The following is a 57,671-nucleotide window of genomic DNA, read 5'->3' on the forward strand; positions in this document are numbered from 1 at the left end:
CGAGACAGACTCTTCGTCTTTAGGTGATACAAATCATAGTAATCCAACCAAAATTAAGAAAGCGAAGCATGATTCAAAAGCGGAGAATGGTGACGATGAAAGTGAAGAAGGTGAAAAAGAAGAGGAAGATGAGCCTGACCTTATTGATTTTTCAGGGATATGGAAAATTAAAGTCGAAGACAATTATCAATTTGCAAATATTAACTATGACGATACTGGCTGGGATGAATTAACCAAAAAGCAACATCGCTTCCTGCGAAGGGATAGTATTTGCTGGATACGAATTCATATTATTGTGGATAGTGCCGTTGCATGGCGTCCTATTGCGCTTACCGTTTATCAGTTTGGTACTGCCGGAGAGTTTTTTTTTGACGGAAAAAAAATACTTACCAATGGAAAAGTTGGTCGCAACAAAAAAGAAGAAAAAGCAGTTGCAAGTTTTAATGCCAAGCCAATCATCCTGAGTTTTAATGGCAAAAAAGAACACCTTTTAGCGGTACGTTATTCATCATTTAATGCAAAGCGATTAAACAAGTTGGGTATTAACCTTGGAATGAATATGCGATTTGTAACCGAAGAGGCAAGTGAGGCCGTAAGCGACCTCGCTGATTTTTCAGCTCAGGAAATTGCACTTTTTATCTTCACCTTATTTGCAACACTCGCATTTATCCATCTGATAATGTATGTTTTTTATCGGGAGAAAATTGCTAATCTATATTACAGTATATATTGTTTTAGTGTTTTCTTGTTTACCTACTATATATACTATTGCATGAATCATGATGATCTTGATACCATACATACCTTCTTGTATATAGTTGCTTTAATGATGCCACTGCTTGTTGTGCCGCAGGTTGCTCTATTGCATACTATTTTTTATGGCCGGTTTTTGAAAGTGCTCTATGTAGTGGCAATCATATTTGTTGGGGGTATGATTTCTATTTTTTTTTACTACCAGTTTCTATTTCTGGCATATACCATCGGAGCGCTTATTGCTTATATAGAAATTTTCAGAGTAATTATTAACGCCATTCGAAAGCGAAAAGAAGGAGCATTTATTTTTGCTTTTACTATTTTGCTGGCTCCGCTTGCAGGTATAATCATTTCGTTTTTGCCGGATGTAATAACAATTTTTGGCATACCCGTACATCTTACCGCAGGCCGCATTATTCCGGTTTGCATCCTACTGGGTTTGCCATTTGCTATGACCCTATACCTGGCACGCGACTTTGCCTTAATTAGCCGGCAATTAAAAAGGCAGCTCAATGAAATTACCGATTTATCGGCCCGCGCTCTTGCTCAGGAGCAAGAGAAAAAACATATTCTGGAAAACCAGAAAGCCAATTTGGAGGTTATGGTAGAACAGCGAACACAAGAAGTAATATTGCAAAAAAATGTTATCGAAAATAAAAATCGTGAAATCACTGAAAGTCTGGTATATGCAAAGCATATACAATCTGCCATACTTCCCGATTTGAAAACCATACAACAGAGTCTGCCGCAATCATTTATTTTTTATTTACCTAAGGATATTGTGAGTGGCGATTTTTATGAATTCGCAATTTGTGAAAATAAAATTATTATAGCAATGGCTGATTGCACCGGTCACGGTGTGGCAGGAGCATTTATGAGTATGATTGGCAGTTCGCTATTCAATCAAATAGTGAGTGAAAAAAGAATATCCAACCCTGCGCAAATATTGAATCTGATGAATGAAGGAGTAGTGAATGCACTTAAGCAGCGCGAAACCGAAAGTCACGAAGGTATGGATGTGGCCCTATGTACATTCGACATGCAAAATTTGAAAATGGAATTTGCCGGTGCCAACCGCCCATTATTACTAGTTCGCAATGGCGAACTAATGGTTTTACCAGCCAACAAAGTACCCATTGGTGGTATGCATGTAGCCGGGCATAAAACATTTACACTGCACGAATGTGATCTTCATACAGGTGATATGATTTACCTGTTTAGTGATGGCTATGCTGATCAGTTTGGTGGCGAACGCGGCAAGAAATTAATGACGCGAAAACTTAAAGAAATTCTTGTTGAAATATCTGTGTTACCGGTAATGGAACAACAATCCTATTTACATCATAAATTTAAAGATTGGAAGGGTAACCATGAGCAGGTTGATGATGTGCTTATAGTTGGAATTAAGATTGTGTAATGCCCATGATTTAGGTATTGCATAGGTATCGCGCAAATAGATATGCCGTAGGTGCAAAGAGAAAAAACGCCTGACAATTTTTTTAAAAAAAATCAATAAGCTCTCTCGTTGGTTCCCTGCATGTAGTTGATAAAGGCTTTGCACACCACTTTATTCCCACCCGGAGTAGGATAGTTGCCGGTAAAATACCAGTCGCCCGTGTTGTTAGGAATAGATTGATGGAGGTCGTCAACACTTTGATAAATAATTTCTACCTCGCAGTTAACCTCTTTGGGTGTAAGCAATTGCGCTATTTTACGACTTAGTTGTGCTTCGGTAAATGGTTCGTAAATTATCTTCACATAATTTACCATTTCCTCTTTCGGTTTAGTCATTTGTTGCATGCACAATTGCAACACTTCATCCATAATGTGTTCCAGATTATTTTCTTCAAGTAAACTAATAGCAGCATTGAAGGCAATAAAATCGCCCAGCTTGGCCATATCAATGCCATAGCAATCGGGGTAGCGGATTTGCGGGGCACTGCTTACAACAACAATTTTCTTTGGTTGTAACCGTGATAATATACGAAGAATACTTTTCTTTAATGTGGTGCCTCTTACAATGCTATCATCTATCACTACCAGATTGTCTACCCCTTTTGCTACTGCACCATAAGTTACATCATATACATGGGCTACCATATCATCACGATGTGCGTCATCTGTAATAAACGTCCGCATTTTCACATCTTTAATAGCAATTTTTTCGATGCGAGGCCTGATGCTGATAATGTCTTTGATTTTTTCGGTATCGTTTAAGTCGGGCAGGGCTTTTATTTTGCGCACCTTTACAGCTGCAAGATAATCTTCCATACCTTTTATCATACCATAAAAGGCAACTTCGGCTGTATTGGGAATAAAAGAGAAAACAGAATTACGCAAATCATAATTTATCGATTCCAGAATACTTGGACAAAGCCTGCGGCCAAGTTCTTTGCGTTCGTTATAGATGGCAGGATCGCTACCACGCGAAAAATAAATACGCTCAAACGAACAGGATTGGCGCTCCAGAGGTTCGCGGCATATTTGCTCAGAAACGCGTCCATTTTTTTTAATGATAAGAGCATAACCAGGTTGCAGTTCACGAATATCTTCAAAGGCCATATTAAAAGCAGTAAGCATAGCAGGGCGCTCGCTAGCAACTACCACCACTTCATCATCATGATAATAATAAGCAGGCCTTATACCACTTGGGTCACGCAGCACAAATGCATCGCCATGACCCACAAGTCCGCAAAGGGTATAGCCACCATCCCAGTATTTACTTGCGCGCTTAAGTACACGTTGCAGGTCAAGGTTGTTTGCTATTAGTTCCGATATTTCTTCATTCGAGTATTCTTCTTGTTTAAAGCGCTTGAAGAGTAGTTCCACTTCTTCATCCAAAAAATGTCCAATATTTTCAAGAACAGTTACCGTATCTGCCTGCTCGCGCGGGTGCTGTCCCAACGATACCAATTGTTGTATCATTTCATCCACATTGGTCATGTTGAAATTTCCGGCTAAGGCTAGTGTTCGCGATTTCCAGCTGTTTTGACGGATAAATGGATGACAATTATTAATCGAATTTTTTCCAAACGTGCCGTAGCGTAGGTGCCCCAGCCACAATTCGCCTGTAAAGGGGATGTTATTTTGTAACCAATCTACATCATCAATATGGTGGCGTTGCGATGCTGTCAACTGATTTAGGGGTTCATTAATTTTTTCGAAAATATCGGGCAAGGGTTGCTTGGCATTGCTGCGCTGACGGTTAATATAATCCACTCCTGCGGGCACATTCAGACTAATGTTTACAACACCCGCACCATCCTGACCGCGATTGTGTTGCTTTTCCATCAGGAGGTACAATTTTTTTTGGCCATAAAATGATGTGCCGTATTTTGCCTTGTAGTAACTTAGTGGTTTTAGCAGCCGGATAAGCGCTATTCCACATTCGTGTTTTATACTATCGCTCATTGTGTGATTGTAGCTTGCAAAAGTAATAAATAATACAGCAGTCTGTGTGGATAGTATGCCAAAAAAAACGCGCTGCATGGCAGCGCGTTAAATTTTTTTATCTCAGCAATTATTTTTTTCTGAACACATACCGTGTAATGAATATTCCCTTTCCATCCTTATCGCCTGCATCGCTTTCTACACCACTTGTTACATAAAGCAACTCCCATCCTTGCTTGGCCATTTCGGTAAGTTTGCTTGATATAATTGCATCGTTGCTGGCAATGTTTTGAAAGTTAATACCTACCATGCTGTAAAAATTAAGCAACTTGGTTTCTTCCATATTGTCAATTTTGGCATCGCCACGGTCTACTTTGCCTTGATCGCTGTCTTTGCCTTCGTTGCGCACGGTTGTAAACCTTTTATAATCTACGGCTGGTTCGGTATTGTCTATAATGCGAGACCTTCCCATACCTCCCGGCACAATAGACTCTACCGTGGTAATTACTTTGTACTCTTGCGCTTGTATTACATTTAAGGTAATAGCCATTGCGCCCATTAAAATCAATTTTTTCATACGTATGTTTTATTTTAAACGATAATATTTCTAAGACTCTTAAATGGCTGTAATGTTACCCAGTTATAATGACTATTTAATGAAATAACAATTGATTGGCTAAAAAGCATGTTGGCTTTTTATGTTGAACCATACCCACAATTATCCTTCGATGTTTACTTCGAGTTAAGAAAATGGAGGTACGTGTTTCCTCTGCTTTCAGCAAAATAATCTAATAGCAACATGAGAGATGCTTGTATGATAAGTCCTAACCCGATACCTGTTATCCATTCCGTTTTTTTAAAAACACAAAACAAACTATGCCGGTTATTATTAAAGCTATTTCAATCCATCGGTACCAAACAAAACTTTTCATCACCGATTGCATGCGCGGTATTTCAATTTTTTTAATGGCACTTAGGTCATTCGTAATATAGCTGTTAACCCGTTCAATGTCTTTTGGGCTGCGCACATATACAGTTGTGCCAACCACAATTTGTATGCATGCTACCAGCAGTAAAGGCGCAGACATTCCATAGTAAAAGGGCTTTTTCATCCACCCTATAAAATAAACACTGCAACCTAAAGCTAAAAGGCCTGCGGCAATAAATAACAAGGACTCATTTTTTTCTGCATCGAAATAGGAGCGAATATTGTTCATCGTCTTAATTATTAAAAATATGATTTAAGCAGTTTTGATATGACACTGCAAATATTTGATTAATTTCTGACCATTGCTATTCTTTACCTACATTGGCATCGCATCCTAAAAGTCGCAATCCTTATGAAGCTAAACATAAGTATCATTCTGCTATTTGCTAACCTGTCTATTCTTATTGCCCAAAAAATCCGGGTTGATACAGTTTCCATCCCAGTAAATACAAGCATACGCGGAATGCAGGTGTTGAATGATTCTACACTGTGGATTTGTGGTAACAAAGGGGTGTTTGCTTATTCAGAAGATTGCGGAGCAAGCTGGTACATCGATAGTTTGCGCATCAATTCGGAATTGCCTGACTATCGCTCAATTGAAGTGATTGATAGGAATACGGTTATCATTGCTAATGCCGGAAGCCCTGCTGCAATTTGCAAAACAATGGATGCCGGGCGATCATGGAAGGTGGTACATAGTGATATGCGGCCCGAAATTTTTATTGATGCCATTGCCTTTGATGACTCATTGAATGGAATTGCTCTTGGCGATCCCATTAATGCATTGCCCGTTATTTTAAAAACAGATAATGGTGGCGATAACTGGACCGATGTTTCTAAAGACTTTTTGTATCAGATAGAGACAGGCGAAGCTTTTTTTGCCGCAAGCAATTCGTGCATGCACTATCAAGATTCGGTGCTTTCATTTGTAAGCGGAGGAGCATGTTCAAATTATTATACTTGTAATTTTAAAACATATACAGTCACTGTTACACCTTTGCCACTTATTTCAGGAACACCCATGCAAGGAGCATTTACAAAGGTAAAATCGGGCGACACCCTTTTTGCAGCGGGTGGCGATTACGATAAACCGGATACCAATTGCAATCGTTTGGCGGTAAGTTATAGCAGGGGCCTAACCTGGCAAAATATCAAGACGGATATTCCTTTTATCTCATCCATGTGTTTACTAAAAAGAAAGAACCTGCTGTTTGCTGCTTGCATGCCTGGCATTTATCTCTCAAGCAATCAAGGTAAGACATGGAAAAAGGTTGCTAAGGATAACCTAAACATTATATATGCAAGCCCAACGGAGAACATTTTGTTTGCAGCTGGAAAAAATGGACAAATAATCAGAATTACTATTGAATAAAAATTTATGCTAAAAAAGCGAATTGGACTTTATGGACTTATCATGGTTGCAGTGGGATCTTGCATTGGTTCTGGTATTTTCAGGACCCCGGCAGAGGTTGCGCTGCTGCTTCCATCTCAAGGCCTCGTGATTATTGTATGGCTGGTAGGAGGTTTTATGGCTTTAACCGGGGCTCTTACCTTTGCCGAGTTGGGAGCCAATTTTCCGGGAAGCGGAGGTATCTATGTTTTTTTGCGCAAAGCGTATGGTGATCTGCCGGCATTTCTTTTTGGTTGGGCCTATCTTGTTATTGTAACCACAGGTTCGTTGGCTGCACTTAGCCTCGTTTTTGCCGATTATTTCTGCAATTTATTTTCCCTGAATGATTCCTTTAAAATTCCATTAGCGGCAAGTGCTGTAATACTATTGTCAGTAATTAATTGCTTAGGGGTGCAAATATCAAGTGGATTTGCAACGGTTATTACTTCGCTCAAAGTGATGGGCATACTTGCTATTATAACGGTAGGTGTATGCTATGGCAGCGAGTTTCATTTTTCTTTTCAAATGGAACCGGACACTCACCTACATGGTTTGCCTGCAGCCTTTGGGCTCGCTTTAATAGGGGCTATGTTTAGTTATGGTGGATTTCAGCATGCATCCTTTGTAGGAGATGAAGTTAAGAACGCAAACCGCAATTTACCTCTTGCGCTTATTATTGGCACCGCCATTGTCTGCTTTTGTTATGTGCTCATTAATATCGCCTACATGAATTTACTTCCGATGAAAGAGTTCTTGCAAAGCACCTCGGTGGCAAGCGATTCTATTTTAAAAATAACAGACTTAGGCGCTCTGTTAGCCACCATATTAATTGCGGGTAGCGTGTTTGGCACCATCTCTATTTATACTTTATCCTCGCCCCGAATTTATTATGCCATGGCCAACGATGGATTGTTTTTTCAAAGCATTGCACGCATACATCCGCGTACACATGCTCCTGTAAATGCCATCTTACTGCAAGCAGCAATTGCGGTTGTCATTTTGCTTTTTTGGAAAACTTTTTCAGATATTATTTCCTATGTAGTGTTTGTTGATTTTATGTTTTTATCGCTTACTGCTGCAGGAGTTTTTATTTTAAGAAAAAAATATCTGAAGACCAAACCAACAACATTTGCAAATTCGCTTGTGCCCGTATTGTTTATTGCTTGTTCATGCTTCATGTTGTTTTATACACTTACCGAGCGCTGGCAAAATGCTGTAGCCGGATTGGTTCTGTTAGCTGTGGGTATAGCTTTTTATTTTGTTATGAAAAAAAAGAAACCTGCGTAAATTATAGTGTGCTTACTACAATTTCATTAGTGGTTACTTTATTGCTCTCATTCCCTGCACGGTCTATGATATATAACTCATAGCGTAAGGTATCATTCGAAACATTAGGTGGAAGAGGCATCAGATAGTCAATGGTGCCATCAATTGATTTGTTGCTTCCGGTTGGTGTAATTGTGGGGAATGGTGCACTTAGGTCTATCAAAAAATTCCACACATCGTTTTTCTTTTCAAAGCAACTGATAATAAAGTTGTTTTCTTTTTGTGTGCCATCATCAAACACACCCAAATCACCATCGCCATCGGCAAAGTATATAGTAACTGTGGCAGCGGTATCTTTAAAGCCATTATTTTCTATTGCAACCCCCATAACTTCAATTTGAGGAATGGGGCTAAGGTCACCATCTTTGTTGCATGCAACAAAGAACAAGGCGCTACTTAGAATGATTACAACCAGAATAAGACCTGCTTTTTGATTCTTTATCATAATTGACTGCAAATTTAATATTATCTGCATACTTTTGCTGCCTGAGTCTGTCACTCTTTTGTTAAATTTATTCTCTACACTTTAAATAACGTAACATAATCTAATAACTGTATCAAATGCCTGTGATAAAAACGATAAATGGAAAAACCCCGGTGATGGGAAAGGACTGTTACGTAGCTGAGAACGCAACCATAGTAGGAGAAGTGGTTTGTGGCGATGAGTGCAGTTTTTGGTTTAATGCAGTAGTACGGGGAGATGTGCATAGCATTACCATGGGCAATAAGGTGAACGTGCAGGATGGTGCCGTTATTCACTGTACGTATCAAAAGGCAGCCACTGTAATTGGCAATAACGTATCTATAGGACATTGCGCTATTGTGCACGGGTGCACGGTCAAGGACAACGCATTGATTGGTATGGGAGCTATTGTAATGGATCATGCGGTGGTCGAAGAAAATTCCATAGTTGCAGCAGGGGCCGTGGTTACCGAGCGTATGGTGGTAGAGTCAGGATGTATCTATGCTGGGGTACCTGCAAAAAAAATTAAGCAATTGTCTCCGGAACATTTTAAAGACATCAATATGCGTATTGCAAATAATTATACGATGTACAAGGAGTGGTTTAAAGAATAAAAGTTTTTGTACTGCTATGAAAATATTTTTGTCGCAAGTTCGATAAATTATTTATAAACATTAGCAGGTAAAAAAAATAGTATGCGTATCAAGAACCGATACAAGAACCGTTTGCTTTAGCAAACATAAACGGTTAACCTAAATAGAGCTAAACAGAACATAAAATAATAACACCAAAATAAATATGAAACAGTTTTTTAAATTCTTCTTTGCATCAATGCTGGGCTTTATAATAGGCTCCATTGTTTTGTTTTTTATCTTTATTGCAATACTTGCAGGCATTGTATCAAGCACTTCTAATAAAAAGACGGTTGAACTCAAGGAAAAGTCAATACTTAAAATTACGCTTGCTGAACCAGTAACCGAGCGCACACCAAGTAACCCATTTAAAAATTGGATGAGCGGAGAAATTAAATCAAATCCTCAGCCCGGATTGTATGATATAGTCAAGCTGATTAATAAATCTGGCGCTGACGAAAACATATCCGGATTATATATTAACGTAAGTGATGTATCGGCTGGCATGGCTAGCCTCGAAGAAATAAGGAATGCGTTAGTTGAGTTTAAGAAGTCGAAAAAATTTGTGGTTGCCTACAGCGAATTTTATTCGCAAAAGGGCTACTACCTTGCATCGGTAGCTGATGAAATTTACCTGCATCCCGAAGGTGGAATGGAATGGAAAGGGATGGGAGCACAACTACTGTTTTTTAAAAACATGTTCGAAAAGATAGGTGTTGAGCCTCAGATTATCAGACACGGAAAATTCAAGAGTGCCATTGAGCCCCTTATTGCCGAGAAAATGAGCGATGAAAACCGTGCCCAAATGAAGGCATTGATAGATGACCTGTGGCGAAACTCGAGCAGTCAGATTGCAAAAAGCAGGGGCAAGACTTACGAAGAATTTGAAATGCTTGCTGATAGCCTTGCTATTGAAACACCAGCTGATGCTGTAAAGTATGGACTTGTAACCAAGACTATATATGAAGATGAAGTGTTAGCATTGTTGAAGAAAAAATCGAATGCCACCGACCAGCCCAAATTTATATCGATGGAGCGTTATGCTAACACTCCTGAGAAGAATGTAAAATATTCAGCAAACAAAATTGCGTTAGTTTTTGCAAATGGCGATATTAACAGTGGCAAAGGAAATGATGAAAGTATTGGCAGTGAAACTCTTGCCGAAACTTTGCGCAAAGCGCGAACTGATGAAAAAGTAAAGGCAGTTGTATTTAGAGTGAATAGCCCCGGTGGTAGTGCCCTTGCAAGTGATGTTATTTGGCGCGAAATCGAATTGACCCGAAAGGTGAAACCTGTTGTTGTTAGCATGGGCGATTTTGCTGCTTCAGGTGGTTATTATATCAGTTGTGCTGCCAACAAGATTTATGCACATCAAAGTACTATTACCGGCAGTATTGGTGTGTTTGGTGTGATGTTTAACGCGCAAAAACTTATGGAAGAAAAATTGGGAGTAACTACTGATACTTACAAAACCAGCGACTATAGTGATATTGGAAGCATTGCTCGTCCACTAACAGCGGCCGAACGTAATAAAGTGCAACGCAGTGTAGAAGAAGTTTATGAAACCTTTACAAGCCGTGTGGCTGATGGTCGCCATATTATACAGGCTGATGTTGATAGCCTTGGACAAGGTCGCGTATGGAGTGGTGAAGATGCCCTCCAATTAAAATTAATTGATGCCTTTGGTGGTATACAGGATGCGATAAAAGAGGCGGCATCATTAGCTAAGCTTAGTGAATATCGTATTTCTGAATTGCCAATACAAAAAGATCCGTTTATGGAGTTACTTCAAGATGGTAGCGAAGATGTTCGCAAATCAATTATTAAAGCGGAACTTGGAGAAAATGCTTCTTACTATCAGTCGTTAAAAAAACTTATGACACTGCAAGGTGTGCAAGCTCGATTACCATTTGAGTTGAAATTAGATTAACTTAGCCATAAAGCAGTCTATTTAAGATTCATATAATCTTTGTAAAGTAACTGCACCATGGCTTTGCCAATGGTGTCGCTTGTTCCATTTGGATTTGGTTGATTAAAGAAAAACACATCAGCTTTTTTATTAGTAATAGTGCCAACTGAGTTTTCATTCGAGTAATAAGCAAAGGGGACGTATGAGCTACTGAATACATCCCGGCTCCATGTATATGTTTCCGAATTAATGTTGAGTTGATTTAGCAATGTAGTTGCTAAATCGTGTTGAGCAATTACTTTTTTAATCTTCATGCCGCGGTAGCGTTCACTAATAACGTTTCCATAAAAGAGACAACAAATGCGATGCGATTCGGGATAATTCATGTCGCGATTTTCGGGTAATTCATGACCATGGTCGGCTACCAGAATAAATAATGTGTTATCAAACCAGGACGCATGTTTAATTTTTTCGAAATAGTTGCGAAGGCATTTATCCGTATACCGCGCTGCTTCTTTAAAGTTTTCATGGGTTGTCGCACCTGCCTTGTCTGCACCGGGCACGTCAAAGGGCTCATGCGTGCTAAGGGTAAGCACCGAATTGAAGAAGGGCTGTGGTTCAGTTGAGAGTAATGCAGCCTGTTTATTAAATATGAATTCATCGTGCGCACCCCATTTGGTAGTTAACTCGGTTGATTCATAATCGCTACGGTCAATTATTTTTTTTGCCCCGTGAGAAAGCAAATAATTTTTCATGTTTGCAAAATCAATTTCGCCACCATACACAAACGAAGACGCGTATCCATTTTTGCTTAAGGTAGTAAACAAGGATGGTAATCGTTCTGCTTTATCGGGCTCAAATATGATTGACCTGTCGGGTAGTGCAGGCCATCCGCTATAAACGGAAGTTAACCCCTGATCGGTTCGAAACCCGCTAGAGTAAGCATTGCTAAACAAAATTCCATGATTTGCAATCGAATCAAAAAAGGGAATTGAACTTGCTTTGTTATTGGTATGCGAGCTCAAATCGGCAGTCCAGCTTTCTAATAATATAACCACAATGTTGGGTTTGGTTTGCGTAATAATTTTTGTCGTACTGTCAGTTGCAAGATAGATTGGCTTCAAATAATTTGCAGCTTCTTCATCCGTGAAAAAGTGAAACGAGTTTTTTTTTGAAACACCATTGAGCATGCTGCGAATAAAATACCAGGCTGGATTAATTGCACTGTGATTATTAATCTGTACGGGTGAGTAGACGGCAGCACTTTCGTTAATGGGTATTACCTGCAGCCCACCGCGTATCATTAAAAACAACAAAAGGGGCACCGTGATAAAAAAGGGAATAGATATTTTTTTATTGTTAAATAAAATGATGCTTCGTGAAACGAAATTTCTTAAAATAATAAACCAGCCACCATAAAACATCACAAATAGTAAGATGCTAACTACTAATAACGGTACCGATACAAAACTGGCAACCTCGGCCGGATTGCCAAGAAACAACACCGCGCGATAACCCAGTAAGGTGTGCCAGTGAGGATACAATAAAAAGTTACCAAAACAAATTATGGAGCATAGCGCTAAAATGAATGCATAAGGAATAATTAATAGATTGGTTAAAGGTCTTGACAATAGATTGGCTATTAGTTGAATCAGAAATCCAAAGCATAGTAAATAACCAATTGCAGATAGATCAAGAGGGAGCCCGGCCACATAGGCATAGGCAGCATGAGCATAACCTGATTCAATAATTTGAGGGTAATTGACACAAATAAAACTAAAGCGATAAAAAGCGAAAAAAAGCAGCCAGAACAAAAATAATTTTACTGGTAACCATTTTATACATGCAGCTATTGTTTTCACTCAAAAAAAATATGAGCTGCAAAATTCTCAAAAAAAAGACAACCACGCGGTTGTCTGTCGTATTATTTAGTTAAAAGCAATTTATTTGAATTTTGTTCGATCAATGGTAAGCTTTAAATTCAGTTTGTCTTTTAGTGCAGCAAAGCATTGAATGTAGTCGTTAAGCGCGGCCTGAGCCATCTCGTCTTCGTTGTTGCGGCTATAGTAATCTATCGATACTTTATGTAACCATAATAATAACTCATACTCATTTCGTTCAAGCAACATGTTTTTTAGTTTCAATTTTATCGTAGTAAAGTTGAAAATGTCCTTGCTATCCTTTGCGCTGTTTAGTTCATTTTGCAGATTGATAATATTAAAGTAACTGTAATTGACACCAAACAAAAGAGCATACTCTTCGGAGCCAAAAACATCTTTAAGCATACTGTCAATTTGCATTAAAGCGTGGCGGCAGTCGGCTGCTTTCATGCGTTTAAATCTTGCTTTAGATAGCACGGCAGGGTTAAAACCTGTGGATGTGCGCTGCATTTCAAATAAAGTGTCCAAAAGTTCTTCAAAGTCAGCAGGGAGTTTTTTCATCAACTCACGTTTGATATAATCTGTAACTCCTGCGGCTTTGGGAATTTTTAAAATATAACTAAAAGCAGGCTCGCTGTTTGATTTCTCAATCATAACTACCATATTGCTTCCCTGTTTTGGATTTTGTTCCATAGTAAACGTCTATTAAATAAAAAAAATAATTTAATCAGTATCCTTATGTTTCGAAAAAAACGTAGCCTCTTAATAATTTTAGTGCATCTTATGGTTAGTAAAATGCAAGGTCAGTCAACGTTTCCTTACAATGGCATTAATGACGAGCGTAACACCACATACGCATTTGTCAATGCCAGAATTTTTATCGATTATCAAACAATAATTGAGGCGGGAACTATGGTAACCAAAAACAATGCCATAGATGAGGTTGGAGTGAATTTGCCAATCCCAAAGGGCGCGTATGTTATTGATTTACAGGGCAAAACCATCTATCCATCTTTTATCGAAATTTGTTCAGATTATGGAATTCCTGAATTAAAAACCAGGCAAAATGATAACCGCAGAGGCCCTCAGTTTTTATCTAATACCAAAGGCGCATATGGATGGAATCAAGCTGTAAGGCCCGAGATACATGCATATATGCATTTCGCTCACGACCATAAGCGAGCAGAAGCCTTACGCAGCAATGGTTTTGGTACGGTAGCAAGTTTTAATAAGGATGGTATAGTTCGCGGCACAGGGGCGGCAATTTTACTTAGTAGTGAAAGCGAGAATCGATCATTGCTTAGAAATAAAATAGCTGCCTATTACTCATTTAACAAAGGCTCAAGTTCGCAGGATTATCGCGATTCGCGCATGGGCGCAATTGCTTTGTTGCGTCAAACATTTTATGATGCACGATGGTATAAGGAAACCAACCCGACTGAGAAAAATATTTCGCTCGAAGAATTTATCACCAACACAACCTTGCCCCAGATAATTGAAACAAGCGATTGGCAAGATGCCTTGCGAGCTGATAAGGTGGGCGATGAGTTTAACTTCCAGTTTATTATCAAGGGTAATGGAGATGAGTATAGTGATTTACAAAGCGTTAAAAATTCTGGAGCAACGTATATAGTCCCTGTAAACTACCCCGAAGCTTATGATGTAAGCGACCCATGGGATGCGATCAACGTATCATTAGGCGACCTGAAGCATTGGGAGCTTGCTCCAGCAAATGCGGCTATGCTCGAACAAAATGAAATATCTTTTTGCTTTACTGCTGATGGCCTTAAGGAGAAGAAAGATTTTTTGAAAAATATTCGCAAAGCAGTTGAGTATGGATTAAGCGAAAAGGCAGCCCTCAAAGCGCTTACTTACCAACCGGCTACGTTGCTTAGCATTGATAAAATGGTGGGCGCCTTAAGAAAGGGCATGCTTGCTAATTTTATAATAACCGGAAAAAATATTTTTGATAAGGAATGTATTGTTTATGAAAACTGGTGCAATGGCAAGCGGTTTATTTTGAAGCAGATAAACTTGCCTGATGTGCGTGGTAATTACAGTTTGATAATAGACCGTCAGCAGCCCTGGCAGTTAAAATTAAGTGGCGATGCAGAGGCGCCCGTAACAACCATCGTAGAAGATACTTCTAAAATTAAGGCTGGCCTTCAATTTAGTAATGATCAGGTAGTCATAAACTTTGACAGCCGCAGAACAAGTGCTAAAGGAAACGTAAAACTTACAGGAAGTTATAATAGTCAGACAAAGAGATTTAATGGAACCGGTTATATGCCTGATGGCTCGTGGGTAAGCTGGAGCGCTTCTTTGGATAGTGCGTATATACCTACCGTTACAAAAGATACCACCACCAAAGCGCTGCCTAAGGTTGGCGACATTTGGTACCCTAATATGGCGTATGGTTGGAAAACGCTGCCTCGCGAACAAAAGATATTGCTAAAGAATGCAACCGTATGGACAAATGAAAACGAAGGCATTATTCAAAACTGCGATGTTCTCATAGGCAATGGTAAAATACTTGGGGTTGGCAAAAATCTCGTTGCCGGTGATGCTATGGTAATGGATGCCACCGGTATGCATATCACCTCAGGTATTATTGATGAGCATTCGCATATAGCTGTAACGGGGGGAGTAAACGAATGCACGCAATCTGTTACTTCGGAAGTGCGTATTGGAGATGTGATAAATTGCGAAGATGTAAACATCTATCGCCAATTAGCAGGCGGTGTTACCTGCTCTCATATTCTGCATGGTTCATGCAATCCGGTTGGTGGGCAAACACAGTTAATAAAACTTCGATATGGCATGCCTCCTGAAAAATTAAAGTTTGATGGGGCCGATGGGTTTATAAAATTTGCTCTTGGCGAAAATGTAAAGCAAAGCAACTGGGGAGATTTTCAAACATCGCGATATCCGCAAACGCGCATGGGCGTAGAACAAACGTACTATAATGCTTTTACACGTGCGCTTACTTATGAGCAACAATGGAAAAATTATTCGTCAACAAGTGCTAAAGGAATGGCACCGCGTAAGGATTTGGAATTGGATGCGCTGGTAGAAATATTGCGTGACAAGCGATTTATTACCTGTCACTCTTATGTACAAAGCGAAATTAATATGCTGATGCATGTTGCTGATAGTTTTGATTTTACTGTGAATACATTTACTCATATACTAGAGGGCTATAAGGTGGCTGATAAAATGAAAAAGCATGGTGCAGGTGCTTCTTCTTTTTCTGATTGGTGGGCATATAAATATGAAGTAATAGAAGCCATCCCTTACAATGGAAAAATATTGCATGAGCAAGGAATAACTGTAGCCTTTAATAGTGACGATGCCGAAATGGCACGCAGGCTTAATCAGGAAGCAGCCAAAGCAATCATGTATGGCAAAGTAAGTGAAGAAGATGCATGGAAATTTGTTACCCTTAATCCTGCTAAACTATTACATATCGACAACAAAGTTGGTAGCCTGAAACAAGGTAAAGATGCCGATGTGGTGGTATGGACAGATAATCCTCTATCCATATATGCCAAGGTTGTAAAAACGTTTGTTGATGGAATTTGCTATTTCGATATCAATGATAATCAAGTAAAGGAGAAGGAGCTGGTGACAGAACGAGCAAGGCTTATACAGAAAATGCAGGAGGCCAAAAATAAAGGTGTCGCAACCCAATCACCCTCTTTTAAATTAGACCATTTATATCATTGTAACGATAAAGAGCAATTGCCGCACTAAATTTTTTTTATTAATCAGTTTAAAAATTCATAACGATGAAATCAATTTCAATAAAATATTCACTTCATATTTTCAGTTGTAGCTTGTTGCTACTACTTATGTTAGATGCAAAATCGCAAAGCGCGGCACCTGCTGCACCTCAGACAAAAAGTATTTTGATTGCAAACGCAACAGCTCATATTGGCAACGGGCAGGTAATAGAAAATTCTTTAATAGGAATTAAAAATAGTTTAATTGAATTTGTTTACGATGCAACTACCGTACGAATAGCTGATTTAAAATTTGACACCATCATACAGGCTCAGGGAAAGCATGTGTATCCGGGATTAATCGCCATGAATACGAATATTGGACTTAGCGAAATAGAGATGGTGAGGGCAACCAATGATTATAGCGAAACAGGAGATTTAAATTCAAGTGCACGCTCAGCTATAGCCTACAATACAGATAGCAAGGTAACGCCAACCATACGCAGCAATGGAGTGCTGCTGGCGCAGGTAGTGCCGCAGGGTGGCATGGTATCAGGCACCTCTTCGGTATTTAAGCTAGACGGATGGAATTGGGAAGACGCCCTATATAAAGAGGATGACGCATTGCATATGTATTGGCCACAAATGACCGTACAGCGCGGCTGGTGGGCAGCGCCCGAAGAAGAGCAGCGCGAAAAAATGCGCAAGGAAATAGATCATATAAAGAAACTCTTTATTGATGCAAAGGTGTATTGTAATGCCGCTGTAATTGCAGAACCAAATCTGAATTTGCAAGCCATGTGCGAGGTAATAAAGGGCAACAGAAAATTATATGTACACGCCCAACATGTCAAGCAAATAACATCGGCTGTCAACTTTTGCAACGAGTATAAAATCAACATGGTTTTGGTAGGAGGTGATGATGCATGGCGGTTAGCTCCCCTGCTTAAGGAAAATAACATTCCGGTTGTAATTACGCGTACCCAGCAATTACCATCACGCCAGGATGAGGATATTGATATATGGTTTAAAATGCCTGCAATATTGAAAAAGCTGGAGTAAAATTTTGTATAACTGATGTCGGGTTTTGGCAGCAACGCAATCTGCCCTTCGAAGCAGGAAATGCTGTGGCATATGGTCTTAGTAAAGAAGACGCACTAGAGAGTATCACGTTAACACCTGCTACCTTGCTTGGTATTAACAACCGTACAGGGTCGCTAGAGGCAGGCAAAGATGCCAACGTGATTATAAGCTCTGGTGATGTGCTTGATATGCGGAGCAGCAATATTGAACGTGCTTATATTAAAGGTGCAGAAATAAATTTAGATAATATTCAAAAACAACTGTACCGGAAATATTGCGATAAGTATGGTATCAAAATTGAATAAGATTTTTTTAAATAATAAAATGACCATCATGACTCATCTAAATTTGTTTGCCATACTAACTTCTATGTTTAGTATCGGTTGTCAAACACCTAAGAATTCGCAAAGTGCCCAAGGGTATTTGCACGAAGTAAAGGGAAACCTGACTTTTACCTATGACTACTGTGGCGGTGCCCGCCCCAGCGATGAGATGCTTGCCAAGTTAAAAGAACCGCGTGTTATTGAAGGGTTTACGGTATACCTTAAACCGGGAAAAGAAAATTCAACAGCTGCTATTACCGATAGCGCCCAATGTGATTCAAATGGAAATTATGTATTTAGAATTCCTAAAGGAGATTATGTAATCTTAATGCCTGCACAAGTCAAGGAGTATGATTTAAAAATTTCAATAACCAGTTTCTTAAGGTTGCTGACGAACCCTGCTTTAAGCAATGGTGGAAAAAAGGTCTGGCAACATTACACGTAACTACAAATGTGGCTTTAGCTGATACGGTTATACAACGCAAATGCCACGGAATTGATTACCTCCCTTGCATGACTTACAATGGTCCTTTGCCACCAAGCATGATGAGAGAATAATTCTTTTTAATTTTTTATGAATGGTAAAGCCAAAACATGTTTTGTCTTTTATACCAAAATGCCTGCAATAGTAGCAGATAAATAAGAGGCAAGCGTACCACAAAGCAATGCTTTAAGGCCAAGTCTGGCAAGATCGCCTCTGCGCGAAGGTGCCAACTCACCAATTCCACCTATTTGCATACCCACACTGCTGAAATTTGCAAATCCACATATTGCCACGCTTGCAATAAGCAACCCTTTTTCAGTTACCGGCTTAAGTCCCTGATGGGTCATATTATCAAAAGCAACAAACTCATTGATGGTTAGCTTTTGCCCCATCAACGTTGCTACGGTAGTTACATCTTGCATAGGCACACCCATGCTCCAGGCAATAGGAGTAAATAATTTTCCGAATATCCAATCGAGCGAAAGTTTAAATTCGAGGCCCATAAAATTTCCACTTTTTAGCAATATAAAATTAATAAGCGCAATCAACCCAATAAAGCCAATCAACATAGCAATTACGTTTACAGATATTTTCATTCCATCACTGGCCCCGTGCGAAATGGCATCAATCATATTTCGGTAAGGTGATTTTACATCCAGCTTAATTTTGCCCATGGTCTCACTTTCTTCGGTTTCAGGCATTACAATTTTCGAGATTACCAGTGCTCCCGGTGCAGCCATTAAGCTGGCAGCAAGTAAGTACTCCGCTTTGGCACCAAAACTTACATATACTACAAGTATGCCTCCTGCAATGCATGCAAGGCTGCCGCTCATACTAGCCAGCAACTCGCTTTGTGTCATGGTGGCAAGGTATGGACGTATCATAACCTGCGCTTCAACTTGTCCTACAAAGGCGCTTGCAACGTTGCTAAGTGCTTCGGCACCTGATACGCGCATAATAAAATTCATAGCACGTGCTATAACAGCAATTATTTTTTGCATTACTCCAAAGTGATACAGTATTGCTACCAATACACATACGAGAATAATTGTTGACAATACACTAAACCCGAAAATGAAAGTACCCTCGCTGCGATAGGGTACACTGCCGCCTTTAAAATTGTCTGTCATGAGACCGCCATAAACAAAAGAGGCGCCCTCTTTTGCAAAACGCTCTATGTAAGTTATAAGATGACCAAGCCATTGAAAAAAGTTTTTTACCGGTTCTACTTTTAAAATGAGAACCGCAATAACCAGCTGCAGACCCAGCCCGCTAAATACCAATCGCTTGTTAATTTTGCTACGGTTGTTCGAAAATAAAAAGGCAATGCCTAAAATTACGACCACTCCGATTAATCCTGTAAGTCTATCCATTACAATAATGATTTAGGAATTTATTATGCCGTCAAACATAAAATAAATATTGGTATGATATAAAAAAAGGTTTGCATTTTGCAAAGTTTAAAAAAATGGCATCGGAGTATATATGGATACCGTTACAAAGAAGGCAACTTCAGTTTGTATGATTTTCAAATCGGAATGCTCAAATATTATTAAATAAAAAAAGTATGTGCTATCGTAATTTCTTATTTAATTCGCATTAACAATTGTAAAAAGAAATACTATGCCGATACGAGTAGTTAAAGATGATGATAACGATAATGTAAAAGATAATTTTCCCGGAGGAGGTGACAGGCCACAACCGGGAGGGGGTGGAGGAGGCGGACCTATGAATTTCCTCCCTATGATCTTAATGTTTTTATTTAAAAATCCAAAACTGCTTATCATAGCACTGTTGGGTTTGGGAGCATGGTGGTACTTTGGTGGGGGCAATCTTGGCAATTTGAGTCAGCAAGCGTTAAGCACAGGGTGTAGCATGAATAAGGAAATTTATGCTCAAACCGAAGTATATGAGCCTTTAGCAGATAATAGCAAGAATCCTCTTCCCGAAAAGACTTCATTACTTGCCTTTGCGCCTGCAAGAGGCAATCAGGGATCGCAGGGCAGTTGTGTTGCTTGGAGCAGTGCTTATGCAGGTCGCAGCATTTTGTACAACCGACAAACCAACAACAATGGCAACGAAGCCTTTAGCCCATCTTATTTGTACAATCAAATAAAATTACCCAATTGTCAGGGTTCGTATATCAAACGCGCCATGGATGCCATGATGCAAACTGGTAGTTTGCCCATGTCACAGTTTCCTTATTCCGAAGAGTCGTGCAGTCGTATGCCTAATCAAACCGAAGTAAATCAGGGCGCACGTTTCAACATTAAAGGGTATCAGCGCTTATCGCGAAAAGATGATGATTTGCGCGTAGATATGTTGGCAGTAAAACAATATTTAAGTCAAGGTTCGCCAATAATAATAGGCATGCTGGTTGGAGGGAGTTTTATGCAGCCCATGCTAGGTCAGGAACGTTGGGTGCCCCTGGCCAGCGATTATGAGCAACAAGGATTTGGAGGTCATGCCATGTGTGTAATTGGATATGACGATTATAAGTATGGCAACGAAGGCGGATTTCAAATTATGAATAGTTGGGGGCCAGAGTGGGGTAACAACGGAGTGGGGTGGGTGCGCTATAAAGATTTCGATTATTTTGTGCAGGAAGCCTATGCCATGTACCCTATGGGTGGGGGTCCGCAATTTGATCAGAATAAATTGCAGGCTACCATTGGTCTTGTTGCAAATGGTAAAAACGCCATTCCCCTTATTCAAAAAAGTGATAATACGTATATAACACAAGGGCCGGTAGATAAAATGACAAAATTTAAAATTGAAATTACTAACCCGGTAGAATGCCATACCTATGTTTTTGGTCAGGAAACTGATGGCAGCAGCTATGTCATTTTTCCATACACACCCAAGCACTCACCATATTGTGGAATAACCGGTACGCGCCTGTTTCCAAAGGATTATAGTTTGCAGACTGATCAAGTGGGTAACAAAGACATTTTTGCCATAGTTGTAACTAAAAAGCCCATTGATTATAAGGCGCTTAATGGAGCCATTAATGCCAGCAAACTACCCACTTATGGAGCTAAGGTAAATGAGGCTATTGCTACTCAAAAGGCAGATGCAATGCAGCATTCGGCCAATGGTGGGCAAATCTCTATGGCCGGTAATCTGAATGGAAAAAATGCTGTGGCTGCTATTGTAGAAATGGATAAAAAATAATCAGGACTAAAGCCTATTTGGCTGAATAAATATAATTATTACTTTTGCACTCCGTTTTTTTAAAAAGAAAAATCGAAGGTGATGGATAAGTTGAAGCATTACGAAATAGATTTTGGAGGGAAGGCGTTTGGTAAGCACCGTTTTACTTATGAATTAAACGAAGAGTTCTTTGCGATATTTGAAGGGAGCATTGTTCAAAATGCATCATTTACTGCACAGGTGGAAATGAACAAGCAAAAACACATGATACAGTTTGATATTTCATTATCAGGCTCGACTCAGGTAATTTGCGATAGATGTAACGACCCTTTCGAAATGGACTTGAACAGTGAGCACCTGCTATTGTTAAAAATGGGAGATCACGTTGAGGAAGAAGATGTAGATGTGTATGTAATACCACAAACACAAACTACCTGGAATATTGCCCAACAACTGTATGAGTATGTGTGCACAGCTATGCCCATGCGCATTGTACATCCTGAGGGCAAGTGCAATCCGGAGTTTATGAAAACACTGGAGCACATAAATGATCACGATGAGACTGAGCAACAAGAAGACCCGCGCTGGAAAAAACTAAAAAATATAAATTTGAATTAATAGAAATTAAAACTGAGATAAAATGCCAAATCCAAAACACAAACACAGCAAGTCGCGCAGAGATAAGCGCAGAACGCACTATAAGGCGGAAGCTCCTACTTTATCAGTATGCCCAACGACAGGCGAAACTCATTTACGCCATCGTGCACATTGGTTAGACGGTAAACTTTACTACAAAGGAAGAGTAGTAATGGAAAACGCAGTGTAACAAGAAAAAGAAACTTAAGGGTGCCAATGGCACCCTTTTTTTATGGAAAAAATTCTGGCTTTTATTTCGCCATATCAGAAGTGTACTATAAAATTTAAAAAGCACAATAGTGACCTTGCCTGCAACAGCCAGGTTGTGTCTGCCTATTACTTTCTATGGTTGTTTAATGGCTTGCAGTCTCTTTTTATTTTTTGGTGCGGTTGCTTTATGTGTTGCAAAAAATAAAATGTGCTTGCAATGCCCTGCTGTTCATTCTTTTGTCGGCTATTTTTGAAATCGCTTTATAGCGTTTATATTTTTATTCTGAACATATTTCTAACTGAATAGTGTTCTGTGATAGTATCATCTTATTTTCTGCAAAGCTGAGCAACTTCGTCCATCACTGATTTTAATCTTGATTCTTTCACCCCTGCTTTGAGAAGTAAATCATAATTGTCGTAAAGGTCTCTTAGAAGGACATATTCTTTTGCAAGCAACCATTGTTTTTCATGACGTGTAAGGGAAGTGAGGCAAGTTAATGGATATAGCCCCGAATTGTCAATCATATCTTTTAACGCTTTGTTGTGTGGGTAATCCCAACTAAGTAAATTCAATCCTTTGCAAAGACCGTAATCAAGAGCATCTCTGGTAAACTTTGCATTGGTAGTAATACAACCAAAGAATTTATGCTCCTTGTTTTTGAGTAACTCGTTAGCTATAACATCTTCAAATCTTGATTGAATATAAAGCGGGGTTTTTATATCCACAGCCATACCAGGTTGATTCCTGTATTTACATTCCATAAACATTATGATATTTTCCTTTTCTGCAATTACGTCAATTTCGTGTTTTACACATTTACCCTCCAAAATTTTTCCTACTTGAACCGCATATCCCTGATGTTTAAAAAGCTCCCCAATAAATTTTTCAAAGGCAAAGCCGGAAGGCCCCAACTCCATCATTCCTCTTTTTAAATGGTAACGTGCGGCATGAGGCTTCGATTGATGGCGAAGTAAGCGGAGTGCTTCACTGTAAATTTTTTTGGTGCTGATTCCCTGATATAGTTTGGGTAAAAGTTCATTAATAATTGAATTGATTTCTTGTGGAGTGGCTTTCGCTCTTCCCAAAGAATTTCTTAGTTTTTTTAATGAAAACGGTTCGGCTACACCGGAAGCTTTTGTTACTACTAGTTTGTTTTTCATTTTTTAGTCCTTTTAATCCACTTCTCAATTTCAACTGCCCAAAACACTATGCTTGATACAAGAATAGTTATTCCTAATTCATCAATAGTAAGCGGTTGGGTTCTAAAAACATCATTGAAGAATGGCGTGTAAATCATCATCATTTGGAGAGCAACAGTAAGTAATAATGCACCCAGTAATGGTTTGTTTGAAAACACACCTATTTTAAAAATTGATTCTCCTTCTGATCGTATTGCCATAACATGCCCCATCTGACTGAAACAAAGAACAGTGAAAGCTATTGTTTGCCAGTGAGCATTTTCAGTTTGTATAGCCCATGCCTGCATTACAAGTGTTACTACACCCATTAAAAAACCCACCCATAAAATGTGTGTTACCATACCTCCTGCAAAAATATTTTGTTTCGGATTTCTTGGCGGGCGTTTCATGATATTTGCTTCCGATGGTTCAGATGCAAGAGCTAATCCCGGCAATCCATCGGTTACTAAATTTATCCAAAGTATGTGAACGGCTAAAAGGGGGACAGGCAATCCGAAAAATGGAGCAAGAAAAATTACCCATATCTCTCCGCTGTTACTCGTCATGGTGTATTTAATGAATTTAAGAATATTGTCGAAAATTCTGCGACCATGTTTTACGGCAACAACAATGGTAGCGAAATTATCATCCAGCAAAATCATGTGCGAAGCTTCTTTAGTAACTTCGGTTCCGTTTATTCCCATAGCTATACCGATGTCGGCATTCTTTAAAGCAGGCGCATCATTCACGCCATCACCTGTCATCGCTACAAATTGATGTTTACTTTGTAAGGCAGTGATGATTTTTAATTTTTGTTCGGGATTTACCCGAGCATAAACTTTAACATGTTCAACAATTTTTTCAAAATTATCTTCGCTTAGTTTGGCAAGTTCGGTTCCGCTCATTACAATATCTTCCTGCGAAGAAACTATTCCCAATTGTTTTGCAATGGCTTTAGCGGTTAGTTTATGATCGCCCGTAATCATAACTGGAATTATACCTGCTTGCTTACATTCTGCTACTGCTTGTTTTGCTTCCACTCTTGGGGGGTCAATCATTCCCGCAAAACCAATAAGCGTTAATGAGGATTCTATATCATCGGCATTTATTTTTTCGGGCAATTTGGCAAGTAGCTTAATCGCATATCCCAACACACGATAACCCTTTTCTGCCATCGTGTTTACTTTGTTTTCAAATTCAGGAATAGATGATTTCTGTTCGTCATTCAATTTTCCGAACAAAACATCAACTGCTCCTTTTGTAATTGCAACTATTCCGGTTTCTGTTTTGTGCAGTGTAGTCATGCATTTCCTTGTGGAGTCAAATGGAAGTTCTGCAACTCTCGGAAATTTTATTTCTAAAACAGTTCTTTCTAAATTATTATCGAACGCATATTGCACTAAGGCAACTTCTGTTGAATCGCCCAACCATTTTCCGTCTTTATCTTTTGAAACATCATTATTTAATGCCATTGCATTTAATAAAGTATTGCCATTTGAAAATGCAGTACTGATTTTGTTGTTTGCCGTTTCAAAAACATCCTGCACTGTCATTTTATTTACAGTTAATGTTCCGGTTTTATCGGAGCATATATACGTCACAGAGCCGAGGGTTTCAACAGCCGGAAGTTTGCGGATAAGCGCATTGATATTTACCAATCGCTTTGCTCCAAATGCAAGGGCAATGGTTACCAATGCAGGCAATGCTTCGGGTATGGCTGCTACAGCAAGCGAAATGGAAGTAAGCAACATGGTTAAAATATTTTCGCCACGCAACCAACCTATTATAAATATTACTGTACATATAATAAGTATAACAACCGATAAGCGTTTCCCAAAAGCAGCTAATCTTTTTTGTAACGGGGTTGATGTTTCATCGGTTTGAATTAGCTTTGCAATACGCCCTAGTTCGGTATTCATACTTGTTGCCGCTACATAAGCAAGTGCACGACCATTAGTAATGAATGTGCCTTTGAAACCCATGTTTTTTCTATCGCCAAGCGGATAATCTGCATCAGGAAGTTCATCAGAATTCTTTTCAACATTATGCGATTCACCTGTGAGTGCAGATTCATCAACTTTTACTTGATGTGTTTCAAAGAAGCGGACATCAGCAGGAATAATATTTCCGGCTTCTAGCAATACTACATCTCCCGGTACCAAATCTGAGGCGGGAATATCAATAACTTTTCCCTCGCGCAAAATTCGGGCGGTAGTGGCTGCCATTTGCTTCAATGCTTCCATTGCTTTTTCGGCCCGATACTCTTGTATAAATCCTACAACAGCATTTATAATTATGATGACAAGAATAATTACGGTATCTGTTATATCTCCTAAAATACCGGATATAACGGCTGCTGCTATAAGCACGAGAATCATAAAATCCGTTAACTGATGCAGCAGCATTTGCAAAACGTTTTTCTTTTTTTTATCAGTGATCTGATTTTTTCCGTATTCATTCAGGCGTTGCGAAGCAGCAATATGATTAATACCTGACGGGCTTGTGTTTAACAACTTAGCTATTTCGGAAAGAGGAAGTAAATGCCAGTTCATTTTTATCTTTTAATAAATAAATAAGTCATAAGTGCCATGTATAGAATGACAATTACAAAAGTATTAAGGCTTAAAAGCCGTACTTGTTTCTTCTTCGGTTTAAAAAGAAGTCCTAAACAAACTACAGCTGTCATTATTATAATAATAAAAACTGATAATAAATGAGTGGGTGAAATGTTTCTGTACAAAGAACCTTCTTTGTAAAAAACATCATCGATACCTAAAATGAAAATATTAAACACATTGCTTCCAAGTAAATTTTCTGCTGCCACATCCAACGCCCCCATTCTTAGAGCTGCTAACGAGACTACTAACTCGGGCAATGAAGTAACCGATGCCATAAGAATAAGGTCCACCCGTGCTTTTCCCATTCCGGTTAGCTCAGCAATCTGTTCTCTGTAATAAGAAAGTTTTGTACCGCTAAAAATAATTACCGCAGCACAAGCAGCAAAGCCCGATATATTTAAGTATAAATTTTCAATATTCATTTGCGTTTGTTTTTTTATTTTTTTCTGCAACTGAAAATTGGTGCCATTCCCAAAATCGGTTGTATGGAATGTAAGTAACAATTATTAATGCCATACGGACTAAACGATATGCAATCCAGTTTTTAAATCTGGTAACTATGTCGTTCCTTATCTTATGTGTTTGGTTTGTGATTTTATCGCATTGTTCAATAGTCGAAGTTAAATAGCTGCAAACATTTTTCGAAAATTCCGAGGAATCAATTTCTACATTCATTTCAATGCTTCCATAAGAGCTTAAATAATTCAAATTAAAAGAGCCAATGGTTGCCCATTTAGCATCAACAACCATTAATTTTCCATGCAAAACAGACTTCTTCCATTCAAATAATTCAATATCCTGCTTTAGCAGTATTGAATAAAGATATTGTGTAGCTCGCATTACAAGTGGCAAATCAGAAACTCCCGACAGAATTATTTTAACTTTTACACCTCTTCTTGCTGCACTTTTTAATGCGCTTGATAACCTTATGCCAGGCAAAAAATAGCTCCCGACAATAATTATTTCACTATCTGCTTTTCTTATTGCATTTATATAGGCATTGCAAATTTCATTTCTTTGTTTTACCCAATCATTACGAAGAATTTTAACCCATGTTTCATGGTCATTGTAAGAATGAGATGGTATTGTTTTTACATGATTACGCTGTTTCTTTAAATAAATATTCCTGCATAATTGCTGAACAGATTCAACAGTTGAGGCACTCTCCAGTTGCACTGCGTAATCAAGCCAGGGTTGTTCGGTGGATGAGCCACGATATTTATTGGAGATATTGATACCGCCAATAAGCGCCACTTGACCATCGACAACAACTACTTTGTGATGTAAGCGTCTGCCGAGGTAAAAATTATTTCTCGAAAAAAAAGGTGAGAAAAATCGAATTTGGATTCCATGTTCTCTTAAATTTTCTAAAAGCTATCGGGCAATTTTGCAGAACCATACCCATCAACTAAAATATACACTTTTACTTGCCGATTAGCTGCATTTATTAATTCATCAGCAATATCTAATCCGATGGAATCATTTTCAAAAATGTAGACTTGTATATGGATTTCATGTTTAGCTTTTGTAATAATATTTCGTAAACACAAAAAATAATCTTCACCACTATGAACAAGTTTTAAATTGGCAATAGATTGCCAAGTAGTAGTTTGATTTATATTATTTATTGGCTCCGATTGCATTTTTTACCATTACAAATTCTAAAATATTTTCTACATCTAATACTCCAACAAATTGCTCGTTATCGTATACTGCAGCTATTCCGTTTTTATTAGCAAGCATTTTTTGATAGGCTATTTCGATTGGTTCTTTCATATTTAATTTTAAGATATCTCTATTCATCACCGTATCAATAGTAGCATTGCTTTTATTGTTTGAAAGTGCTTCAATAATTTCATCACGGCTAAGCGATCCTACAGGATAGCCATCTGAAATGACAAGAAAATTTTTGCATTGCCCGTTTAATAGTTGCTTTACTGCAGTTTCAACTATGTCACTTGCAGTTATTGTTTCATAATGTTTCATCACAACATCCTTCACCAGTATTCCTTTCAGCATAAATCCTGTTTTAGTCATTTCAAGTTCAGCTTGAGCACCCAGAATAATAAATAGACCGATGAAAATTAAAAATGGATTGCCATTGAAGCCAATAAAAATAAAAGCAAGTGCAAGTAATTGGCCAATACGTGCAGCTATGTTGGTGGCAATATGTCTTTCAAATTTCATAGAGAGTATTGCTCTTAAAACTCGACCACCATCCATAGGAAATGCAGGAATTAAATTAAAAATAGCAAGCCATATATTGACAATAAAAAAGTTTAAAAAGAAATTGCTTTGGTTTACACCACCGGTTAATTGAACCGTTAACTCTTTTAAATCAGGAATGGTAATAAATAGCCCTGTAATTACTGATAATGCAATATTTACAAGTGGGCCTGCTATGGCAACTACTAGTTCTTCTTTTGGTTTTTCGGGAATTCTTTCTAAACGAGCTAAGCCTCCAATGGGTAAAATCGTAATGTCTTTGGTTTTTATATTATACTTTTTTGCAGCAAGTGCATGACCGAGCTCGTGCAAAAATACGGTAAAAAAAATACTTAGTATGAAAATTACTGACCATACAATTTGTTCTGTATTATGCCCTGCCCGATAGTTACTAAAAATGATGTAGGCTATGAGTAATGAAAATGTCCAGTGAATAGAAACACCAATGCCTGCAATATTTCCAAGTTTAAATGATCCTTTCATATATTTTATTCTTTATTGTTTCTGAAATAATTTTAACGATCTACCTGAAACATTTTCAATACGCTTTCTAATTGGCTCATACCCTATAAGAAAAAACCAAGCCCCGCTAAAAATTTCCATATTTCTAAATGTTGCATAAATTCAATTAATTATCCAATCTCTAATATTTCGGGTTCAAACAAATCGCTAATATCAATTGCATTACTCTCGTGCAAAATTGTGTTACAAGTTACTACCTTTTCTGCTCCGGCATTTAATAAATCGTTATAGGCATTAGCTGCAAATATAGCATGTACGCCTATGCAAAAAGGCGCTTTCATTCCTGCCTTTTTCAGATGGCCCACAGTTTCTATCATAGTTTGGGCAGTTGAAATGATATCATCTACTAAAACAGGAGTAAGATTATTATATTTGTCCAAATTCGGAATGGCAATTTCTACATTTCTATCACCATGTCTGATTTTTTCTAAAACTATAAAAGGGGCATCAGCATTTTTGGCAACTTCAGAAACCCATTGTTCGCTTTCACTATCAGGACCAATTAATATCGGATTTTGAATATTGTTCTTTATCCATTTTGAGATATGGTTAGCTGCATGATATACGGTAGCAGGTACAGTATATATTTCTGACAAAGAACTATACCTGTGCAAATGGGGGTCAATGGTGGTGATTGTTTGCGCAAAATTTGAAACGAGTGCTGCGAAAAATTTTGAAGTAATCCCTTCCCCTTCATTAAATTGTTTATCCTGCCGCATATATGCCAGGTAAGGGGCAATCAAACAAATGCATCTAGCTCCAAGATCCATCGCGGTTTTAGATAAAAAGTACAAAGGCAAAACTTTTGAGTCAGGATGGTCTAACGTACAAACTATTACAACCTTCTTCCCTTTTACATCGGAATGAATGCAGACATATGTTTCTCCATCCGGAAAACTACGAATGGTAACTTCACCCTTAACCACATTATAATTTCTTGCCATTGTGTCAACCATCGCTTCATTCCCCGGCAATGCAAATAATATAACTTCGTTTTCTTTCATATGATTTGTATTGTGTTTTTTTCTGATTTGTAATATTCAAAAGCATAGTTTAACTCACCTTGAGCTTCGGCATAAATTGTAAACAATACATCGCCAATATTAATTTGCTTACCCAGAGGAGATTGAAATAAAACACCCGCTTTTGGAGATTTTGGAGCTCCCGCCAGTTTAGCTACTTTTGCTAAAGTTCTGCAATTAATTTCAGTAACAAGGCCACTACGTTCGGCTAACGCATCTAGTTTGAATGCAGCATATTCAGGTTCAGTAAAACGACCTTGAGCATTGCAAATGGCAATAAATTTTTTGTAAGCACTTCCATTTTCTAATATTCTATTCGCTTCCTGCATGCCTTTTCCTGTTTCTGTTTTACCCGATAATTCCAATAATTCTCCGGCAAGAAATAAGGCTCTTTGTTTTAAATCTTCAGGGGCATTAGATGCATTTCTCAAAACACGTAACACATCCATTGCTTCAAGTGCCGGACCTATTCCTTTGCCAATAGGTTGTGAGCCGTTTGTAATCAAAACTTTTACATGCAGACCAATTGCTTCAGCTACTTGCTCAAAATGTTTTTTTAATTGTAATGCATCTCCATTAGTTCTTACCTTGGCAGTCTTTCCAACAGGTATATCAAGCACCACATGGGTAGAGCCTGCGGCAGCTTTTTTAGAAAGCACCGAAGCAATCATTTGCCCTTCACTGTCAACATCTAAGGCTTTTCCAACAGAAATAAGAATGTCGTCAGCCGGACTTAAATTAACCGAGCCACCCCAAACGAAACAGGCGTTTTGTTCGTTTACTACATTTTTCATTTGTAGCATACTTAATTCTACATTGGTCATAACCTCCATGGTATCCGCTGTTCCTGCCGGTGAGGTAATTGCACGAGAAGATGTTTTAGGAATTGTTAAACCTGCTGCTGCCACAATACTTATTACGATAGGAGTTGTTCGGTTTCCCGGTAAGCCGCCAACACAATGTTTGTCGTAAACCAGTTGTCCGTTCCATTTTAATTTATTCCCGGAGCGGATCATTGCTCGGGTAAGGCCTTTTATTTCATTTAATGAAAGGCGATTTCCTGATGTGCTGGTTATAAACGCTGAAAGCTCTATATTGGAATAATGCCCTTTAGAAATATCAATAATTATTTCTTCAAGCTCATTTTCATTTAATTCACCTCCATACATTTTTGCTCTCACTTGCCTAACAGAAGAAATTGGTTGCAGGTGAGAAATGCTAATTAAATCTCCTTCTTTAGCTTCCAATCTTTTTATGGCCTCCATAGAAAGCCCCGCTTCGCCAGGTTGAATTAAATCGGAATGAATGACATTGAGTGTGGCAACAATATTTTTATCAGCGCATCGTACAACCAATCGGGTTAGCGCAGCAAAACCTTCGGATAGAGATATATTGCAATCGGAACGCATAAAAATGATATTCTCCCTATAGGTGTCTATTCCAAGATTCTTAATTTTTAATTCTTTGTAATTATGCATTGAGTTCTTTTATTTTGATTTTAATATAATTCCCAGCTCGGTAAGCATTATTAATTCAGACTTGTTTCTTCCTGAAAATGATGTGGTAATTGCACTAGCTGTTTTCCAAATTAATTGTTTCACATCTTCGGTAAATAAACTTTCGTGTGCTTTTTTAAATAATTTAAAATCTGCCATACTATCATTCGGATTTTGTGTTTGCGCTGCAAGTTGATTAAAAATGATTTTTATTTCACGCATGGCATCAATCTCTAATTTATCTTTTACTCCACCTAAATTAAGCCATTCCATATTAACAATTTGTTTTAACTTCTCAACTTCTTCTATACGTATTGCTTTATCGGCAGCTGCAATGGCATAAAATAATTTACCAAGATTTTGATAAAACAAAATTTGTATTTCGGGTGTTGAGTTCATTTTATACCAATTACAATTATTAATAAAACAAAAATAACCATTAACAAGTAAAACCCCATTGTAAAAAGATTATACCCCGCCATTTTCTCTTAACCATGCAATATACACTGATACCAGGTAGCTATCTGCCTTTAATTCTTTAAGCGCTGCGAGCTTAGTGAATCAAATGCCTTTTGATAATTCTTCAAGTTTAACCGTCTAATATTTTGCATCGAAGTAGGTTACATAAACTTGCTTTCATTATTGCGACTTGTTATTTCTGAGATATACAAACCAATAAACAAGACCCACTAAAACCGCTCCACCAAAAATATTTCCAATAGTTACCGGCAATAAGTTGTTCATGAAAAAATTAGTCCATGTGATAGAACTATAATCTGTTCCCGACTGTGCTATTAATGCTAATTGTTTATCGTCATGTTGATTAAGTGTAAATATAGCATTAGGAACAAAATACATGTTTGCAATAGAGTGCTCGAAGCCGCAGGCAACAAATGCTGATATGGGAAAAAGGATAGCAATGATTTTTCCGGCAATTGATTTTGAGCTGAAACATAGCCATACTGCAAGACATACTAAGATATTACAAAGTACTCCTAAGGCAACAGCCTGCATAAAATCCAATTCGCATTTGGTCTTTGCTATATTGAGCATATTAATTCCAACCATGCCCGATGCTGCCTGATACTGTTTTGCAAACAGCATTAACACGACAATAAAAAATGCGCCAACAAAGTTTCCAAGATAAACCAAACACCAGTTTCTGAGTAATTGCATGGTGCTTACTTTCTTATTTGCCCATGCCATGATTATTAAATTATTTCCTGTAAATAATTCGGCACCGCCAATAATAACAAGAATAAGACCCAGACTAAAACATAGTCCGCCTAATAATCTTGTTACACCATATGACATAGTTGAAGCAGCAGTAACTGTTGTAAAAAAAACGGAACCAAAGGCAATAAACGCACCTGCAAGAACTGCCAGAACAAGTGTCTTAGCAAGAGGCATTTTTGCTTTTACAACTCCAATTGATTCGGCCTGTGATGCCATTTCAGAAGGGAGCAGAGAATCTATTTTAACTTGATCCATCATTCGTTACTTTTTAGCTTATGTATTTTTCTCACTCAAAACAATATTTTCAATCCCCTTTATCAAGGCATCCGGATTAAATGAAATACTATCTATCCCTTCTTGCACTAAAAATTTTGCAAATGCGGGAATATCACTTGGTGCTTGTCCGCACAAGCCCACTTTAATGTTGTTGCGTTTTGCAGCTTGAATGGTTTCTTTTATCAAACCCTTCACTGCGGGATTTTCTTCGTTGAATAAATAACTAACCAAAGCTGAATCTCTGTCTAGCCCAAGTGTAAGTTGCGTTAAATCATTTGAGCCAATCGAAAACCCATCAAATAATTTTGCAAACTCATCTGCTAACAACACATTACTTGGAATTTCAATCATCACATAAACTTCCAACCCATTTTCTTTTTGAGTTAGTCCGTTTTTAGCCATTTCAGCAATTACTTTTTCTCCTTCTTCTATCGTGCGACAAAACGGTATCATTAGTTTTACATTGGTCATGCCCATTTCATTACGCACTTTTTTCATTGCTTCACATTCCAATGCAAATCCTTTGCGATAAAAATCGCTATAGTAGCGAGAGGCACCACGCAAACCAATCATTGGGTTTTCTTCATGCGGTTCAAAATATTTTCCACCAATCAGGTTTGCGTATTCATTGCTTTTAAAGTCACTCATTCGCACAATTACATCTTTAGGGTAAAATGCTGCTGCAACAGTGGATACAGCCTCAACAAGTTTATGAACGAAATATTCTTTACCGGTGGAATAATCTTTTGTCAGTTCGTCTATTTCTACTTTTGTTTTTTCGTCTGTAATTTTTTCACGTTCAAGTAAAGCCAAAGGGTGTATACGAATACTGTTGCTGATGGCGAACTCTAAACGTAACAGTCCAACGCCCTGGTTTGGATAATTACTTAATTCAAAAGCGCGATCGGGGTCGGCAAGAATAAACATGGGTTTAGTTTCAGGCATTGGCAGCTGACTGAAATCTTGCTCTTTAATATCCCATTTTAAAATACCATCATAAATATTTCCATCTTTTCCTTCGGCACACGAAACAGTAATCTCCTGTCCGTTTTTAATTATTCCTGTAGCGTTACCGCAACCCACTATCGCCACCGTTCCAAGTTCTCTGGCGACAATTGCCGCATGGCTTGTTCTGCCACCTTTATTCGTAATAATGGCTGCAGCCTTTTTCAATACAGGATCCCAGTCAGGATTGGTAATATCTGTAACTAATATTTCTCCTTTTTGCAACTGGTCACCATCTTGCGGATTCAGAATAATTCGTGCTTTACCGGCAGCAATTTTATCGCCTAACGCAATTCCTGTTGTAAGGAGTTTTCCTTTTTCTTTGAGGGTAAATATTTCCCTTACTTGTTTTTTCTCTTTTCTGTGAACTGTTTCCGGTCTTGCTTGTACAATGTATAGTTGATTATTCAAGCCATCTTTGGCCCATTCAATATCCATTGCTTTTGCATAGTGTTGCTCAATTTTGAAACACCATTGAGCCAATTGAATGACTTCTTTTTTTGTAAGTGAAAATTCGTTTTGTTTTTTTGAAGGGGAATCAATATTTGCAATCGTTTTTTCGGCAGATGCATTTTCTGCATTTTGAACATACAACATGGTATATTCTTTTCTTCCGCAATGGCTTTTTAAAATCGGATTTAATTTTTCATCAAAAAGTGTTGGTTTAAAGACCAACCACTCATCGGGTGTTACTCTACCTTGAACAATATTTTCTCCCAGGCCCCAGCAACTATTAATAATAATACCGTTTTCAAATCCACTATCCGGGTCTATTGTAAATGCAACACCGGAAGATGCTTTATCGCTTCGCACCATTTGTTGCACACCAACTGAAATGGCAACATCTATTCCTGTAAAGCCCATGTCGTGACGGTATTTAATGGCGCGGTCGGTAAATAAAGAAGCATAGCAAAGATGAATGGCTTGCAACAACTGCTTTTCTCCGCTAATGTTGAGAAACGATTCCATCCTTCCCGCAAAACTTGCAGTTGGCAAATCTTCGGCCGTAGCGCTACTGCGAACAGCTACATCTAAGTTTTTGATGCCACAATTATCAGAAAGGGTTTGGTAAGCTTCATTAACAGCCTCTATAATTTCGTTTGGAAATGCTGCTGATAAAATTAATGCTCTTGATGTTTCTCCAATTGCAATAAGGTTTGAAAAATTTTCCGTTTCTAATGAGAACAACAAATCATTTAGTTGCTGTTCGATGTTATTGTACTTGCGAAATAAGCGATACGCATCAGCAGTTAAGGCAAATCCATTGGGAATGCCAATGCCTTTCGGGTTAAGTTGATTGTACATTTCGCCAAGCGAAGCGTTCTTGCCTCCAACTTTGGCAATATCAGTAATGCTTATTTGGTTAAAAAACAATATCTGCTTTATGGGCTTCATTTATCATTTGAATTAGTGATACGAAAAATATTAATCTTTAAAAAAATCTTTTACTCTTGCTACAACTTGATTATTAGTCATACTATCTGCCGTTTCAACAGATTTTAACTTAGATAATAAATGCTTATCTTCTTCAATTAATGTTTTTAATTTTAATTTAATTTCTGCCGGACCAAAAATGTATAACTCATTATCACTCTTAATTTGTTCAATTACATTTTTTAGGAAACTATTAATCTGATGTTGTTTCCTTTCATCAAACTTTTTTTCATTATTACTGTGTCTAATTCCGGTAAAGGTTCCTTTGTCTCCTTCACCAAGGTGATGGACACGATTTTCAATTTCAGATTGAATCTCAATCGTACTTTCTTTACCGTCTAATAGTTTTACAATTATTGCTTTTGAACTATCTATCCAAATTCCTGTTTGCTTTTCCATTTTTTTCTGATTAATATAATAATAATTTCAATTATGCCCATATTTTTTTAAAAGTAATCATTGGAATACCTGAATGAAAATCCATTTGTCGGGTTAGGCTTTTTTTAAATAATTTTTCAAAAAATGTAAGTTCACAGGTAAGCATGGCTAACATATCTGCCTCAACATCTGCAATATATTCGGCAATTCCACTGATAACATCATCATTTATTACAACCTTTAATTTAATTTTTAAGTAATTTTCATCAGAAATCAAATATGAGAAGTTCAAATCCGTTTTTGTGCTATTCTTTCAATTCATTAATCAGTTGAATACTATCTGCCTCTGCATTACTTTTCATAGTTTCCTTTTCGTTTTTAAAATTGTATTCTATGAGTAGGTAAAGTTAGATAAGGAAAATCTCAGAATATTGATATTAGTCATAATAGCAGGTGATGCTTGTCACTATTATGGTAAAACCTTTGCTTGTCATTTTGCAATAGCTTGATTTTTTCATACCCTGTATGTTGGTTTTTGCAGATGCGGTACCAGCTTTTTTATTATTCCTGCCAACGTTTTAAAAATCCTAAAATTTCAAATCATCATAAACTTATAAAAGTTAGCAAGAGAAATTATTTTCGTTTCGAAAAATGAGAATGACCGCTTACGGCATACTTTTAAACCCCTTCCATGCATACATAGCCATACTTTATTAATGCTTGATAAATTAATAGATCTAACTTTTGCCAAGATTGCTTTTTAGAAAAAAAATATCCGCAAGCAGAGTATTCTTGCAAGCCACTATTATCAATTGTTTTTCGCACCAATTATTAGTGTCATAGCTGATTAGAATAGCGCGCGAGATGTAAATTGCTGTATGTGCAGACATCATGAATTGAATGAGAAAATTACAAATTATGCTCGTATAATTTTAACCTTTAAAATTGTATGCCGCTCTCTGATACAAATGCACTTATATGCACCAAGGGCTGCAGCGCAAAATTGCTTGTATAGCTGAACACTAACTATACAATAACTCCACTATGGTTGTTAGCGTCTCTTTACCATGTAGCTATATTGTTAGTGCATTAGCAAAGGCAATTATTTTAGTATAATTATTTTTCTTGATATAATATCTTTCCCCCTTTCAAATTTCAAATTGTAAATACCCGATGAAAGTGTTTCGGTTTCAAGTTTAAGCGAGTTTTGTCCAGCACCTTGAATACCTTTGCTGTATGCAACGACTTCGGTTCCTAAATAATTATAAAGTCTTAGCGATACATTCATTGCATGTGGTAATGAATAGTCAACAATAATATAATCATTTGCAGGATTAGGGTAGCAATTAAGTATGGTAGATAAACCTGCTTCTGTTACACTTGCACCAGTACAAAGTCCCAGGATATTTATATCAAGCCATTGCAGTCTGATGTTAATCCATTTTTTAAGAGAATCTATTTCTCCAAAGTAGGTAGTGGCAAGCGGTCCAAAATCGGGTGCGGGTCCACTCTTACCTAGTATGGGCCATTTTTGAAAATGCCTTGTCTGTGCATTTTCAACCTTTGTTTTCATACTATCAATGTATGCAAAAAGGTTGGCTGTATCAAGAATAGTTTGTCTATAATTTTCGTAAGTGCACCGCAATTCGTTGCTGAAGGTACTATCTTGCAACAAACGCACATACCATCCGGTAGAGTAGTTATCAGTAAAGCAATCATTAATCTTATGCGCCCAGCCTGCGCCAGAGTATCCTTCAAAGTAGGTACAAACCCCTTCCATGTTTTTCCATGCCCAATCAAAATCCCAAACTGGTCCTGCTTTAAGTTTGCCTCCTTTTGAATATTTGTCCTTGTGAAAAAACACACTCTTCTTAAACCCATCGGCACTTCGGGCAACCTCATTTACTATGAAATAATCAATAAAAGATTTCATGTCCATGTATTTTCTGTATCCGTTTATTGGGTCTGTAAAATTGGAACTATATAGTGCTGTTTCCAGGCTGTCAATAAAAGAGGCTATGTAGTTTTTCTGAATCTGGATAATAGCAAACTCATCAGGATATTCGTATACAAAGTGAACATCAAAACCTGGATGGTCAATGGGAGAATAATTAGAAAGAAAACTATTGTTGGCATTCCAATAATTTTGCTGAAGTATATAACCACCTGTAACATCATCGCCAATGGTATCGTTAACTGTTAATTTTGCAATATCAACTCGGTTACTATCCCGTTTAATTTTTTCTCCTATCACATAAATTCCCTGATAGGCGCTGTCCAAAAGCACTTCACACAGCTGAGCACGCGGGCTGTAATTTCCCATGTCGCCAAAAAGCTTAAGCGACATTACGTTTTTAAAAAGTGTTCGGTCATTAAAATTAGATAGCAATACCCAATCGTTTTCAGCAGGCATTCCCAACATTGAAACATCATTATTTGCACCAAGCGAATCGCGAGTTTCAATGCTATATGGACGCTGAGGATAAGAGGCAGAGGTGAGTCCGCGAATTGAGATTCCAATATTTCCGGAGTATACATTTGGACTATCGCTTACATAAGTCAGATTACCTGCGCCATTGTATTTAATATCCATCAGGCAATTCACTTTTGTGTTCTCCACTATGTTTTGCCCTAATGTGTTAATCATCACAACAGGAACTTCTGAGCTATCAAGTACTACCGTTTCAATATCTTTTACACAAAGTTTAAACGAACCTGTTCCACCGCCCCACTTCCATACTTGTATATAGATGGTTTGCCCGGGAGTTAGATTATATAAAAGCAAAAATGAATAATAGCCGTTGCCGCCATCATCATCACAACCTATAATTTGCGGACTCGCGCAAGCGCTATCCGTCCAGGCAGCAATGCCCGTATCATTAATATTACCACTGTCCGTTTCGAAACTTAAATTTCCTGAAGCGGGAACTTGCATCATAAACCAAATATCACCACCCATATAATTTCCACAATTTGGACTAAGCCCCGCACCCGGAAAACCGATATTGTTTGTAAAAATACATTGACCGGTATCAATTGGAATAGCTGTGCATGGGTGACTTCCCGGCAATAGTGGTGTATTGCAATTTCCTATTGATGAAAATACATGGCCTGTATCAGGAGTAGGCCCATCCTGAAAAACAATATTCCAGGATGAATCTTGCAATTCATATGAATTCTCATTCTCATACATACCGGCAGTGTATATTAAATCCAAACTATCGCCATTGCAAATAGATATGGCAACCATGCTTCCAAAATTGCTTGCACTAAATGTTCCGTAGCTAAGATTATTGATAAACACTTCTAATGTTGCACCATTCCAGCCATCACCATAGCTGTCATGCATCACCAATTTGTAATTGCAACATTGTGCTTTTGTGTTTACACTTTGTATGCATAATATGAAAATTATCGTAAGTGTTAATAGTAGCCTATTCATTATTCTATTGTTTTTTTTCTTTTCATATCGGCAATAACCGATTATTTTATAATTAATAAAACAGTCTTCCAAAACTTGTCCTTTGCCAATGTTGTAAACAACAAGATGTCTTTGTTCATCTGAAGATTTCTTTTTCACAACGATTCCAATATGGGTAACTGAACCACCAAGATTCCAGCATACAATATCATCCGGCAAATAATCTTTGGGGTTGGTCGTATTAGGATTTGTTATACTGTGTCTCGAAAAAAATGTCATTAAGTTGAGAACTCGTCTATGGTCAATGTTTTTATCTGGCTTAGATAGTCCCCATTTTTTTTGAATATTTTGAAAAGTTAGATAACATGTCATCATGAACTTGCTTTTGTAAATATAGTCACCGACACTAAACCGATACAGCAGGCAAAATTTTCAAGAAGATTTTTTTTCGCAACTTGACGGTTTGCAGCTAACAGTAGTTTGCGCTTGGAACACTCAATTGTCTTTAACCAAAAATGTTTATTCAAAGATACTTTGGTTTTTAGTTAGCCGCAAATTAAATTTCACAAGGTTGCCTTATGTTTGCGCGCGAACGATGACCGATTCCGCACAATGGCCATTAAGTGTTGTCAGGTTTCAGAAAGGCGGCACACAGCGCGTTACGTTTAGTTATCTGTGTCAACATACATTTACTGCATGGAAGGGCATTGATATGTCCCGTGTGTACAAAAAACGCAACAGTCACCATCTTTTGGTCTCATTTCTTCACTGCACTTTTCGCAATTATATTTTATCGTACAAACGTCTGTTGGCATAATCTCCATTTTTTTGTGGCCACATTTAGGACACGTTATTTCAGATTGCATTACAATTTTGCTGTCTGCGTTTATAGAATGGTTAGCACAACAAGAGTCCTTTGCATTATTATTGTCCGTTGTCATGGTGTCGTTTTTTGTTGGGCTCGAACAGCTTACAAGAACGAGTACCCAGATCATTATAGAAGACTGTTTTATTGACATTATGCCTTTTTGTATTACGTAAATATCTTGTTCTATTGACCGCCTAACGTCAGCCTGCAAAAAAAACAAAAAGCCTAAAACTGCACGTTAATAACATGTGGTAAAAATAAAAATCGCAACCGCACAATCACCCTGCCTTAACGAAAAGAAAGTAATAATACATCACAAACTTGCGGGCAGCATTAATCTAATAGAGATATCAAGTTTAGATTATAATATTGGAGCAGTAAATCTTGTATGCTTTATGGATGCCTTAATGTATAAAAATGAATATATGATTTATTCTTGTTTCGATACCCAATCAAAAATTTCGAGGTGTTAAAAACACCACAAAGCGTATATAGTCCTTGTTGTGTAACCAATATGGTCGACAAAATATTTCATAAGCTGTTTGTTTTATGCCCTAACTGTTTGAGGTTTAGTCAATGGACGTAAAACGAAGCGCAGATGTATAATTAACCATTGAACTTCACTCGAAACAAGGCATCAGAATTTAAAAAGTATTACTACATTTTGCCAAATGACTTTAGTACGTAGGTTGTTTTTCCGATTGATTTTTAATCCAAGTCATTAATTCCTTTTTGCTTATTGCATCCCAGTATGAGTCAGGATTCTTTTTTTGTGATTTATTATCTGCCGGTTCTAAAATAATTAATTTCGTATTTTGATTCCGTACAATTTCCAATTCAGCTAAAAGCCAAACCATGTCAGGCGAATTTTTGTCAGACATAGTTTTGAGATGCCTTTTGAACCAATACTTTATGGCAGGTTCAATATTTGCTCTAACTGCATAGGTGGTATAAAATTTTATATTTCAGTTTTATTCGTAAATTATATTGGCAAAAAAAAATCTTTGCCAGGCATCAGCTTTCATGTCGCTTTTAATACTTTTTATTAAATTGGTTTTTTGAAATTTACCATCAGCAATACTTTTGCTTAAATATTTTTATGTGCGTGTGTCAGCTGCATACATAAGCCATGAAGTAATTTTTTTGCTTAGGCTTCGTATCAAGATTTAAACCGGTAAAAATAATTATTGAAATTTCTATGCATAGGCACATGACTTAGCCATGGCATTTATATGGAATCTACTATCTTTACATTAAATTTGATGCTTTGCTTTCCATCATTATGATTAGAAACCAGAATAAAGCGACAAATACTTTTTTTCATCGATTCAATCAATCTATTCAACGGTAAAAAACATAGTTTTATCGAAAAACATCCCATTGCACCTCCTTTAAGTGAATATTTGCCCGTTCAAAAAACAAATTAAAATGAGCAATAAAGTTTATTTAGCATTAGCACTATCGATTCTTTCATGTTTAAGTGCCTGCCGCAAAGAAGATTCGAGCGAAAACCTTATCATTCACTCCGATACCCTTGATCTCAACATGTTTCCTGCTTCGTTTAATTATCGCACTACCGGTGATGTAGATTTTCAAATCCAATTGAATGCGCCCGATGGCGGACCTATAGTAGGTGTTCCTGTAACTATTAACCAACTGGTAAATGACACATTACAGGAACTGTATACTTTAATGTCGGATCAAAATGGCCTTGCCGCGGGAATGTTTAACGTGCCTGGCGAAATTGATGAACTTGTGATAAGTGCAAATTATATTGGTATTCCTAACGATATAGTTGTGCCTATCAGCGGCAACATTGTTACGCTCAACCTTACTGGTGCCAGGCATTCGCAAGCATCAAACTATGAGTCGTTCACCGGTCGAAATTTAATAAATACAAACACATCGGCACAAAAGACATCAACTATTTTAAAATATAAATACCTGTCGACCTACAACAGTCAGGGAGTGCCTAATGTGATGGCAACAAAAGAAGTTGTAACAGCACAGATGCTTAATTTTATAAACACATCGGTACCCGAAAAAAAACCAGTGCCAATAAATCATCCTGCATACTTACAGCCAAATTTAAATACCGACTTAGATATTACACAACAAGCCGAGGTATGGATAACATTTGTACACGAAGGAGCGGGTTATAAAAACTCACTTTGTTATTATAAGTATCAGACCAATAATCCTCCAACATCTATTGCTCAAATTGACACCGCTTATGTTGTTTTTGCAAATGTCTCGTACTACAATAGCGGTGGAGGTTTACGCAGTGGCGACCGAGTGAGCCTAGGCATTTTTCCTCCGGGAACCAGTATAGGTTTTATATGCGTTTCTAATGGCTGGAATGGCACTGCTGTGGGCGATGGAAGTTATCGTTTGTTCTCTGACAAAAATTTAAACATCCAGGCTAATCCATCATTAAAACAACAAAACGTGTTGCTTTATGATAACATAAATCAAGTATTCTATTTAACATTTGAAGACATTGCCCGCAACAATGCAAGTTGCGATAATGACTTTAACGACATAGTTTTTTATGCCAAATCCTATCCTATATCTGCCATTTCAAATCAAAATGTACCATTAGCAGATAATGGAATTGATACCGATGTTGACGGAGTTTCTGATTTATATGATGAGTTTCCTACCGATGCAACGCTTGCATATAAAAACTTCTTACCAGCTCCCGAAACCTTTGGAACTATTGCTTTTGAGGATTTGTGGCCAGGCAAAGGCGATTACGATTTTAATGATTTGGTGGTGGGGTACCAGTTTGAACAATGGACCAATGCTCAAAATAAAGTGAAAGAAATGAAATGTCGTTTTGCAATACGTGCAATTGGCGCGCATTACAAACACGGTTTTGGTTTTCAAATGAATGTGCCGCCATCGGCAGTGAGCAATGTTACAGGATATAAAATGTATGACGGATATATTTCATTGCAAGGAAATAAAACCGAGGCAGGACAAACACTTGCCACTGTAATAGCATTCGATAATGATTATAAAGTAATGAATCGTGCACAAGGTAATGCCATGAATACCGATCCGTTAAAACCTTATCAATTGCCTGATACCGTTACAGTAAATGTTTCATTTGCATCCGCCAAATCGCAGGCTGAATTGGGCACAGCACCATTTAATCCATTTATAATAATAGATGGTAACAGAGGCAAAGAAGTTCATCTGGCGGGCTTCAAGCCCACGCAGCTTGCCAATAGTTCGTTATTCGGAACCTCACAGGATAACACCAATATAGGGATGAATAATTTTTACAAAACAAAAAACAATTTGCCGTATGCTTTACTTATTCCTGATGAATTTGATTATCCACAGGAGAAGAAAGCCATTAACAACGGACATTTAAAATTTGCAAATTGGGCGCAAAGTGGAGGTGCCATTCTAAATGACTGGCATAAAAACTTATCGGGTTATAGAGATGCCTCAAATATTTATTCAAAATAAAAAGCTTATTAAATTTTAAGTAAAAAAAAAGAGTGTTTAATTAGAAACTCTTTTTTTTGCTTTAATTATTTCGGGTAACGCTTTTTTCCAGACCGCTTTTAGCTTTTTGAAAACAACTTTTATTTCGTCTGTTTTTTCATTTCGTTTGGCATGTTCTTCCATAAAACGCAAGTCATCACGAAGCGATTCCATGCCCAACATCAATAAACTATTTTTCATTTTATGAATCTCCTTTGAAAAAGATAACCACTCACCTTCTTTTAATAAAGCATCGGCAGATGTTATTGATGATGGAATTTCTAAACGTAAAATAGTAAGCATCTCGCCAACAAATTTTTGCGAACCCAGCGAGGCATCATTTAGATTTTTTAAATCAATCAACTTGAAATCTGCAGGTGCTTTTTTTCTTGTAGCCAACTTTATATTTTCCAATTTTCCTAGTTCCTCAAATCTAATTAAACTTACAATGGTATCGTGCAATTGTTGTGAATTAAACGGCTTAGTAATGCACTTATCTGCGCCCAGCTCAATTGCTTTATCCATCAGGTTGAGTTCGGCAGATGCTGTTAGTGCAATTATAGGAAAGCCCTTTAATACCTTATTTTTTCTGATGTGTTTTATGGTTTCAAAACCATCCATTACCGGCATAAACAAATCAATAAGCGCAAGGTCAAAATGTTTTTTTGATAAAAGCTCTAGCGCTTCTTTCCCGTTGTTGGCTATGTCATATTTTAATCCCCAATGGTTTAAATAAGAAACCGCAACTTTTTGATTTACGATATTGTCTTCTACAATTAAAATGGTTTTGTCTTCCATTTTCAATTTAGCATGCTGTCTGCTCGCATCATCCGTTTCATTTCCTTTCTGTTTCAATATTGCAGTTTTAAAATCAAGGCTAAACGAAAAAGTACTACCCATATTGAGTTTGCTTTCTACCTTGATTTTTCCTCCTTTCAATTCAATTAATTTTTTAGTGATGCTGAGTCCTAAACCGGTGCCACCAAACTGCCTTACAATTTTAGTATCGGCCTGTTCAAAGTCTTCAAAAATAGTTTTCAGTTTATCTTTTTTAATTCCGATGCCTGTATCAATAACTTTGAAATTCAAACGGCATTTTTCAGCATCAAGTTTATCTGCGCTAACGCTAATTTTTACGTAACCTTTTGAAGTAAACTTCACAGCATTGCTCACCAGATTATTTAAAATTTGCGAAAGTCTTAATTCATCACCAATAATAATTTCAGGAACTGATTTATCAATTGCTAAAATCAATTCTACCTTTTTTTCTTCGCACGATGAACGGAACATTTGATAAATGCCGTTAAGCATTATTTTTAAATCAACCGGATTTGCGGCCAGGTCAATTTTTCCGGCATCAATTTTCGAAAGGTCAAGTATGTCGGTAATTAAAGCGAGCAGTGTCTTTGACGAAAAACTCAGAATATCAATATTTTCGTTGTTGCGAGTCTTCATATCCAGTTGCATCAAATCGGTAATGCCAATGATTGCATTCAACGGTGTTCTTATTTCATGACTCATCGTAGCTAAAAAAGATTCTTTGGCTTTTGATGATTCTTCGGCTTTCGACTTTGCAATTTTTAATTCTTCTTCAAGATGTTTTTGCTCGGTAATGTCAAGATGTATTCCTACCGATCCTACTAATTTACCATTATCATTATAGCGTGGTGCACCACTTACTACCCACCATCTTCTTTCTCCCATTTTATTTTTAACCGGAATAGAGTACACATCGGAAACACCTGTCTTTCTCGACTCGTTTTTTTCCTTTATGAGATTTTTTTCTTCTACACCCATAAATAGTTCAGCTGCTTTTTTGCCAATCAATTCTTCAAGTGTATAGCCCGACATTTTACAAAAACTTTGGTTAGCATGTTGTATATTATCTTCGATATCCACTTCAAGTAAACCAAGGTTCATATTAGCAATAATGTTGCGATATTTTTCCTCCTGCAGTTTTAGATTTAATTCGGCATGCTTTCGTTTGTCAATGTCAATAGCAAGAGCAGTAAGTTGAGAAGAAGCATCTTTGGTTTTTGGATATTGAACACTTTGACCCATCCATATTTCTTTACCATATTTGGTAACTAATGGAAACTCAAAATATGTAGATGGTGTTTTATTTTCGATTTGATTTCTATATATTTCAAATGCTTGCTTTTTAAAATCGTTTCGAATAAGCTGTGAATAGCGCATTTTTAGCAATTCCTCTTTAGAATATCCGGTAATATGTTCGGCAACATCGTTTACAAAAGTGAAATAGCCTTCGGCATTTACCTTATAAATAATGTCAGTAGCTTTTTCAACTATAGAGCGATATTTTTCTTCCTGTATTTTAAGTTGCGATTCGGCTTTTTTACTTTCTGTAATATCTCTGTAAATCCATAGATGACCATCGTACTTTTCGTCATTCCAAAGAGGAACAAAATCGCGTTCATAAAATTTTCCGTCAAGCAGTTCCAGTTCGTCTCCTGTTACAAGTTTTTTATCCTTCAAAATTTTGTTTATCTTGTTTACAAAAGTTATTGGGTCTTTAAAAAGATGTTTTGATTGCTCTGCAGATTTTGAACAGTCTGAATCTAACAATTGCTCAGGCTCAGCAGGAATATTAAAAAGCGTACAAAATTGTTGATTAACCAGCGCGATCTTTCTTTGATCATTTTCAAGCAAAATACCCGCATGTAAATTTGTGATAAGTGTTGACATCCGATTGGCATATGCATTCAATTGCATTTGCGCTGTTTTTTCTTTTGTAATATCTTCTTCAATTGCAAAAAATTGCACCACTTTTCCGTACTTATCAAATATAGGCTGGCCGTTAATCCTTAACCAGTAACCTTCGCCCGATTTTTTATAATTATATATTTCGCAAATAAATGGTTGTGCATTTTTAATTTGAGTGCGCATATAATTTGCAACTTCAGGGTCAGTTTTAGGTCCCTGCAATTTGCTGCCCGGTGTTATGCCTTTCATTTCATCAAGCGTGTAACCCGTAATACGTGTAAAAGCATCATTAACCCACTCAACTTTTCCATTGCTATCAGTAACAATAACAGCATTTACTGTTTGGTGAATAATAAGCGAGAGCCGTTCGAGTTCCTGCTGATCCTTTTTTTGTTGAGTAATATTACGGCCATACATGTTTACGTAACCGTATTCTTTCATGTTTATACAGGCAAATGAATAATCATTACCATTTGATTTTGCTTCAAAAAACCAACGCTCCTGTGAGGAATCAATTAACAGGGAAATCTCTTTGAAAAGTTCTTTACTGTTGTAGGTATTGTTTTCATATTCAAACACCATTAGCTTTTCGGCAGCGGGGTTCATTCTTAAAACATCGCCATTAAAATTTATACGAATAAGTGGGTCAGGGTTTTGTGTTGGGAAAAGTGCAATGTTTTGAATCTCTTCATTGGCTGTTTTTAATTTATTCTTCTGATCATTTACCTTTCTTAAAAGTTGTTTTATCTCATCGTTGGTGATTTCCTGCGTTTTTAAAACATGCAGTAAATCAATCATAGGATCATGTATAGCAAAATCGTGTAGCGTTAATTTAAGATTACGCACCTGGTCCATTGAGCCAAGCCATGGAGTGCCTACAAATAAAAAGCTTTCGGGATTTTCTATAAATTCAAATTGCCCACGCAATGAAATGGGTTGGTCGGATTTTGTTTCTACTACTACAAGCTGATTGATCAGCACATTAAAATCCTCAAAACTATTGATATGTGTTTCAGGTCTTTTAATTAAGAACTGATTAGAAAATAAATGTTGCGGCTTTGCAGCACATATTTTTTCAAGTGATTTTCCAATTGAAATAATTTGCAGCTGCTTATCAACTAATATGTAAAACGGGAATAGTCTGTTGACGTTAAATTGTAATTCCGGTTTTTTCATTTACCAGCTTACTTTAAAAATTTCGTGGTCGAAGCCATCATCCCTGCTTTGAATCAACTCAACTGTTGCCGGAGTATTGTACATCTTGCCAAGTCCTGATAATAGTCCGCGAACAAAATCCTGCAAGCCAAGACGCTTAGAAAAATAATGTACATGTATGCTTCTCTCTTCCGCATTGCTTACTTTAAATTCGGGAGGTGTAAGCTTTGGATAAATCAACATTACGCGATTATGAAACACCGGCAGGTTTACTAAAAATTCGCGCAGTCCGTTACCACCCGCTTCCATCAAACCTCCATATTTTTCTTTGCCGGTACGCAACACCCACCACTCACCAAAGGATTCGAGCACTGCGCTTACAGTGATATTCATTTCTTCAGAAACGGCTCCTGCAAGTTTGTAAGTGATATCATCATCATAGGGTTCGTTGCTGATAAAAAAATCAACATCCACTCCGCTGCGTTCTTTTATGGCATCCCATTTTTCCTCACCAAAGTTTTCTATTACCAAATCTTCGATGGCTTTATTTACAATTCCGTACATGGTATTTAATTTTAAAGTTTAAATTGAAATTTAAAATCCTGTAGCAAACATAAGCTTTAATTTAAAGCTAACGAAACACTTTTATACTACAAAAGAAAAGGCTTTAGCTGATAAACCAATTAAACCGTAGCAAGGCGCGAAGACTTTTGCCATGCTGCCTGCTGATTGCCCGATAAGTATTTTATCCAACCTGCAACTATGCAATAATGCATAAAATTGAAATAGTAAGGAATGAAAAGCAATTTAATTCTGAGGTTTTTGCTTTCAAAATAATAACCCATTAAAGCGGCTGCGTGAAACAATATTTGCGCAACAAGTATGGCTGCATAAAAATCTGATTGACCTGCAATGAAAACATTAGCAATAAACGCCATTGGAATTAAAACCGGTGTAATCATCCATCTTGAAAAACGATGAAAGAAATATTGAAAACTTAGCAGACCATAATTAGCAGGATTGATAAAATCTTTAAGACGTAAAACTGATTGCAAACCGCCTGCACTGATGCGCACTTTACGTTTATATTCTTCCTTAATATTGAGGGATGGATTTTCGCTTGCATAAGCATTAGGTTCGTAGGCAATTTTAAATCCTTTACGGATGATGTTCATCGAAATCATAAAATCATCCAGCAAGGTATCTTCGGGCAAGTCTTCAAATAATATAGTGCGAATGGAAAACAATTCGCCAGCAGCTCCTACCAATGAATTTAATTTTGCATCCTCATTTTTCAAAAACGATTCATACTTCCAGTACAAACCTTCCGCAGCTGCAGCTGATGCCCCTGTTACAGCAACTCTTTTTTCGCCCGAAACGCCACCAATTTTTTCATCGGAATAATGTTTCACTATTTCTAACAAGGCATCAGTATTCAACATCACATTAGCATCGGTAAAAACAGTTACCGGTTCATTGATAAAAGGCATGGCGCGATTGATGGCAGCCGTTTTACCTTTGCGCCTTTGCACAAACAATAACTCTACCTGGCTAAATGATTTTACAATATCATTGGTGTCATCATTGCTGCCATCACTGATTACATAAATTTTCAATTTCTCCTGAGGATAATTTAGCGACAGTGTGTTGCTGATTTTTTCTTTAATAATATCTTCTTCATTATAAGCTGCAATGAGCACTGCTATTTCAGGCAATTCGTCAACAGGATATTGACAGATTGCTTTTGAACCAAGAATTTTATTTGCCAGCCAGACTACTAATCCGTAACCGGCATAAACAAATGCAATAAATAAGATTGATACCCAGAATATAATTTCCATTTTTTTATTTTTTGTTTAAGTACTTAATAACTTTTGCAGGAGTGCCAGCCACAACTGAGTAGGCTTCTACATTTTTAGTAACCACCGCGCCAGCAGCCACTACAGCACCTTCGCCAATGTGAACTCCTTTTAAAATGATGGCACGTGTTGCAATCCAAACATGATCGCCAATAATTATCGGTGCCGATGCGCCTTCGTTATCGTGATCGGTGGTATCATGAAAATCGCTGTCCATAATAATTACTTCAGGTGCTATGCGAACATGGTTACCAATCACAATTTTGTTTTTTGCTGCTAAACGTGCACCGTTTATAAATGTGCTATTGCCAATTGTTAATTCACCTCCTTTAAAAACAGCCAGGCGTGTTCTGTTAACCTGCGACCAAATTTTAGACCCATTACCAATTTGTAATTTCCCTTTAATAAAAAGCGAAGGCCTTTTACGACACATTACCATGCTGCCGGTAATTGCATTGCGCAAATAAAATTTGCTCAGCATAAGTGAATACAATTTTTCAATTGCTGTAAAAGCAAAACGAAAATGATTAAAAATGCTCTCGCTGTTTTCCTGCAATTTCCATTGCTCATATTGTTGCTGATATAGTTGAAGCACTAGTTGCATATTAAATAGCTTTATAAATGGTTAATAATTTATCGGCAGAAATACTCCAACTGAAATCCTTAATTCTTTCATAACCTTTATTAACCAGTTCAGTTGCTTTGCCATATTCAGTTAGCACCTGCACCATTGTTTCACCAATATTCTTTTCGCTGTTGGCATCCACTAATGCTGCTGCAGCCCCTGCTACTTCGGGTAGTGCAGAGTTGTTGCTGGTAATTACCGGTGTGCCACTTGCCATAGATTCTAAAACAGGAATGCCAAAACTTTCGCGCAATGATGGATACAAAAACAAACTTGCTCCTGCATAAATAGAAGGCAAATCTGAATTCAAAATATAATCGGTTAACACTATATTGTTGCGTAGCGAACGTGTATCTGTTTTTTCTAAAACTGTTTGTAAAAATGTTTCATTGATATCAGCGATAACAAGAGGCAACGGATCGGCCACACTTATGTAATAATTGCGGTAGGCACGAATGGTATTAAAAATATTTTTTTTAGGATCGGTGTTACCGATGTAAAAAATATAATTTTCAGGAAGTTTGTATGTGCGCTTAACAGCATCAATGTGAGCGGCACTTTTTACTGCAGAAAAATGTTTTCCAAAAGCATTATAAACCACACTAATGTTTTCTGACTTGATATCTAAGATTTCGCTGATGCGCTTGCGCTCATATTCCGAAACGGTAATAACATGCGATGCTTTTTTTATAGATGCCGGTACAATTAACTTACGGTAGATGCGGCCCAAGTTCTGATACCAACTCATGGTGGATGACTGCTGACTTTGTTCTAAAAAAATCACATCGTGCAAAGTAACTACTGTGGTTCCGCTATAAAGCACCGGTGCAGTATTACTGGTACAATGCAACACATCCAACTTGTATTTTTTTGCATACCATGGCAAAAACACTTGCTCCCAGTCGGCATAGGATACACCAGGCACTTCAACAATTTTAAAGTTTGATGTTTCTTTTAAGCATCTGTTGTCTTCTCCCTTTTTTACAAAAATGTAATACAGGTTTTCTGTATCGGTTAACTGCAATGCCTTGATTAACTCAAGCACTACAATGTCCATTCCATGTTTTTTGGTGCGAAATATTCGCTGTGCTTCTATACCTATTCTCATTTATTTAATTTATATTATGTGGTGTATGAATAAACTTTTTTGATGCCTTTCGTGAAGTAAATATTGCTATCCACATTCCGAAAAAAGCCGAAGGCAAGGCTTTTGAAAGACTGAAGATTTCCGCCTTTTTTAATTCCGGCAATAGAGGCATAACCAATGCCGAAACTATTAACAAGAAAACAATTACCGATGCAATAAGAAAAGTACTGCCGGAAAAAGCTGTCAACAATATGAGGCATAAACTTAAGCCCAAACTGATAACACGCGGCATTAGTGCAAATTGAATTACTTTATTAAAATAATCGCAATTGCCAAATCTTATTAATTGTGCAAACGCACTTATACAGTATTTCTTCAAAAAAAACATCTGGGCATAAGACCATCTTCTTCGTTGATTTACAAAATTGTTATGATTGGAAACTTTTTCATCATAAACTAAAATATCTTCGGCATATTCAATGGTAAGTTTGTTTTTAAGGATGCGTAATTCCATTTCTTTATCAAAGCCCGAAAACACATTCATGTCTTGCATCACCATGCGAAAAACATTCATGTCTATTATCATACCCGAACCTATAAGGCTTGCCGAAAGTCCAAGGGCGCGCTGCCCCTTACGGAAAATATGATTGTTGATGATTTCGCTTAATGCATCTAAACGCGACATGCTGTTGTTTTCATTTTTTGCAACACGCCTGGCTTGTATAATTCTTGAGCCACTCTTTAAATAGTTATTTGCTTTTTGCAACATGCTTGCGTCAATGCAGTTATCTGCATCAAGCACAATGCATGCATCAAAACTTTCATGGCAACACGCTAAAAACTTTTGTATAGATTTTGCCTTGTTACGATTTTCATCTTCGGGCAATTCAAAAACTTCGGCTCCGGTTTGTTTAATATTTTCGATAGTTGATGTTTGGAAACTATCGGCCAAAACAACACACTTAAATTTCGCTTTATTATAATGTTGCGCCATTACACTTTGCACCGAACTTATAATTACTGTATCTTCCTTGTATCCGGGAATTAAAATCAGGATGCGCTTATTATCTACAAATTCATTGGGTAGGCTTAATTTTTCTTTTGCGCTGAAACCTGCAGCAGAAAATACAAACAGGTAGAGTGCATTCAACGCTAGGATGACTAAGACTGTGGTGATGATGATTTGAAACAGCATTTCGTTTTTTATTATGGTACAAAGAAACGCTGCTGGCAGGGGTTTGGGGGGTTAATTCGATGAATGCGGTTTTTAGGGGGTTGAAATTTGCTTAATGGATGACGGTTAAAGTCTGGATGATATCATTGTATGCTCCGTTGCGCCTGTCTCCGTTTCTTTCCTTTTGACCGTTCCCGGCCAAGCCCGCTGTTTTAGAGCCCGGCCTCGGAGATGATTTTTCGGCAAAGCCAGCATAAAATAATACAAAGGAAAACGGCTTTTTCCACCCCCAAAAATTTTTCCCGGCAATAAAACACGGTTCTTGGCCATGTAATGCGCTTTAAAAGGCGAGAATTTTCCAACCGATACAGACTCCTTATGCAGGATGTAAGTGAGACCGTTGTAGTAAATAGAAAAGCCTGCACGTTTTGTCATTTCGCAGTAGTCGTATTCTTCGTAGTAAATAAAAAACCTGTCGTGCAGCATGCCAATTTTATTCATAACCTCGCGCTTAATGAGCATACAGGCACCGTGCGCCAAATCTGTTTTTTGCACTTCGTTATATTGCCCGTTATCGGTTTCTTTATAACCAATGGTATGGCCGCAGCAGGTATACGGATTGATAGCAGTGGTGCCGGCATATTGAATAAGATTTTCTGAATTAAAGAAAATAATTTTTGGGCTTACAATGCCCGCATCAGGATGGTCGACAAATGTTTTTAAAAGCGGCTCTAAAAAATCTGCAGGCACTTCGGTATCGTTATTCAGCAATAAAATAAAATCACCGGTAGCCACTTTCATAGCAAGATTATTTCCTCCGGTAAAGCCAAGATTTTTATCGCTCTGAATAAAAATAACTTCAGGATATTCTGATTGAAGTAATCTGTTTTCAGGAGCTGATGCATTATCCACTAAAAATATTTCGAGGTTAGGATAGGTAACTTTGCGCAAGCTGTTGAGGCATTCGCGTGTTACATCAGCCTGATTAAAATTAATAGTGATGATGGATACCTTAGGAAATTGATTTTGCATTTTCTGATATGATTTCGTTTTCTTTTTGTGTTAGAAAAACAATTGATAAATAAATGATGATACCTGTTGGCAATTGTCCAAAAACCTGATTGCCATAACTGGCTACCATCACTCCGGTTAAGCCACAAAAGAGTGCCATGAGTTGGTTTTTAACTTCAGGATTATGTTCTGCATTTATTTTTTTAAATGCATGATAGAGAATAAAAAAAAGCATGAGGAGGTACAAAACCAAACCTACATAACCATACTCAGCAGCAATGCGCACATACCAGCTATCCAGTGCAAGGTTGGCCAAAAATGTATTGGGGCTGAACCGCTGACCCCAGTAACCACCGCTGCCAACACCACCACCCAGCCAATGCACATTTAAATACTCGGCAAGTTTTTTTTGATTGGTGATGCGCACCTGCAACGAAGCATCGTTAGGATCTAATGAGCTGCGCAATCTGCTGATCTGCGAATTTCCCTGACCGATGAAAGTGAACTTTAAAATAAAGAATACAACTGCCAATACGGTAGAGCCTGCTATTACAATTTTGAAATTTTTTATAAGAAGTAAATACGTAAAAAATCCAACAACAGGAATTGCAAATGCTCCGCGTGTACCAGAAATCAACATACCGTAAAAGCATAACAATGCTGTTAGGATGTAGAATATTTTACGCATTCGCGATTTTTCGAAGATGGCCAATATGCTTGCTACCACTGCCGTGTGCGCCTGTGATGCACCAAACTGACCCGAGTCGGAATAAAAAGAGAATACGCGCAGTTTGCCAAACAACATGTGTGTTGATAAATTGCCGGGTACGTTAAGCCATGCTTTTTCTCCTGCATCAAGTCCGATGAATAATTGTTTCATTCCCCACAATGCACCTATAATCGAAAACATAAACCAAAGTGTAATAAACCAATTGAAATCTTTTTTGTGATTCAGGCATAAATAACCAACCAGTAGTGCAAGAAAAAAATAAAGTGCCACACCACGCATGGCATAAAACCAGGCTTCGAAACTTCGAGCTTCCGGGTTTGCCAATTCTAAAATGTTAATCAGCATCCAAACGGTAACAGCAATAAAAACGGGATTGGCAAGCGGTTTCCAGGATATGTTTTTAAATTCCTTAATAAAGAAAATGAAAAACAACAGCAATAAAATAATGTCAATCGTTAACCCCAGTGGCAATGATACATAGCGCGTTAAACCCACACTAAAAAAGTTTGCAGCCATAAGCAAGTAAAATCCCCAGCGGATATCTTTTGCAATTTTAAAAGCAATTACTGCAACAACTGCACAACCAAGCAAAGCAGCCGGTAGCATAATGCCAACCTTTACAACAAGCAATGCCACAAGCAATGCAGCAGCAATAACTGCAGCAAAACTTGCTATGGTTTTTACCTGTTGTGATTTTAAATTCATTGCAATTTTAATTTAAGCAAACTCTGTTGAATGTTGAATATCGAAAATTTTGCAGCTCCTCTTTTATTCAGAAAATAAAATCCGGCAGCAATGCCTGTGCTTAATGCAATACTGCTCACTGCAGCCACTCCAATAAGCGAATGATAAAAATGAAGTGCAATATAGTTACCACCAATATTAACGGTGATGAGCATAACGGTTTTTATAAAATTAAGCTTTGGCAAATGACAAGCCTCTAAAGCCACACCCAGAAAGCGATCTACAGGAAGCAACAAAACATAAAGCATAAAAACTTTTAAAATCATTGCAGATAAATTGTATTGATCAGAGCCGCTGATTAATTGAATTACGTTATCTGAAAAAATAAAAACAAGTAAAGCAGCCGGAATAAACATCACAATTAAAGCAACCATACGACCAATTAATAACTGCGAAAATGCAGGGGTATCGTTTCTCAGATTTTGAAGTACTGGTAAAAATGTGGTAGCAACCGAGCGCAGCATTACTTCAAACACTTCGATAATTTTTTGTGCCAATGTATAAACAGCAACTGCACTTGAATTCATAAAAGCCGCTATCATAAATGTATCGGCATTGCGCAATAAGCTGCTTCCTAGCATGGTGCCCATGGTAAATTTTCCGTAACCCAAAAAGTGTTTGATCATTTTCAGACTCAAATATTTTTTGTGAAAACTAAATCGGTTTACAAAAAATGCAAACAGTGCACTCACGCCATAACCTGCAACCTGACTGATTACAGCGATTTGAAAAGTAAGACTGTGGTGTATTAGATAATCTGCCAATATGATGAGCAGCGAAACCGAGCAATAAATAATGCGCTGAATTAAGATGATTTTGAAATTTACTTTACCTGTATTTACCCACCAGCTCAGGTTGTACATAATCATGAGCAATCCCAATGCGGGATACCAATTGGAGAAATCGTTAAGCAATAAAAAATCTTTTCCTGTAAAATAAACTACAGCCTTTGTTAAAAATGTAACTGCAACCATTACCATAAAAAACACAGTCGCAAGCAACAAAGCATTGTTTTCAATTTTGCGATTTATAAATGCATCTGTTTTGTGAGTTGCAATTTCTTTTACCACAATAGTTTGTAATAAACCCTGCATCAACATATCACTAATTGAAAGTGCAGAAATAAAAAGCAACCATCGGCCCACTTCAGCTTGCGGCATCAAACGCACCATAATAAAAAGCAATGCAAAACCATAAGCAGCCATCAGCAACTGATGCATAAATGCATACAACTGATTAATGTTTCCAGCAGAAAAAAGTTTCTTAAGCATATTGGTGTAAGATTTTTTCAAACGCTGCTGCTTTGTTTTTCCAGCTATTGCTGATCGCTATTTTAACACGCTGCTGCTTTTTTTCAAATGTATCGTTTTCTATTTCTAATGTAAGACTTTGTATAAAGTCCTTTGCATCAACTGCCGAAACAAAATTTGCAAGGTCATTCAATTGCGCAAAGTTGGTCATTACCACAGGTAAGCCAAGAGCCAGGTATTCATTGGCTTTCATTGGATAAATATTTCTGGTAAACTCATCTTTTATAAAAGGAATAATGCCGGCATTAAAATTTTTCATCATAGCAGGCAATTGATTTACATCTACTGCTCCATACAATTTTACATTGCTATACTTTTTCAAACGGTCGGCCGATGCTGACATAATTCTTCCGATGAAATGAAACTTCCATGTTGGGAAATTGGAAATAGTTTGTTCTAATAAATCGTAATCCAGTCTGTCATCAATACTTCCAACATAACCGATATTTATTTCATCAGAATTGTTTTTTGGAAATCCTTTCTTCATTTCGTTTTCGAAAATAGTGAGGTCAACTCCGTTAGTAACTACAAAAGATTTTTTGTCCGAAACCGCCTTTGATTGCTGCAATGCTTCAGACGAAAAAACTAATGCATCTGCTTGTTTTGCAAAATCGTTTTCTAAACGTTGTCCGTGTTTAGAGGCCCAGTTTGAAGCTGCAATATTATCATAGCAATAGTAAATCGTTGCTTTTTGTTTGAATCCGCTTTGCTTAACAGAATTAAAAAACGGGTTGAAAGCATTAACTACTATTGGCGAATTCATGTTCAGCTTTTTCATTGCTGATTTTATTCTGCCGTTAATTATTTTTTGATTGATGCCTTGCACAAAGTTTAAAAGCGAATTGTTGTTGATCCAGTTGAATGGAATAACAGGAGGCAATGAAAGCACATGGATGAAAGCACCGTTTTCTAATTGCACTTTTTCTATTGCAGCATCCAGTCCTAAGATTCTTTTAACCGGAATGTATTTATTGTGACGTGTGTTTACTAAAACATCTTTAATAGAGTAGGCATAATCTACATAAAGCACATTGTTAGTTGCTGCAAGTTCTTTCATTAACTGCACGGTCGACTTCATGTAATCGCCACGCCAGCTTGGGAAAGCGTGGCATACGATATCTAAACGTTTATTCATTTGCTGTATCTCCTTACAATGTCTTTAATGCGTTTTCGAATATAACTGCGTTGCTTTGGCACTTCACCTAAAAACTTTTCGAGGTGATTTATTTTAGTATCCACCATCACTGCCTGCATCGGAATGTTTAACTGTTTCCAGCTATCCAATAACTGTAATTGGTATTCATCCATTTTTTGTGCTGCATTGATGAATAAATATATCACATCACTATTGCTTATCACTTCTTTATTTATCAATTCTCTTTTTGAAGTATTGGTAAATATCAATTGATTGCTATCGCTTGTAAACATATTTCCAAATTCAACAGCCTGCCAGTTGTTGCCAAGCGATTGCAAATTTGATGTTACATCAGCAAGCATCTGTTTGTAGTCACTGTTCGATTTGTGAAAGGGTACCACCAATACTTTGATGATTTTGTTTTGTTGCTGTAAATCAACCAGCGATAACATCCAGCGTTCATTACTTATTGCATTTATATTTTCAATAGTAGCATTATTTTCTGCCGTTGATTTTACAAAAGCTGTAGCTGTTTTAACTCCGGTAGTTTTCAGGAAATTTAATGGATTGGAAATGCTGTCATCAAGATATTCTTT

At 37.4% G+C, this 57,671-nt stretch carries 46 protein-coding genes and 2 pseudogenes (2 of these 48 cut by a window edge); 14 read left to right on the plus strand and 34 right to left on the minus strand.

The genetic code is table 11. From position 1 onward, the window contains the following. Positions 1–2,170 carry the 3' portion of a SpoIIE family protein phosphatase gene (locus tag IPO27_04520; GenBank protein MBK8845863.1) on the plus strand. Its footprint begins 128 nt before the window's first position, so 2,170 of the gene's 2,298 nt are visible here — the last part of the coding sequence; its start codon lies off the left edge, out of view; its stop codon occupies positions 2,168–2,170. 92 nt (positions 2,171–2,262) lie between these two features. On the opposite strand, the gene IPO27_04525 is transcribed toward IPO27_04520, so the two are convergent. The 3 genes from IPO27_04525 to IPO27_04535 all read right to left on the minus strand — a co-directional run bounded on the left by IPO27_04525 (position 2,263) and on the right by IPO27_04535 (position 5,360). Then, positions 2,263–4,164, minus strand: coding sequence for an amidophosphoribosyltransferase (locus IPO27_04525; GenBank protein ID MBK8845864.1), 1,902 nt, complete (start codon positions 4,162–4,164; stop codon positions 2,263–2,265). 109 nt (positions 4,165–4,273) lie between these two features. Next, positions 4,274–4,720 carry a hypothetical protein gene (locus IPO27_04530; protein MBK8845865.1) on the minus strand — a complete coding sequence of 149 codons (447 nt, stop codon included), beginning with the start codon at positions 4,718–4,720 and terminating at the stop codon, positions 4,274–4,276. A 262-nt stretch (positions 4,721–4,982) separates the two neighbouring features. After that, positions 4,983–5,360: a hypothetical protein gene (locus IPO27_04535; GenBank protein MBK8845866.1), complete on the minus strand. Its 378-nt coding sequence runs from the start codon at positions 5,358–5,360 to the stop codon at positions 4,983–4,985. Between the two features lie 123 nt (positions 5,361–5,483). On the opposite strand from IPO27_04535, the gene IPO27_04540 reads away from it, so the two are divergent. Together IPO27_04540 and IPO27_04545 are read left to right on the plus strand one after the other, a co-directional pair. After that, complete coding sequence (locus IPO27_04540) at positions 5,484–6,503, plus strand: hypothetical protein (protein MBK8845867.1); 1,020 nt, start codon at positions 5,484–5,486, stop codon at positions 6,501–6,503. Positions 6,504–6,509: 6 nt separating this feature from the next. Further along, positions 6,510–7,808 (plus strand): amino acid permease, encoded by a 1,299-nt coding sequence (locus tag IPO27_04545; GenBank protein MBK8845868.1) that lies wholly within the window; start codon positions 6,510–6,512, stop codon positions 7,806–7,808. A 1-nt stretch (position 7,809) separates the two neighbouring features. On the opposite strand, the gene IPO27_04550 is transcribed toward IPO27_04545, so the two are convergent. Beyond that, positions 7,810–8,292, minus strand: a complete 483-nt coding sequence (locus tag IPO27_04550) for a hypothetical protein (protein ID MBK8845869.1) — start codon at positions 8,290–8,292, stop codon at positions 7,810–7,812. A 116-nt stretch (positions 8,293–8,408) separates the two neighbouring features. Here IPO27_04550 and IPO27_04555 point away from each other — a divergent pair, with 116 nt between their 5' ends. Both IPO27_04555 and sppA read left to right on the plus strand, forming a co-directional pair. Further along, positions 8,409–8,924 carry a gamma carbonic anhydrase family protein gene (locus tag IPO27_04555; GenBank protein ID MBK8845870.1) on the plus strand — a complete coding sequence of 172 codons (516 nt, stop codon included), beginning with the start codon at positions 8,409–8,411 and terminating at the stop codon, positions 8,922–8,924. A 184-nt stretch (positions 8,925–9,108) separates the two neighbouring features. After that, positions 9,109–10,872 (plus strand): signal peptide peptidase SppA, encoded by a 1,764-nt coding sequence (gene sppA, locus IPO27_04560; protein ID MBK8845871.1) that lies wholly within the window; start codon positions 9,109–9,111, stop codon positions 10,870–10,872. Positions 10,873–10,889: 17 nt separating this feature from the next. On the opposite strand, the gene IPO27_04565 is transcribed toward sppA, so the two are convergent. Together IPO27_04565 and IPO27_04570 are read right to left on the minus strand one after the other, a co-directional pair. Continuing rightward, on the minus strand, positions 10,890–12,713 hold the full coding sequence (locus tag IPO27_04565; GenBank protein MBK8845872.1) for an LTA synthase family protein: 1,824 nt from the start codon (positions 12,711–12,713) through the stop codon (positions 10,890–10,892). Between the two features lie 81 nt (positions 12,714–12,794). Beyond that, entirely contained in the window at positions 12,795–13,424 is a 630-nt protein-coding gene (locus IPO27_04570) for a hypothetical protein (GenBank protein ID MBK8845873.1), read from the minus strand. Positions 13,425–13,469: 45 nt separating this feature from the next. Between IPO27_04570 and IPO27_04575 the strand changes: the two genes are divergently transcribed. From IPO27_04575 to IPO27_04590, 4 genes are all read left to right on the plus strand, one after another. Continuing rightward, the gene (locus IPO27_04575) at positions 13,470–16,484 is read left to right on the plus strand and encodes an amidohydrolase family protein (GenBank protein ID MBK8845874.1); all 3,015 of its coding nucleotides are present in this window, start codon (positions 13,470–13,472) and stop codon (positions 16,482–16,484) included. 35 nt (positions 16,485–16,519) lie between these two features. Further along, positions 16,520–17,515: an amidohydrolase gene (locus IPO27_04580; protein ID MBK8845875.1), complete on the plus strand. Its 996-nt coding sequence runs from the start codon at positions 16,520–16,522 to the stop codon at positions 17,513–17,515. A 65-nt stretch (positions 17,516–17,580) separates the two neighbouring features. Next, positions 17,581–17,841, plus strand: coding sequence for an amidohydrolase family protein (locus tag IPO27_04585; GenBank protein MBK8845876.1), 261 nt, complete (start codon positions 17,581–17,583; stop codon positions 17,839–17,841). Between the two features lie 28 nt (positions 17,842–17,869). Beyond that, positions 17,870–18,304: a hypothetical protein gene (locus tag IPO27_04590; GenBank protein ID MBK8845877.1), complete on the plus strand. Its 435-nt coding sequence runs from the start codon at positions 17,870–17,872 to the stop codon at positions 18,302–18,304. 161 nt (positions 18,305–18,465) lie between these two features. On the opposite strand, the gene IPO27_04595 is transcribed toward IPO27_04590, so the two are convergent. Further along, the gene (locus IPO27_04595) at positions 18,466–19,716 is read right to left on the minus strand and encodes a NupC/NupG family nucleoside CNT transporter (protein MBK8845878.1); all 1,251 of its coding nucleotides are present in this window, start codon (positions 19,714–19,716) and stop codon (positions 18,466–18,468) included. A gap of 250 nt (positions 19,717–19,966) precedes the next feature. On the opposite strand from IPO27_04595, the gene IPO27_04600 reads away from it, so the two are divergent. From IPO27_04600 to rpmF, 3 genes are all read left to right on the plus strand, one after another. Then, positions 19,967–21,517 carry a peptidase C1 gene (locus tag IPO27_04600; GenBank protein MBK8845879.1) on the plus strand — a complete coding sequence of 517 codons (1,551 nt, stop codon included), beginning with the start codon at positions 19,967–19,969 and terminating at the stop codon, positions 21,515–21,517. 81 nt (positions 21,518–21,598) lie between these two features. After that, complete coding sequence (locus IPO27_04605) at positions 21,599–22,114, plus strand: DUF177 domain-containing protein (GenBank protein ID MBK8845880.1); 516 nt, start codon at positions 21,599–21,601, stop codon at positions 22,112–22,114. Positions 22,115–22,136: 22 nt separating this feature from the next. Continuing rightward, positions 22,137–22,322, plus strand: coding sequence for a 50S ribosomal protein L32 (rpmF, locus tag IPO27_04610; protein ID MBK8845881.1), 186 nt, complete (start codon positions 22,137–22,139; stop codon positions 22,320–22,322). Positions 22,323–22,669: 347 nt separating this feature from the next. Here the strand turns inward: rpmF and IPO27_04615 are convergent, their stop codons facing one another. The 15 genes and pseudogenes from IPO27_04615 to IPO27_04685 all read right to left on the minus strand — a co-directional run bounded on the left by IPO27_04615 (position 22,670) and on the right by IPO27_04685 (position 39,522). After that, positions 22,670–23,503 carry a restriction endonuclease gene (locus tag IPO27_04615; GenBank protein MBK8845882.1) on the minus strand — a complete coding sequence of 278 codons (834 nt, stop codon included), beginning with the start codon at positions 23,501–23,503 and terminating at the stop codon, positions 22,670–22,672. Beyond that, positions 23,500–26,073, minus strand: coding sequence for a cation-translocating P-type ATPase (locus tag IPO27_04620; GenBank protein MBK8845883.1), 2,574 nt, complete (start codon positions 26,071–26,073; stop codon positions 23,500–23,502). The genes IPO27_04615 and IPO27_04620 overlap by 4 nt, the downstream gene beginning before the upstream one ends. Positions 26,074–26,075: 2 nt before the next feature. Next, the gene (locus IPO27_04625; protein ID MBK8845884.1) at positions 26,076–26,561 is read right to left on the minus strand and encodes a hypothetical protein; all 486 of its coding nucleotides are present in this window, start codon (positions 26,559–26,561) and stop codon (positions 26,076–26,078) included. Next, on the minus strand, positions 26,551–27,393 hold the full coding sequence (locus tag IPO27_04630; GenBank protein MBK8845885.1) for a hypothetical protein: 843 nt from the start codon (positions 27,391–27,393) through the stop codon (positions 26,551–26,553). Before IPO27_04630 ends, IPO27_04625 begins: the two co-directional genes overlap by 11 nt. Before the next feature lie 113 nt (positions 27,394–27,506). Beyond that, a complete protein-coding gene (locus IPO27_04635; protein ID MBK8845886.1) occupies positions 27,507–27,782 on the minus strand; it encodes a hypothetical protein in 276 nt (91 codons plus the stop codon). Further along, the gene (locus tag IPO27_04640; GenBank protein ID MBK8845887.1) at positions 27,760–28,848 is read right to left on the minus strand and encodes a site-2 protease family protein; all 1,089 of its coding nucleotides are present in this window, start codon (positions 28,846–28,848) and stop codon (positions 27,760–27,762) included. Before IPO27_04640 ends, IPO27_04635 begins: the two co-directional genes overlap by 23 nt. A 149-nt stretch (positions 28,849–28,997) precedes the next feature. Then, a complete protein-coding gene (locus IPO27_04645; GenBank protein ID MBK8845888.1) occupies positions 28,998–29,891 on the minus strand; it encodes a ribose-phosphate pyrophosphokinase in 894 nt (297 codons plus the stop codon). After that, positions 29,888–31,387 (minus strand): thymidine phosphorylase family protein, encoded by a 1,500-nt coding sequence (locus tag IPO27_04650; GenBank protein ID MBK8845889.1) that lies wholly within the window; start codon positions 31,385–31,387, stop codon positions 29,888–29,890. Before IPO27_04650 ends, IPO27_04645 begins: the two co-directional genes overlap by 4 nt. A 9-nt stretch (positions 31,388–31,396) precedes the next feature. Next, on the minus strand, positions 31,397–31,804 hold the full coding sequence (locus IPO27_04655; GenBank protein ID MBK8845890.1) for a hypothetical protein: 408 nt from the start codon (positions 31,802–31,804) through the stop codon (positions 31,397–31,399). Positions 31,805–32,044: 240 nt separating this feature from the next. Then, the gene (gene focA / locus IPO27_04660; GenBank protein ID MBK8845891.1) at positions 32,045–32,896 is read right to left on the minus strand and encodes a formate transporter FocA; all 852 of its coding nucleotides are present in this window, start codon (positions 32,894–32,896) and stop codon (positions 32,045–32,047) included. An 18-nt stretch (positions 32,897–32,914) separates the two neighbouring features. After that, the gene (ppsA, locus tag IPO27_04665) at positions 32,915–35,317 is read right to left on the minus strand and encodes a phosphoenolpyruvate synthase (protein MBK8845892.1); all 2,403 of its coding nucleotides are present in this window, start codon (positions 35,315–35,317) and stop codon (positions 32,915–32,917) included. 30 nt (positions 35,318–35,347) lie between these two features. Continuing rightward, positions 35,348–35,755 (minus strand): hypothetical protein, encoded by a 408-nt coding sequence (locus tag IPO27_04670; GenBank protein ID MBK8845893.1) that lies wholly within the window; start codon positions 35,753–35,755, stop codon positions 35,348–35,350. A 31-nt stretch (positions 35,756–35,786) separates the two neighbouring features. Beyond that, positions 35,787–36,026, minus strand: a complete 240-nt coding sequence (locus IPO27_04675) for a hypothetical protein (protein ID MBK8845894.1) — start codon at positions 36,024–36,026, stop codon at positions 35,787–35,789. Positions 36,027–37,148: 1,122 nt separating this feature from the next. Then, positions 37,149–39,176, minus strand: a pseudogene (locus IPO27_04680) (CotH kinase family protein). Positions 39,177–39,194: 18 nt separating this feature from the next. Next, positions 39,195–39,522: pseudogene (locus IPO27_04685) on the minus strand (DUF1287 domain-containing protein). Positions 39,523–40,271: 749 nt separating this feature from the next. Between IPO27_04685 and IPO27_04690 the strand changes: the two are divergent. Next, complete coding sequence (locus IPO27_04690; GenBank protein MBK8845895.1) at positions 40,272–40,496, plus strand: hypothetical protein; 225 nt, start codon at positions 40,272–40,274, stop codon at positions 40,494–40,496. 204 nt (positions 40,497–40,700) lie between these two features. Here the strand turns inward: IPO27_04690 and IPO27_04695 are convergent, their stop codons facing one another. Beyond that, positions 40,701–40,904 carry a hypothetical protein gene (locus IPO27_04695; GenBank protein MBK8845896.1) on the minus strand — a complete coding sequence of 68 codons (204 nt, stop codon included), beginning with the start codon at positions 40,902–40,904 and terminating at the stop codon, positions 40,701–40,703. A 547-nt stretch (positions 40,905–41,451) separates the two neighbouring features. Here IPO27_04695 and IPO27_04700 point away from each other — a divergent pair. Then, positions 41,452–43,503 carry an LruC domain-containing protein gene (locus IPO27_04700; GenBank protein MBK8845897.1) on the plus strand — a complete coding sequence of 684 codons (2,052 nt, stop codon included), beginning with the start codon at positions 41,452–41,454 and terminating at the stop codon, positions 43,501–43,503. Positions 43,504–43,539: 36 nt separating this feature from the next. Here IPO27_04700 and IPO27_04705 read toward each other — a convergent pair whose 3' ends face one another. From IPO27_04705 to IPO27_04755, 11 genes are all read right to left on the minus strand, one after another. Then, positions 43,540–47,421 carry a PAS domain S-box protein gene (locus IPO27_04705; GenBank protein MBK8845898.1) on the minus strand — a complete coding sequence of 1,294 codons (3,882 nt, stop codon included), beginning with the start codon at positions 47,419–47,421 and terminating at the stop codon, positions 43,540–43,542. Beyond that, on the minus strand, positions 47,422–47,964 hold the full coding sequence (locus tag IPO27_04710; GenBank protein MBK8845899.1) for a heme NO-binding domain-containing protein: 543 nt from the start codon (positions 47,962–47,964) through the stop codon (positions 47,422–47,424). It abuts the gene before it with no gap. A 119-nt stretch (positions 47,965–48,083) separates the two neighbouring features. Further along, complete coding sequence (locus IPO27_04715) at positions 48,084–49,241, minus strand: glycosyltransferase family 2 protein (GenBank protein MBK8845900.1); 1,158 nt, start codon at positions 49,239–49,241, stop codon at positions 48,084–48,086. A gap of 4 nt (positions 49,242–49,245) precedes the next feature. After that, positions 49,246–49,692: an acyltransferase gene (locus tag IPO27_04720; GenBank protein ID MBK8845901.1), complete on the minus strand. Its 447-nt coding sequence runs from the start codon at positions 49,690–49,692 to the stop codon at positions 49,246–49,248. A gap of 172 nt (positions 49,693–49,864) precedes the next feature. After that, entirely contained in the window at positions 49,865–50,992 is a 1,128-nt protein-coding gene (locus IPO27_04725) for a glycosyltransferase family 4 protein (GenBank protein ID MBK8845902.1), read from the minus strand. A gap of 4 nt (positions 50,993–50,996) precedes the next feature. After that, the gene (locus tag IPO27_04730) at positions 50,997–52,166 is read right to left on the minus strand and encodes a glycosyltransferase (protein MBK8845903.1); all 1,170 of its coding nucleotides are present in this window, start codon (positions 52,164–52,166) and stop codon (positions 50,997–50,999) included. A 105-nt stretch (positions 52,167–52,271) separates the two neighbouring features. Next, positions 52,272–53,177, minus strand: coding sequence for a glycosyltransferase family 2 protein (locus IPO27_04735; protein MBK8845904.1), 906 nt, complete (start codon positions 53,175–53,177; stop codon positions 52,272–52,274). Continuing rightward, complete coding sequence (locus IPO27_04740; GenBank protein ID MBK8845905.1) at positions 53,158–54,591, minus strand: O-antigen ligase domain-containing protein; 1,434 nt, start codon at positions 54,589–54,591, stop codon at positions 53,158–53,160. Before IPO27_04740 ends, IPO27_04735 begins: the two co-directional genes overlap by 20 nt. Continuing rightward, positions 54,588–55,901, minus strand: coding sequence for an oligosaccharide flippase family protein (locus IPO27_04745; GenBank protein ID MBK8845906.1), 1,314 nt, complete (start codon positions 55,899–55,901; stop codon positions 54,588–54,590). The genes IPO27_04740 and IPO27_04745 overlap by 4 nt, the downstream gene beginning before the upstream one ends. Then, a complete protein-coding gene (locus IPO27_04750) occupies positions 55,894–57,075 on the minus strand; it encodes a glycosyltransferase (protein MBK8845907.1) in 1,182 nt (393 codons plus the stop codon). Before IPO27_04750 ends, IPO27_04745 begins: the two co-directional genes overlap by 8 nt. Beyond that, a protein-coding gene (locus IPO27_04755) for a hypothetical protein (GenBank protein MBK8845908.1) crosses the window boundary here: on the minus strand, positions 57,072–57,671 show its 3' end. Its footprint extends 1,452 nt past the window's final position; 600 of the gene's 2,052 nt are visible here — the last part of the coding sequence; its start codon lies off the right edge, out of view — the gene reads right to left on this strand; it ends in the stop codon at positions 57,072–57,074. Before IPO27_04755 ends, IPO27_04750 begins: the two co-directional genes overlap by 4 nt.

The organism is Bacteroidota bacterium (assembly GCA_016714535.1).
GTDB lineage: Bacteria > Bacteroidota > Bacteroidia > AKYH767-A > OLB10 > JADKFV01.

Bases quoted from the DNA above. Each gene is read 5' to 3' on its own strand.
- IPO27_04525 (MBK8845864.1), bottom strand. From the start codon at position 4,164: ATGAGCGATAGTATAAAACACGAATGTGGAATAGCGCTTATCCGGCTG.
- IPO27_04530 (MBK8845865.1), bottom strand. From the start codon at position 4,720: ATGAAAAAATTGATTTTAATGGGCGCAATGGCTATTACCTTAAATGTA.
- IPO27_04535 (MBK8845866.1), bottom strand. From the start codon at position 5,360: ATGAACAATATTCGCTCCTATTTCGATGCAGAAAAAAATGAGTCCTTG.
- IPO27_04540 (MBK8845867.1), top strand. From the start codon at position 5,484: ATGAAGCTAAACATAAGTATCATTCTGCTATTTGCTAACCTGTCTATT.
- IPO27_04545 (MBK8845868.1), top strand. From the start codon at position 6,510: ATGCTAAAAAAGCGAATTGGACTTTATGGACTTATCATGGTTGCAGTG.
- IPO27_04550 (MBK8845869.1), bottom strand. From the start codon at position 8,292: ATGATAAAGAATCAAAAAGCAGGTCTTATTCTGGTTGTAATCATTCTA.
- IPO27_04555 (MBK8845870.1), top strand. From the start codon at position 8,409: ATGCCTGTGATAAAAACGATAAATGGAAAAACCCCGGTGATGGGAAAG.
- sppA (MBK8845871.1), top strand. From the start codon at position 9,109: ATGAAACAGTTTTTTAAATTCTTCTTTGCATCAATGCTGGGCTTTATA.
- IPO27_04570 (MBK8845873.1), bottom strand. From the start codon at position 13,424: ATGGAACAAAATCCAAAACAGGGAAGCAATATGGTAGTTATGATTGAG.
- IPO27_04575 (MBK8845874.1), top strand. From the start codon at position 13,470: ATGTTTCGAAAAAAACGTAGCCTCTTAATAATTTTAGTGCATCTTATG.
- IPO27_04580 (MBK8845875.1), top strand. From the start codon at position 16,520: ATGAAATCAATTTCAATAAAATATTCACTTCATATTTTCAGTTGTAGC.
- IPO27_04590 (MBK8845877.1), top strand. From the start codon at position 17,870: ATGACTCATCTAAATTTGTTTGCCATACTAACTTCTATGTTTAGTATC.
- IPO27_04595 (MBK8845878.1), bottom strand. From the start codon at position 19,716: ATGGATAGACTTACAGGATTAATCGGAGTGGTCGTAATTTTAGGCATT.
- IPO27_04600 (MBK8845879.1), top strand. From the start codon at position 19,967: ATGCCGATACGAGTAGTTAAAGATGATGATAACGATAATGTAAAAGAT.
- IPO27_04605 (MBK8845880.1), top strand. From the start codon at position 21,599: ATGGATAAGTTGAAGCATTACGAAATAGATTTTGGAGGGAAGGCGTTT.
- rpmF (MBK8845881.1), top strand. From the start codon at position 22,137: ATGCCAAATCCAAAACACAAACACAGCAAGTCGCGCAGAGATAAGCGC.
- IPO27_04615 (MBK8845882.1), bottom strand. From the start codon at position 23,503: ATGAAAAACAAACTAGTAGTAACAAAAGCTTCCGGTGTAGCCGAACCG.
- IPO27_04620 (MBK8845883.1), bottom strand. From the start codon at position 26,073: ATGAACTGGCATTTACTTCCTCTTTCCGAAATAGCTAAGTTGTTAAAC.
- IPO27_04625 (MBK8845884.1), bottom strand. From the start codon at position 26,561: ATGAATATTGAAAATTTATACTTAAATATATCGGGCTTTGCTGCTTGT.
- IPO27_04635 (MBK8845886.1), bottom strand. From the start codon at position 27,782: ATGCAATCGGAGCCAATAAATAATATAAATCAAACTACTACTTGGCAA.
- IPO27_04640 (MBK8845887.1), bottom strand. From the start codon at position 28,848: ATGAAAGGATCATTTAAACTTGGAAATATTGCAGGCATTGGTGTTTCT.
- IPO27_04645 (MBK8845888.1), bottom strand. From the start codon at position 29,891: ATGAAAGAAAACGAAGTTATATTATTTGCATTGCCGGGGAATGAAGCG.
- IPO27_04650 (MBK8845889.1), bottom strand. From the start codon at position 31,387: ATGCATAATTACAAAGAATTAAAAATTAAGAATCTTGGAATAGACACC.
- IPO27_04655 (MBK8845890.1), bottom strand. From the start codon at position 31,804: ATGAACTCAACACCCGAAATACAAATTTTGTTTTATCAAAATCTTGGT.
- focA (MBK8845891.1), bottom strand. From the start codon at position 32,896: ATGGATCAAGTTAAAATAGATTCTCTGCTCCCTTCTGAAATGGCATCA.
- ppsA (MBK8845892.1), bottom strand. From the start codon at position 35,317: ATGAAGCCCATAAAGCAGATATTGTTTTTTAACCAAATAAGCATTACT.
- IPO27_04670 (MBK8845893.1), bottom strand. From the start codon at position 35,755: ATGGAAAAGCAAACAGGAATTTGGATAGATAGTTCAAAAGCAATAATT.
- IPO27_04695 (MBK8845896.1), bottom strand. From the start codon at position 40,904: ATGTCTGACAAAAATTCGCCTGACATGGTTTGGCTTTTAGCTGAATTG.
- IPO27_04700 (MBK8845897.1), top strand. From the start codon at position 41,452: ATGAGCAATAAAGTTTATTTAGCATTAGCACTATCGATTCTTTCATGT.
- IPO27_04705 (MBK8845898.1), bottom strand. From the start codon at position 47,421: ATGAAAAAACCGGAATTACAATTTAACGTCAACAGACTATTCCCGTTT.
- IPO27_04710 (MBK8845899.1), bottom strand. From the start codon at position 47,964: ATGTACGGAATTGTAAATAAAGCCATCGAAGATTTGGTAATAGAAAAC.
- IPO27_04715 (MBK8845900.1), bottom strand. From the start codon at position 49,241: ATGGAAATTATATTCTGGGTATCAATCTTATTTATTGCATTTGTTTAT.
- IPO27_04720 (MBK8845901.1), bottom strand. From the start codon at position 49,692: ATGTGTCGTAAAAGGCCTTCGCTTTTTATTAAAGGGAAATTACAAATT.
- IPO27_04725 (MBK8845902.1), bottom strand. From the start codon at position 50,992: ATGAGAATAGGTATAGAAGCACAGCGAATATTTCGCACCAAAAAACAT.
- IPO27_04730 (MBK8845903.1), bottom strand. From the start codon at position 52,166: ATGCTGTTTCAAATCATCATCACCACAGTCTTAGTCATCCTAGCGTTG.
- IPO27_04735 (MBK8845904.1), bottom strand. From the start codon at position 53,177: ATGCAAAATCAATTTCCTAAGGTATCCATCATCACTATTAATTTTAAT.
- IPO27_04740 (MBK8845905.1), bottom strand. From the start codon at position 54,591: ATGAATTTAAAATCACAACAGGTAAAAACCATAGCAAGTTTTGCTGCA.
- IPO27_04745 (MBK8845906.1), bottom strand. From the start codon at position 55,901: ATGCTTAAGAAACTTTTTTCTGCTGGAAACATTAATCAGTTGTATGCA.
- IPO27_04750 (MBK8845907.1), bottom strand. From the start codon at position 57,075: ATGAATAAACGTTTAGATATCGTATGCCACGCTTTCCCAAGCTGGCGT.